Source organism: Salibacterium qingdaonense (genome assembly GCF_900114715.1).
Lineage (GTDB): Bacteria > Bacillota > Bacilli > Bacillales > Marinococcaceae > Salibacterium > Salibacterium qingdaonense.
Map to the genome: position 1 here is coordinate 115,343 of NZ_FOTY01000006.1, position 47,603 is coordinate 162,945.

Below are 47,603 nucleotides of genomic sequence, written 5' to 3' on the forward strand. Positions count from 1 at the left end.
GGAGAGTGCCATCGCCCAGTCGATGGTTATTTACGGCGTCACGCCCTCTGTCGGACGCATTTACGGGGTGCTGTATTTTGCCGGCGAACCGATGTCCATCGATGAGATCAAAGTACAGGTTGCCATGAGTAAGGCATCTGTCAGCAACGGACTCCGCGAACTGCAGGAAACAGAGATGGTAACCAAAGTATGGAAAAAAGGAGAACGGAAAGATCATTTCATTGCGGAAAAAGATTTTCTGCGGAATTTCATTAATTATTTTGTGAAAAAGATACGGCAGGAGCGCAATCTATTGATGAAAGCCGCTGAACAGACAAAGCCGGCTCTCCAGGAAATGACGGAAACAACCGATGATGAAACCGTACGGGAAACAGCCCGCCGGGATTTGGAACTGATCCAGGAGGCTCAGGATTATCTGGACTGGACTACCCGTTTTGCCAACACCCTTGAATCCAGGGAAATGCTGGAGTATATTCCACCGACAAAAAAGAAATAAAGGAGTTCCACAATGAATAAACAAAAAACCGCTTTAGTATTAATCGACCTTCAAAAAGAAAGTAATTTCGGCTTAATCCGGATGGATGACGTCATCGCCAACACTCAAACCCTGATCAACGCCTGCCGCCGGGAGAATATTCCGATCATTTATACCCGGCAGATTAACCGGAGCGATCAGGCCGGACTTTCTAAAGATGAACCGTTGAAGGAAGACGGTACGCCGTACTATTACGCTTCCCACACCGAAAACATCGAAATTATTGACTTTATCGCGCCGGAGAACAGCGATATTGTCATCGACAAATACCGCTGGAGTGCCTTTTATGAAACAAGCCTGGATCTCATGCTGAAAGGTCTTGGGGTTGAAGATCTTATTATAGGGGGTGTCGTAACAGATGGCTGTTTGATGACGTCCGTGTTTGACGCTTATTTCAGAGATTACCATGTTCATCTCGTGAAAGACATGTGTACTTCTTCCAACGAAGGGTCACATATGGCGGCTATGATGATCATGGCCAACTGGGTATATAACCTGGAAGTCTATGAAACCACAGAGCTTATTAAACGGTTTAAAAATGAGTCGTATCAGCACTGGACCTGCGACCGTCCGGATTCGCTTCCATTCACACCGGAAACGATGCGGGAATCCTATCAATATTTACAACCACGAAAGGAAGTGCAATAACGTGAAAAAAATAGTACGATATCTTACTCCGGCAGTTCTGGCAGCACTTACAGCCTGCGGCGGAGGCGGTGAAGAAGCTTCCGACAGCGGAAGTTCCAATAACGAAGGACAGTCGGAACAATCACAACAGGAAAGCAGCAATGATAAAGGCGAAACCATCACCTTCGGAAAAACATCCTGGACCAGCACAGCAGCACCAACCCAGATTGCAAAGCAGATGCTCGAAGAAGCAGGATATAACGTAGAAGTTGAGCTCCTCGATCAGCCGGTCATCTGGGAAGGCATGCAGTCCGAAGAAATTGATGTCTTTATGGACGCCTGGCTCCCGTACACCGAAGAGCAGCTTTGGAGTGAATACAAGAGTGATCTTCAGAAAGTGTCCACCAGTTACGAAGAAGTACCGACCGGCTGGGTGGTTCCGGAGTATGTAGAAGCAGAATCGATCGCGGACATTAAAGAAAATCCTGAGAAGTTCGGCGGTAAAATTTACACCATTGGTGCCGGCGCCGGTATTGTGAATACATCGAAAGAAGTAATGGCGGATTACAACCTCGAAGAAGCCGGTTTTGAACTGCTGCCATCCAGTGAAACAGCGATGATCAGCGAGTTGAAGTCAAAAATCAGCAATGAAGAACCGGTCATTATCACCGGATGGCGCCCGCATTCCATGTTTGTCGATTATGATTTGAAGTTCCTGGACGAACCCAAAGAAAACTTCAAATATGACAATGTGTACGTGCTTTCCTATAAAGGCATGGAAGAAAAATATCCGGAAGCCTATGAGATTCTTTCCAATTGGAGCATCAGTGTCGATACACTGGAACAGATGATGTATGAATACGCCCAAAATGATGTTCCGTTTGAAGAACTTGCTGCAGACTGGATCGAAGAAAACCCTGATAAAGTCGACGCCATGATGGAAGGACAGGAATAAAAAGAGTCTGGGACAAAAGAATACCGTTGCCCTGATTATCCGAGGGATGGAACAAGTACCTGCGTTTTCGCAAGCTGTTCCATCTCTCGGATTTTTTGTTGTTTAGAGAGGTTTCCGGCAGTCACCCCTGCCCCCGGCGGGAAAGCGGAGAATTGGGACAAAAGAGTGCTGCATGAAAAGGCAGCAGACGGGCGCTTTGAATGCGGCCGCTCTTCGCCGCACGACAGAACCACCGGGAAATGGAAGCAAAAAAATCCCCGTTCGGAAGTTTAATCTTTTATCCGAACGGGGATTTGCATGTTAGTTACCAACTGTAATAGTCGTCGATGCCGTTCACAACTGCCTGTGCCGCTTTGTTCTCATAGCCGGATTGTTTCATCCGGTTGGCGTCGTGGGTGTTTGTAAGAAATCCAAGCTCAATGAGCGTACTCGGCATCGTCGTATTGCGGATGACATAGAATCCGGTGTCTGCTACACGGCGGTAGCCCATGTCCGTTTCCCGAACGAGCCGGTCCTGAATGGACTGAGCAAGTTCACGGCTTTCTCTCGCTCTGTGGCTGCTGTCGTAAAACGTTTCGGCTCCGTTGGCAGATGCCGTTGCCGCGTTGGCGTGAATACTCACAAAGGAGTCCGCATCCGCGCGTTCAGCAATATTCACCCGGCCGCTCAAACTGACGAAGGTATCATCGTCTCTTGTCATGACAACATTTACACCTTCATTTTCGAGTTTGGACTGCACACGGAGTGCCACATCAAGAACAATGTTCTTTTCGATAAGGCCGTTCCCCTGAGCGCCTGGATCATGGTCGCCGTGTCCGGCGTCTATGACAATGGTTTTACCTGCCATGCCGCTCTCACCGGGTTCCCGTTCATCCAGGTAACCGCTGTGGGTGTAAGCCCAGTCTCCGTTATACTTAATGAGAACCCAGCTTCCGTTGGTCTCTTCATAAATCTTTACGGTCTCGCCGCGGCTTAGACGGCCAAGCGAATCATTGGATGCACTCGGACCTTCCCGTACCATCAGAGTGGAGGCGGTGACTTTCCCTTCTAAAATAGGATCAGCGGGTTTGTCTGTATTATCCTGGTCTGAATCGACCTCGTCCACATTGGTGACGTAGTTCCCGTGAACATAGCCTTCACCGCCGTGACCATCGATTTTCAGCCAGCTTCCGGTACGTTCATGCACGTCGATGGTGCTTCCGTCCTGAAGTGTGTACAGTACATGGTTTTCTGTTCCAGGTCCGCTCCGTACATTGAGCGGTGTACTGGCATCAACCACGCCTTCATAGAGGATTTCGCTGCCTGTGTCTTCCGGAGGCTGTTCCTGACTGCCATCGTTTCCATCTTGAATATCCCCGTTCATCGCTCTGGCGATGTAGGCGGAGAACTCAGCCCTTGTAGCAGCTTCATTGGGATTGAACTGTCCTGAGTCTTCTATGATATCTTCATCAACGAGGGTTTTTATGTACCCTTTTGCCCAGAAATCATCGTCTATATCTTCATAATCGACCGTTCCTGCTGCGTCTCCGGAATCCTCACCAAAAAACGCGCGGGCGGTTACTGCTGCGACTTGTGCTTTCTCAATATTACCACCTGGATTAAAGTTTCCGTTACTGCCTTGAAAAATGTCGAGCTGTGCTGCTCTTTCGATGCTGTCATAAGCCCAGTAACCAGCGTCTACATCTGAAAATGACGGGGAACCGGCGTACGGTGTCTGTTCATTCAGGGCGTTGGTTATCATAATCGAAGCCTGTGCCCTGGTCAGAGATTCATTCGGACGGAAGTTTCCGCTGGCATCACCGGTTGCTACACCTTCTTCTGCCAGATACTCAATTTCAGCTGCTGCCCAGTGACCGGATCCGACATCGGAATACCTATCGACTGCTTCTGCTGTATTCCCACCTGCGACCGGCAGAACAGCCAGAATCAGAGCAGACGCAAGCACTGCAAATATATTCGTTTTCAAAGACCTGTTCCTCCTCTCTGTTGTTTTCCCCATTGCTGTGATTATTGTACTTCGTCCAGGGAATGCCTTTGAATATTGAAGTACTTGTTTTTCATGAAAAATTTCCAGACATATGAAAAGTCCGGCATCATTCTCCAATCCGTTCCTTCTGCTACATAGAATATCATGACTTCACCCCGGAGACTAGCAGATTTTACGAAAAGATAGAAAATGGTAAAATACTAGCGACTCAGGTTACATGACTGTTACAAATGTGATCTTACTGTAATGTACGTGGTAATTTCTGTCCTTTTTTTTCTCCCGATTTTCATATAAAATAAAGACGTTATGATTAAAAACAAATGACATCAGCGTTTGCTTCAAGCGGACGCTCATACTGTGAAAATCAGGTGATATAAACATGAGAAAATGTATAATCGGCATGTTTGGCGCGTTTATCGTTTTGTCGGGATGCTCTACCTACGGCATGAACCAGCATCTTGAAGAAGAACAGCGGATTGATACCGAACAGTACGCATATGACGATGAGAACTTTGTTTATGACACGGAAACGCTCCAGGAGCTCGCGGAACGTTTCCGGCTTGACGAACTGTCGGAAAGCAACGTCAACAGTGTTATGGAAGAAGAAATTGAAAACGGGAACTTTAATGAAATTATTATTTATCTGCGGGAACTTCAGGCGGAAGAGGAAGAGGAGGCCGCTGCTTATTCAAAGCGTTACACCGAAGCCCTCCAGGCCCACATTGAGCAAAATGATGACCCCGCCACAGCTCTCGTTGAAGACGCAGCGTCATTACTGCAGCAGCAGTATGAGCTGAACCCTGAAAGTGAAGAGAACCTGATTGACTATGCCAACGTACTGATTGAATCCGGGTATAACGTAGATAAAGGAACGCAGCTTTTATTTGATCTGGAACAGCAGATGGAAGAAAACAATGAGCAGCCTGGACGGGACATGCTGCTTGCGCTGGCGAAGGCTTACCGCGCTGCCGGTAATTATGAAGAAAGTCTGCAGCGGTATGAAACGTTAACTGCTCTTGATTCCGAGAACCCCACCCATTATTACCGGATGAGTCAGGTTTATGCGGAAATGGGAGACGCCCAGGGTGAGCAGCAGGCTGTTACCCGCGCTTTTGAGCCTACATCCGAGTTTCTTAACAGCTACGGCGACGACTCCTACCAGCTTTACAAAAACTATCTCGACTCCTCCATTGAAGGTGAATCGTAACAATACGGCACATCAGTCTCCGACGAATAAAAAAGCTCCCGGTTATCCACGTGGATAACCGGGAGCTTTTTTACGGAAAACAGCACTTCAGATCGTCGTTCGGACTGGTACCTGCGCTATTCTTTTGTCCCGGAATGGTTCTGTTTAATTTCTCATCGCTGCCTTCAAAAACAGGGCAAACTGCGACCGTTTCAGATCTTCATTCGGCCGGAAAGCTTCTACGGTAGTGACTTCATTATGATACAGGGTGTTGATTGCTTCATAGTTCCAGAAATCTTCCCCGATATCTTCAAATGAATGAGAATCAACCGGTGCTTCCAGTGTTTCTTCAAAACCCGAAACCAGAATGGAAGCCGTCTGTGCACGCGTCATATTCTCGTTCGGGCGGATGTTTCCATCACTTCCTGTCATAATCCCGTGATACTCAAGGATACGCATGGCATCATAGCCGCGGTCTCCTGCCTTCATATCAGCAGCCTGCAGCTCATAATCGCCCGGCGCTTCCAGGTTCAACGCATCCACCATCATGGAAGCGGCGTGACGCCGGAGAATCGACTCATTCGGCCGGAACTCCCCACCCGGATACCCGCTCAAGATACCACGCACTTCCAGGTAGCCGACAGCCTCTGTCAATTCCTGTCCCCGCACGTCATAAAAGTTGGTAACATCACCGCGGCGCGCATAAGCGCTGGCCATGTAGCCATGGATATCCGCGTAATAGACCGGATAGTACACAAAATGATTGGTCGGGCTGTTGTCATGAGCTGCCGCACCTTCCACCTCAAGCGGGGTATAAAGAGAAATATCTCCGACCGTGCGGGACGTTGTCGATGGCCCTTCTCTGAAATTCACCTGCGTACCGGGATCTTCTCCATAGGCGTAAATATTGTCTCCATTCTGAGCCATCTGGGTGGACGGTGTCTTAGTATCTGTTTCCACTTCCTGCTCTTCAAACCGGATACGATCTTCCCCGTCCTGATATACCGCGTTCCATTCCGGAAAATCAACCTGGCTGCTGCCGAGCAGACTGTTGTTTTCAATGACACCGTAAACGTCTTCCTGGTATACCTCTTCTGCTTCAGTCGGATCGTTGCGGCGGTCGAGACCGTTGTAGGCAAGAATGGCAAAATACCAGTTCTCAAGCACCTGTTTATTCCCATCATTAACAGTCGGCAGCACAGAACCTGTCCAGTTCCATTTTTCGTTCAGAAGATCAACCCCGACTTCAATATTATAAGCCGTGTCCTGTTCCAGTCTGCCTTGATCAACGCTGCGGTCCTCCAGATCATTTTCATCCAGAGTCACCTGCATGATGCCCACGCCCCCGTCTTCATTTTGATTCATGACAGGGTTCCCATTCTCATCAAACTGCCGCATAGCGGTTTCCTCATATGCAATCGCTTTAACAATCTCGGGAGGAATATCATGTTCCAGCGCGGCTTCTGTCAGCAGTTCCTTTTTTTCCTTAAAAGACAATGCCTGCTCGTCTGAGCCGCTTCCTTCCTCTTCTGCAGCCCCGGCTGTTCCAGCTGCCGTTATGCTGCCGGCAAGAGCCAGACCTGTTATAAACTTTTTCATTGTTCCTCCCCTTTCTATGTATCTATCTACCTCTTATTATAGCAGAAAATCCTGAATCTTCCTATTTATTTTCGTGCCTGAGAATTAATGAAATAACCCGGGAATTAATGATATACTGAGGAAGTGACTTTTTTGAAGGCAGGCGGAACGTGGCTCTTCCACCCGCGGAAGATTCTCTGCCGTCTGCTTCGGAACCCCCGTTCAACCGGGGATTTAGCCATCCGTGACTGCTTTTTCAAATGGACTGTCACGGATGTTATACCGGGATCTATAAGGAGAGAGCGCTGCATGTTAGCTTCTTTGAAAAAAATCATTGGAGACGAACAACAACGAAGACTGAAAAAATATAACAAAGTGGTAGAGCGGATTAATAAGCTGGAACCGGAAATAGAACAGCTGAGTAATGAACAGCTGCAGGCGAAAACAGAAGAATTCCGCGGCCGCCTCAACAAAGGGGAAAAACTATCATCCATCACAGAAGAAGCCTTCGCCGTCGTCCGCGAAGCGTCCCGCCGGATTATCGGGCTTCGTCATTTTGATGTGCAGCTGCTCGGCGGACTGACACTCAATGACGGTGACATCGCGGAAATGGCCACCGGAGAAGGAAAAACGATTGTCGCTTCCCTGCCGAGTTATCTGCGCGGACTTGAAGGAAAAGGTGTTCACGTCATCACCGTCAACGAATACCTGGCCCGCCGCGACCGCGATCTGATCGGGCAGGTGCATGAATTTCTCGGCTTAACCGTCGGCCTGAACGTTCCGAAACTCGCCAAAGATGAGAAACGCAAAGCTTATGAAGCGGACATTACATACGGCGTCAGCAACGAGTTCGGTTTTGACTACCTGAAAGACAATATGGTCCAGAGTACAATCGAAAAGGTACAGCGGCCGTATCATTTTGCTATTATCGATGAAATCGACAGTGTTCTTGTCGATGAGGCAAAAACACCGCTGATTATTGCCGGAAAAACAGAAGTTAACCCTGGACTCTATCAAATCTGCGCCAAGATGGCCCGCAGTTTTGACCCGGAAAAAGACTACCTGTTTGACCCTATTACACGTTCTGTCAGTTTGACAGATGCCGGTATCACAAAGGTTGAGCGGGCGTTCGGGGTCGACAACCTGTATGATTTGGAGCATCATACCCTTTATCACTTCGTGCTGCAGGCACTGCGGGCCCGCGTCATGTTTAGACGCGATGTCGATTACATCGTAAAAGAAGGTGAGATCAAGCTCGTTGACATGTATACCGGCCGCATCATGGAAGGCCGTACGTTCAGCGACGGTCTCCACCAGGCGCTCGAAGCTAAAGAAGGTCTTGAAATTACCGAAGAGAACAAAACCCAGGCTCAGATTACCATTCAAAACTACTTCCGGATGTACCCGGCCCTTTCCGGCATGACCGGAACAGCCAAAACCGAAGAGGAAGAGTTCCGCAACCTGTACGGGATGGATGTTATCCAGGTTCCAACCAATAAACCGAGAATACGTGAAGACCGGGACGACCTCATTTTTGCGACAGCCGATGACAAATACCGGGAAGTCGCCAAGGAAGTCGCCAAACGTCACGAAAAAGGACAGCCTGTGCTGATCGGAACGACCTCTATCATTCAATCAGAGACGATGGCGCGTTACCTTGATGACCAGAAAGTGCCTTATGAGCTTCTCAACGCCAAGAGCGTGGAGCGGGAAGTCCAGTTGATTTCTCTTGCCGGTCAGAAAGGCCAGATTACCATTGCCACCAATATGGCCGGACGCGGCACCGACATTATGCTCGGCGAAGGAGCAGCCGAAGCCGGCGGTCTCTTTGTACTCGGCACGGAACGTCATGAAAACAGGCGAATCGACAATCAGTTGAAAGGCCGTTCCGGGCGGCAGGGGGACCCTGGTGAAACACAGATGTACGTCTCCCTTGAGGATGAAATGCTGCTCCGCTTCGGGGAAGAGGACATTGAAGGGTTGAAAGAAAAACTAAAAACCGATGATAACGGCGTCGTGCAAAATGATGACGCCCACACCATTATCAACCGGGCTCAGGAAATGTGCGAAAACGCGAATGCATCGCTGCGTGAATTCACATTAAAACTGGACGATATCGCCAACGAACAGCGCCGCGTCATCTATACGCTGCGCAATCAAGTACTGGAAAGCGACGATCCGCTGCAGTCCTGGATGAATATCGTCAAGTCCAGCACGAAAAAGCTTGTGGAATCCTACTGCGGGGATGAATATGTACCGGAAGAATGGGACCTGCGGACACTTGAAACAAGACTCAACCGCATTATCGTAACCCCGGGCATCCAGCTCCCTAAAAAGGCGGAAAATCAAAAAGACATCATGGATCTTGTCGAAGAAAAAACCGCGGCCTTCCTTGACGAAGTGGAACAGCTCCGTGAACGTAAAGGGGTGCAGAACCAGGCCCGCAAAGTGCTGCTGACCAACATCGACCGGCACTGGCTCAGCCACCTCGAGGAAATGACCCGCTTAAAAGAAGGCATCGGACTTCGCAGTTACGGGCAGGAAGATCCGATGCGGGTTTATACAAGGGAAGGCTATGAATTGTTTTCCCGTATGTATGATTTAATTGAACAGGACGCTTCCGTTCATTTATCCAAACTAATCCGCCCGCTGATTTTACCGGAAGAGGTGAAAAAATAATGCTTCCTTTTTTTCGTAAAAAACGAGACGGAAAACCGAAAATGGAAGGAAATGAATCAACCGTTTCCTCCGAAGAACTATTAAATGAAACGAGTGACACCGAAGGTCGGGAAAAGCAAATCGACACGGATTTGTCGTTTCATCCGGATTGGGATGTATCCAAAGAAGATCAGTATTCCTTTCAGTTTCTCAATATGGAATGCCCGCCTCTTGCGCCGAACCAGATTTCGCTTTCGGGCATCAGCCTGCAGCATAACGAAGAACAGGGGTCTGTTCAGGTGACGGCTTTCATCCGCAGCAGCCTGAATAAAACCATTAAGCTGCATGAAACGACGCTCGTACTGCTGGACAGTTCCGAGCAGGTGCTCGGCCGTAAAACCATGGACCTTGAAGAAGCAGGTGACATTCCGCCGTGCAGCAGCCGGCCCTGGAACATGACATTCAGCGAACAGGAACTATTCACGACCGACATTCCGTCGGAAGGATGGAAGCTTGCGTTTCAGCTCAAACCATCTTCCCGCAAACACAGCCTGGATCTTCAAAACAGCTGGGAGCAGTCTCTTGCAGAAAAAGACAAGCATGAACTGCAGAACATGGTGGAGCGGCTCGACCCTCCAAAGCCGGGGGAAGTGAACTTCATGGGATTAAAAGCCGTCCAGAAAGACAATGGCGATCTGCATGTGACACTTCTCATCCGCAATGGCAGCGAGAAAAATGTAACGCTCGAACAGATTCCGCTTCAAGTCGAAGACGCCGACGGTACCACCGTAGCAAAAGGCGGCTTCACGATGAATGATTTCGGTATCAAAGCCAATACAAGCAAACCTTGGACCTTTATTTTCCCAAGCAGCATGGTTCAGGAAGGCGAGATCGACCTGAGCAGCTGGAAAGCCTATCCGATTCAGAAAAATACAGCACATTAAATTGCTAAAACCGGGGATGCAGCGCGCATCTTCCGGTTTTTTTGTACGCAGGAGCCGTATTTTTGGCTGATTTCTGCTGAGCTTATGGTGTTTCCGGCTCGATCCCCCAAGTTTATCGATTGATCTGCGGTTTTTCTCGATTGACTCTCTCTTTTCTCGATCGATTCTGGCGGCGAAGTGTGATTTCTCGATCGGTTCCCTCGATTTCTCGATCAATTCTCCCTTTTTCTCGATTGATTCTCCAACTTTATCAATCCATCCACAGCATCTCCCCTCGACGGCAGCCATAAATCTGGATCTATGGCTGATCAAAGTCTATCGACCGTATCGCGGTTTTTCTCGATTGATTCTCCGGATTTCCTGCTCGATTCTCTCTTTTCTCGATCGATTCCGGCGGGATGGCGTGATTTCTCGATCAGTTCTCTGGATTTCTCGATCAATTCTCCCTTTTTCTCGATTGATTCTCCAACTTTATCAATCCATCCACAGCATCTCCCCTCGACGGCAGCCATAAATCTGGATCTATGGCTGATCAAAGTCTATCGACCGTATCGCGGTTTTTCTCGATTGATTCTCCGGATTTCCTGCTCGATTCTCTCTTTTCTCGATCGATTCCGGCGGCGGGGCGTGATTTCTCGATCGATTCTCTGGATTTCCCGATCAATTCTCCCCTTTTCTCGATTGATTCTCCAACTTTATCAATCCATCCACAGCATCTCCCCTCGACGGCAGACATAAACTTGGATCTATGGCTGATCAGAATCTATCGATCGGATCGCGGTTTTTCTCGATTGATTCTCCGGATTTCTTGCTCGATTCTCCCTTTTCTCAATCGATTCCGGCGGGATGGCGTGATTTCTCGATCGGTTCTCTGGATTTCCCGATCAATTCTCCCCTTTTCTCGATCGATTCTCCAACTTTATCAATCGATCACCCTACCTCCCCTCCAGCAGCGAAAGGGCTCCCTATGAAAAAAGCTTTCCCCTGTTTCCCCAGGAGAAAGCTTTCTTTCACTTTATAAATCTTCCAGTGCCCGTTCCATGAAGACGGTAAATTGAGCTCTGGAGACGGCTTCGCCGGGACGGAAGCTGCCGTCACTGCCACGGGCCACACCGTAGGAAGCAAGTGTTTCGATAGCGCCGTGCGCCCAGTAATCTTCATCTACATCATCAAAGGAACTGCCGCTGCTCTCATTTTCCAGGTCAAACGCCCGGACAAGGATGACAGCCATCTGAGCACGGGTCAGTTGTCCGTTTGGACGGAACGTGTCTCCACTGCCCCGCATCAACTCTTCATCCGCCACCGCGGCAATGTCCTCGTAGGCATGAAAGTCGCTTGTTATATCGGAAAACTCAGGAGACGGACGGTCTCCGCGCTCCAGATCAAAGGCACGGACCATCATGCTTGCAGCCTGGGAGCGTTTCAGTTCTCCCCCGGGGCGGAACGTTCCATCATTGTATCCATTAATGATACCCCGGCCCGCCAGGTATTCAATGCTGCCGGAGGCCCAGTAATCACGGGGCACGTCGTTAAATGCAGACGGCGCATTTACTTGAACCGGTATATCAAAGGAATTACCGGCCAGCTCTACTATAATACTACCGGATGCACTTTCTCCGGAAGCGGTGAAATGACCGCTGCTGTCTATTGTTCCAACATCTCCCTGCACGCTCCAGTTGATCCGGCTTTTATCAAATAATAGCTTGCGGCCGTCCGATAAAGCAGGGTCTGCTGAAAGACTGACCGATTCGCCGGTCTCCACATTCAGTTCCGAATGAGAAAGATTCCATGTGTCAAAGCTGTCTGTCACACTCACGCCGGTCGAACCGACCTGGTTCCCGTCCACACTGGCCTGAATCCGGCCTTCTCCGGCCTGTTCGGCTGTGAACGTAGAACCTTCCATACTTCCGGCACTGCTGCTGAAGTTCCAGTTAATATCAGCTGTCCCTGCATCCACAGGATTGTAATACTTGTCCATCCCGTACATCGTTGAAACATTTATCTGATGGCCGGTAAGCAGTACTCCGTCTTCTTTTGACAAAATCAGTTTATCAAGAGATGACCGCGGTGCTGTACTGACGGCCTGCAGCGTGGAGGACACCCGGCGCTCACCACCGGACAGCTCGTTCATGACACTTGCGTATCCATCCCCGTGCTGCCGGGCCACTAAGGTCGAAGAACCTCCTCCATCAAAGTTCAGCGCCCGTTCTGCTCCTATGTCACGCATATACTTCGCAATATCACGGATGTTTGCCCTGTCCATCGTAACCATGTAGACATTATCTCCGCTTTCATCCACACCTACGGCAGTGCGCTCGGTTTTGGATGTATACCGCCAGCTGTCCGAATTCATCGTAATGGCAAGTTCGCCGTTACGGACAAGCTGCGGCCCGCTTCCGAGGACAAAAGACGCATCTTTCCACTTATCATTAATAGAAGCACTGACTGTAATTTCGTCTCCTATGCTCACATTCTGAAGCTGGTCATACCGATCTCCGCGGGCGGAGAGGACAAATCCATTCTCCGGAATCGGAGCATTTCCTGCTTCATTGTAAGCACGGATATCTGTCACCGATCCGCTTATTTCATCCCCGAACGAAAAACTTCCCGGATTGCCGGATGCCGTCTCCACAACAATTTCCATACCGTACTGATTCGTGCCGGTACGATTGTTAATATAAGAGGATGTGAAAAGAACGGCTTCATTGTCCAGACGCTGTGTATTGATATTATCCACCGTCACAGACGATCCATTCACTTTTGCCGACACATTGGCATCATACTGACCGATGGCTGCCTTCCCGTTCCTTTTCTCCCCAAAAACAATCGGTTCACTGCGGTAATGTTCTCTGGAATTGGAGATACGCCCAAAACTGATGATTTCATTGTCTTTCGTTATGATACTGAAAGGCAGCTGAGTCGATCCTGATCCCATATCGAAGAACGAAGCATTCACCGCGCCTATGACTCTATTCCCTTTTCTTGTGTTATTTTCCGCCTGCTGGGACGTGGTACGCAGCTGATCAAGCGGCTCCGGCACATTGACATCGAGCTTGCTGTATTCTTCGGTCAAATCTACCTGTAGAATGTCAGCGCCGGTCGCATCGTCGCTTTCATATGATACCCCCGGGCCCACCTGGAACGAAGAAGCCCCTGCTCCCTGGGCGGCTGAAAAAAACAGCGCCCCGGACACCATGGATACGATTCCGCGGGTCATGTATTTCTTCATTTTCATTATGTATAATCCTCTCCTGTATTTTATTCTATGAAGCTATGAACATCACGCTAATTGTAGATTATTCCAATTGGTGGAACGTGTCAATCCAATCCACGAAAGTTAGGAAAAAAGGTCGAACCTTCAAACGTAACTGCTGATAACCTTTTACCACATCTATCATCTGTGAAAAGAAAGAGGCAGAGACAGCCGCTTCCCGGCTCTTCATATAACCGCACAGGCATTCAATATGAAAAGACGAAGCAGGGTCCGTATCCCGTACTTCGTCTTTTCAACTATGCTGTTTCGTTTTGTACGCGCTTCTTGCAGCAGGCTGCCGGCGCGGGGGAAACGATGGTTATTCGGTTTTGTGCAATACGTCTTCCAGGTAGGAACGAACCGGGTCGTTCAGATCCTCCCGTCCAAGGGCAAAATCGACAGTAGCTTTTACAAATCCGAATTTATCTCCGACATCATAGCGGATGCCGCCGAATTGGTAGGCCAGAACGTCCTGGGTCTGATTCAACGTCTTAATTGCATCCGTCAGCTGAATTTCATTACCCGAACCTGGTTCGAGGTTATGAAGGATATCAAAGATTTCCGGACGCAGAACATACCGCCCCATAATCGCATAATTCGACGGAGCCTCGTCCAGTGCCGGTTTTTCCCTTAAATCCGCAAGTTGAAGAACACCGTCTTCCCCTTCTTGTCCTTTCGGTTTCACAATACCGTATTTGGACACTTCTTCATCAGGAACCTGCTGCACGCCGACCACAGAAGACTCGTGGGCCTCGTAGGTCTCGATCAACTGTTTCAGACACGGCGTTTCCGATTTAACAATGTCATCCCCAAGCAGTACGGCAAACGGTTCATCCCCGACAAACCGGCTGGCACAGGCAATGGCATGCCCCAGGCCTTTAGGTTCTTTCTGGCGGATGTAATGGATATTAGCCATATTGGATATCTCCTGGACTTCTTCCAGCTGCGACCATTTTTTCTTCTGAGCCAGTGTTTCCTCGAGCTCGTAAGATTTGTCAAAGTGATCCTCTATCGCCCGTTTACCGCGGCCGCTGACAATAATAATATCCTCTATTCCCGATTCCATTGCTTCTTCTACAATATATTGAATAGTCGGCTTGTCCACAATCGGCAGCATTTCTTTCGGCTGTGCTTTTGTTGCCGGCAGAAAACGGGTGCCAAGACCAGCTGCCGGAATAATCGCTTTCCTTACTTTCACACATATCACTCTCCGTTCGATGAGCTGTTTTTACTGCTGTTCATTCCAAACGAGAAAGACATCACTCGGCCGCGGGGTGATTTCAACCTGCCCTGCGGTCTGTGCACTTCCGCTTGCATCCGCCTCCACAAGACCTTCCAGAATACGCTTGGCATCAGCCGGGGCTCCGAGTTTTGCTGCTGCCTGCGCCGCCAAATCAAAATTGGCTCTGCTCGTCCGCGCCACAGCAAATTCCCTCATTTCCCCCTGATAGGCCTGAAACAGGTGATAGTATTCCTGATCCGCGGTACCGAAGCTGTTGTCATTTCGGGCATAGAGGGTAACCCCGGCTTCTCTGTAAAGCGGCCGGACCATTTCTGTATATTGGTTGGATCCTTCCGACGTGAGATCTAACATTTGTTCAGCTCTCCACACCGAGTGACCGCTGTCATCGATCCGCTTAAAAAATACGGCGGCCTGGGCCCTTGTCAGCTTGCCATTCACATCAAAACGTTCTGTCTGTGTTTCTCCGTCCTGGCGTCCTGTTGTCAGATCTTCTTCAAACATCCAGGCTACTGCTTCCTTTAATCCGGGTTCATGAGCTTGGGACTGAGCAATAACCTTAGCCACCGTCCCTCTTGTCACGGCCCGGTTCTTCACAGCATTATCACGCAGACCGGGCATCCTCAGTTCATATTCAGACAGTGTAACGTAGGCGGGCTGCGCCCAGTGCTGCAAGTCAGATGGAGTACCGCTTTCCATGTCGAAATACCTTGTCAGCATGACAGAAAATTGTGCTTCTATCATATCGTCTCCAGGATGAAAGGAGCCGTCGTCATAACCATGAATCAGCCCTTCATTCTCCGCCCACTGAATGTCTTCAGCGGCCCAGTAGCTGTTGTCCACATCCGTGAACTCAGCTGCGCCGGCGGGTGTTGTTATGTAAAGAAGAGCAGCCGCCCCTGTCACAAACGCAACTGTGAACAAGCGGCCAAGCGCCGGTTTGTACTCATATTTTTTGTTTGTCATTGTTTACTTGGAATCTGATAATCCAGACTCTCTCATCCACCTCCCGACTTTTGTTTCTGCCCCATTATACCTTGCTTTTATCCTTTATGGCTACCATCCACATCCCAAAATAGGAGAAGCAGCACAGCAAAGGCGGATTATGTCGAAATATTGTTCTGGTTTTTTTCGAAAAATCTGGTATATTTATAGTAATCTCAGACGAAAGGAGGACCGTTGGTTTAGTTATTTTATCACCCATCTCAGGAAGCCCCCGATGTTTCATGCTTCCCCTCTACACTCTTTTTCCATTTAACTAACAGCTGTGTTCCTGATTGAATCATGAAAAAAGAACTAATGTTCTACTGTGACAGCAAGTGTCTGTTCACGAAAAGAAGTATCCACCCCGTCTGCTTTTTTTGTGCATAACACTGGAATATGCTGTTCCAGGACCCTCATTATGGATTAAAATCCATCCGAAAGGAGGTAATTCATGTTTAACAATGTAACACTGGTAGGCCGTTTCACCCGTGATCCTGAACTCACCTATACGAAAGATGGAACCGCAGTATGCAACTTCACACTCGCTGTGCAGCGTTCGTTCCGGAACATGCACGGTGACATCGATGCGGACTTTATCCCTGTCACCGTTTGGCGCAAGCAGGCGGAAAATACATCTCTTTACTGCCACAAAGGAGCGCTCGTCGGTGTAACCGGAAGAATCAATACGAGAATCTATGAAAACAAAGACCAAAAAAGAGTACAGATGGTGGAGGTAAACGCAGATCAGGTTCGCTTTCTGAAATTAAACGGTTCCTCTGAAACAAGCCGGACTCCTGTAAACAGAGAAGAGAAACCGCTCACACCAGTACACCCGTCAGAATCTGCCGCCATGACAAAAACAACATAATTCTGGTATCCACGCTGCTTTTCGCTGAAGCAGTCCCCTGTCATTCTTCGAAATTTGTCCTCTATTCTCCCCTCTACACCGCTGAAAATCCCTGTTTCAGCGGTGTTTCTGCACTTATTCGTGCACAAATAACCCGGTTTTTGATTATACTTTTATATCGGAATTATAATGATTATTTGTTAAAATAGCAGGAAAGGGGTGCTTGTCCGAAATACGACATTCCCTTTGAGTACAACACATTATTGATACCACCCGGAGCCTGGTGAATCATTCCTTTGCGGCCATTCCCTTTTTTTCGCACGGCTGGTTTGAACAATAAACAGTCAGGATATATAATGGGAAGAATAGATGTACTTTTTCCTCTTGCCGGCCGGAAAGGCTCAAACAGGGTCGGGACACGGGTTAATTTATAAGGAGGTGGAACGTATGGCATTTGTAATCACTCAACCATGCCAGGACGAAAAGTCCGGAGATTGTGTAGACGTATGTCCAGTGGACTGTATTGAAGAAGGTGAAGATCAGTACTATATCGATCCGGACGTCTGCATCGACTGCGGGGCATGCATTGTCGTATGTCCGGTAGAAGCGATTGTGGAAGATACAGAACTCACACCTGAAACAGAACCTTTCCTTGAAAAGGCGAAAAAGTTTTATGGCACGACATAAAACACAATAGAACAAAAAAAGGGCATCCACCGTGGATGTCTCTTTTTTTATGATCAACAAATGTGCGGATGCGGACAGCGTCTTTCCCTTGGTCATTCCGGTATCCACCGCTTTTTCATTCTCATTTGTCAGATTTTCTATCAAGCAATCCTCATTTTTACACTTTACCACCCTGTCTCGTCTTCTTATTCATGTTAAAATGATTAAAATATACGGGTGAGCAGGAGGGATAGCTTGGACAAACAACAAGTAACGGACACAAGAAACCGGCCGCTTCGGGATCTACGGATATCGGTCATTGACCGTTGTAATTTCCGCTGCACCTACTGCATGCCAAAAGAGATCTTCGGGGACGATTATCCCTTCATGACAGAAAAGGAACTATTATCCTTTGACGATATTGAAACACTGGCGCGCTCGTTCACAATGCTCGGTGTCGAAAAATTAAGAATAACAGGCGGAGAACCACTTCTGCGAAAAGATCTTCCCGCCTTAATCGAGAGACTCTCCTCCCTGCCGGGCATAAAGGATACCGCGCTGACAACCAACGGTGTGTTTCTTGTAAAACAGGCCGAGGCGCTGAAACAAGCAGGACTGGACCGCGTGAACATTAGTCTGGATGCTGTGACTGAGCACATTTTTCAGAAGATGAACGGCAGAAATATGAAGCCGCGTGCGGTCCTCAACGGTATTGAGGCTGCACAGGAAGCAGGGCTTGGGGTGAAAGTGAATATGGTCGTCCAACGCGGAGCAAATGACGAAGATATCCTTCCCATGGCACGTTATTTTAAAGAACAGGGGGTCACGCTTCGTTTCATTGAATATATGGATGTCGGCACAAGCAACGGCTGGAATTTCACCGACGTCGTTCCTAAAAAAGAAATATACGAAAAATTAACCGGACTGGCTCCTCTGCACCCTGTCGAAGATGCTTATTTCGGAGAAGTCGCCAACAGGTACCGGTACGACGGAACCGACACCGAAGTCGGTTTCATCTCCTCGGTATCCGATACATTCTGTTCCAGCTGCACCCGGGCCCGCATCTCAGCGGACGGCCGGCTGTACACCTGTCTTTTCGCAGAAGACGGACATGACCTCCGCCCTTTCCTCGGGGATGACCCGGATACTGATGGGCTTGAAGACCGGCTTTCTTCCATATGGCGGCTGCGCAGCGACCGCTATTCAGAAGAACGGACCGAAGAAACAGTACGAAACCGCCGGAAAATTGAAATGTCCTATATCGGCGGGTGAAAGGAGAGCACCCGGATGGAATACCGCTACAGCAGACAGGAACAATTCGCTCCGATTGGAAGAGAAGGTCAGGGACGGCTTTCTTCTTCGCACGCGCTGATTATGGGGTGCGGCGCCCTGGGCAGTGCCTGTGCGGAAATGCTCGTCCGTGCCGGTATCGGATCTGTCACGTTGATCGACAGGGATGTCGTGGAACGTTCGAATCTTCACCGCCAGAACCTGTATGCTGAACGTGATGCAGATGGCTCTGTGCCTAAAGCCGAAGCTGCAAAAGCGCGGCTTCTGGAAATCAATTCCGCGGTGAACATTCATACCTATGTTATTGACGCCGGCTCCACTCAACTCGACAAACTCGCTCCGATGTGTGATGTGATGGTTGATGGCACTGATAATTTTGACCTCCGCTTCATTATGAATGATGCTGCGGAAAAACACAGAGTGCCATGGGTGTTCGGTGCGGCTGCCGGAAGCTTTGGCATGAGCTGCCTTTTCCTGCCGGGAGAACTTCCCTGCCTGCATTGTCTCATGCAGGGGATGCCGGACGGGGCTGTGACCTGCGAGGCATCCGGCATCCTCAGCCCGGCAGTGCAGATGACGGCCTCCTTTCAGACAACCGAAGTGATGAAGCTGTTAACGGGAAATACCGGGGCCCTTCACAAAAAGCTCGTCTTGTTTGATATTTGGAACAATACCCAGCAGCAGTTCGGCTTTTCTTCCATGAAAAATCAGAACTGTCCAACCTGTGGTACTGCACCGGAACATCCTTACCTGACGAAAACGGCCCATTCCAGCATCCGCACCTTATGCGGGAGCAATACAGTACATATTAATCCCGGGGAAGAGGTCCATTATGACTTTCTGCTGCTTGAAGAGCATCTTAAAAAGCACGGCAAAGTGAAAAAAAATGAACACCTGCTTACCTGCCTGCTCCCGTCGCTGCGGCTGGCTGTTTTCACCGACGGGCGCATTTTGATCCACGGAACGAACAGCCCGGATGAAGCAGAAGCCGTCTATCGTTACTACATTGAAACAGCAGCTTATACCCGAGAAAAGGAGCCGGAAACATGATGGAAAAAAGAAACCCGCTGCCCGTACAGGAAGCTGTCGCAAAAATCATGGAGCAGCCGATGGAAGGCAGAACGGAGTGGACCGCTCTGGAAGACGCAGGCGGGTGCGTTCTCGCTCAGGATATCCAGGCGGACCATGATGTTCCTCCTTTCGACCGGTCCCCGTATGATGGATTTGCCATACGGGCACGCGATACCACGGAAGCCTCCCGCGAGCACCCAGTGCCGCTTCATGTCATAGACGACATCGGTGCCGGGACCGTATTCGGGGGAACGGTGGACAAGGGGCAGGCGGTCCGGATTATGACCGGCGCTCCAATTCCCGGCGGCTGTGATGCCGTCGTCATGCTCGAACTGGCCCATGAATACGAAGAAGAAGACCATCAATACGTTGAAGTAAAACGACCGTTTCAAAAACACGATAATATTTCATTCCAGGGAGAAGACACCGAACAGGGTACAACCGTCATTCAACGCGGAACACTCATCCATCCTGGTGTAACGGCGGTTCTCGCCTCCTTCGGTTACGGACAGGTCCCCACCGTCCAGCGTCCCCGCATCGGGGTGATCGCAACCGGCAGTGAACTGCTTCCTATCACCGCACCACTGGAACCTGGAAAAATACGAAACAGCAACGCTTATATGATTATGGCTCAAATCGAACAAGCGGGGGGAGAAGCCGTGTCTTTCGGCACCGTGGCCGACGATTTTGAGAAAACTTTCTCCACTGTGAAGGAAGCGCTCCGTTCCGTTGACATCCTTCTCACGACCGGCGGAGTATCTGTCGGAGATTATGACCACATCCCGGATATTTTAAAAGAACTTGGGGCCACGGTCCATTTCAATAAAGTAGGCATGCGTCCGGGAAGTGTCACAACGGCTGCAACGCTGGGGTCACAGCTGATTTACGGACTGTCAGGGAATCCTTCCGCCTGCTATGTAGGATTTGAACTGTTTGTGCGGCCGGTTATTCGAAAAATCCTTGGTTTTGCTGCTCCGCATCTAAAAAAAAGGAAAGCCGTGCTCGGAACTGACTTTCCCAAACCCAACCCATTTATGCGGTTTGTACGGGCAGAGCTGAAAGAAGAAAATGGAGGATGGAAAGCGTATCCGGCCGGTTTGGATAAATCCAGCTCGGTAACCTCTCTGTCTGATGCATCAGCCTTGATTGCCCTTCCCGGGGGAACAAGAGGTTACGAAAAAGGGATGGAAGTGGATGTATTACTCCTTCATTCCATGGAAGGCAGTGAATGGCCATGGGACAATATTGTCCGGTCTTACAGGTCGTAGGGTTCCAGGGAAGCGGAAAAACCACACTCATGGAAAAACTGATTCAACGTGCCGCCCGGTATGGGATGAAGCCGGCGGCTCTGAAACATCACGGTCACGGGGGACCTTTAAAACCACCGGATTCCCGTCCGAAAGACAATATGCGCCATCACCAGGCCGGAGCTTTCCTCACAGCGGCAGCAGGATCCGGCCAGCTGCAGATGGACGTGGATAGCAGCAGGACTCTGCCGGAACTCCTCGCGTTCTATCAGTTTTTTGAACCAGGTATTATTTTTGTGGAAGGATATAAACAGGAATCTTATCCAAAGGTAGTGCTGCTCCGGAACAGCAGCGACCGTTCCCTGCTCCGTGAATGCAGCCGCGTGATCTGCGTTGTCACTCCGGAATCCCTGCAGGAAGAAATGGATATTCCCTGTTTTCTTCCAAACGATGAGGAGCACTATCTTCCTTTCATCCTGAACGAAATGGAGGTGCCGGATAACCATGGCACTCTTTGAGATAACGAGCGAACCGATTGCCGCCGATACCGTAGCAGGTAAGGTGAAACGCCCCGAAGCCGGAGCTGTCGTGACATTCAGCGGCACCGTCCGGGAATGGACGAACGGCCGCCGGACACTGAAACTGGAGTATGAAGCATACCGCAGTATGGCGGTAAAACAGATGGAAAGAATCGGGCAGGAGGTGCAGGACAGATGGCCCGACACCCGGACAGCCATTACCCACCGCGTCGGTGAACTTCATATTACAGAAACCGCCGTTGTCATCGCCGTCTCTTCCCCGCACCGCCGCTCTGCCTATGAAGCAAATGAATATATAATAGAGCGTATCAAGGAATTAGTACCGATCTGGAAGAAAGAATACTGGGAAGACGGAACCGCATGGGTTGGAGATCAACTTGAAACACACCCCTATTCAAAAGGAGGGCCCCCGCTCTATGATTAATATACTATTTTTCGCCCGTCTCCAGGAAGAAGCCGGCCGGGAAAGCCTCCATGTGGAGAAAGCCGGATACACCATCAGGGAATTGAAAGAATGGCTCGACGAAGAATACCGCCTTACCGGATTGAATCGCACGATGACCGCGCGGAATGAAGAATTTACAAACGATGATGCGGTCATAGCAGACGGCGACACCATCGCTTTTATCCCGCCGGTGAGCGGAGGATAAGTACCGGTAAACAATACAGCGTTGATTACAGAAAAAGGAGCTCATCCCAAATCGGGTGAGCTCCTTTTTTATCGTCGGCTTTTATTCAGCTGGTGTTAGATCCTCGATGGAATCAATATCCATATATTCCGGAACAACCAGACCGGTGCGTACACCTTCCAGGTTATTACCAAGGTTATCAAGGCTGTCTTTATGTTCTTCAAAAAGATCACCGTGTGTCAGTGGAAGCCACGCAGCAACCATACCGTCTGCTTGCCCATCGGCAACGGACTGCCACATTACTGCGTTGTCAAGCGGAGTTGTCGTTACTTCGAATCCCATGTTGGAAAGAACTTCGCCTACAACGTGAGTAGAAGCAACTTCTGTTTCCCATTCAACGTAAACGAGTTCAATTTCTTTGCCGTCTACCTCTTCAGCACCCTCTGTCCAGGAATCAACCATGTCCTGATTTTCCTCAACGAAGGATGTCGCTGCTTCTTGTGGAGAAGCGCCATTTTGGATTTCAAGCATCACGCTGTTCATGGATTCTTCATCCCACTGGAACTGATCAAGAACCGTGTATGCGTTTGGCATATCTTCTTCGAGTCCCTGACGAACCATCGTCTTGATATTTTCAGCGTCACCGAATACATTTTCCGGATCTTCGAGGTATTTCAGATCATACTGCTGGAATTTCCAGTGTGGACTCCAGCCTGTTACGATGATTGGCTCTTCATTATCAATAGCCTCTCCCAAAGCTGTAGTCATCGCACCGCTCGACGAAGTAGCTACTTCCCATCCGGCCAGGCTGTCATACGTTTCTAAAGCCTCTTCCGATGCTCCTACAACGCCGGCTCCGGCTTCTATACCGGTAATCTGGTAATCCATCTGTTCCCCGTAGTTAGTAGAACTCGAACTGTCTTCCGAACTTTCACCGCCGGATTCACTGTCTGTCTGTTCTTCCTCTGATCCACCGGATTCTCCCCCGGAGTCACCCGATTCTTCTTCTCCTCCACTGCCGCAGCCTGCGGCTGCCAGTGTCATTGAAAGACCAACAGCAAGACCTAGATGTTTCCAGTTAAATTTCAACATTGTTAAAATGTCCCCCTTAATAGTGATATATATGGTTAACTTTTCTATGATGAAAAGTATCCACCGTAGTCATAGAATCATACAGCTTTTTATTTTGATGTGTTCAAGCTTTGTGTAAAGCGGTCAATTATAATGGCCAGAATAACGATACCAAGACCTGCCACAAACCCTGATCCGACTTCCGCACGCTGCAGGGCGGAAAGAACATCTCTTCCAAGCCCCGGTGCTCCGATCATGGAAGCAATAACAACCATGGAAAGAGCGAGCATCACCGTCTGGTTAATACCTGCCATGATGGTCTGTTTGGCCATCGGCATCTCTACTTTAAACAGCTTCTGAGAACCGGTGCTTCCAAAAGCCTCGGAAGCTTCAATAAGTTCCTCCGACACCTGTCTGATACCAAGGTTCGTAAAACGAACGGTCGGCGGCGTCGCAAAGACGATGGATGCAAAAACACCCGGTACCATTCCAATACTGAAAAAGGCAACCGCCGGAATCAGATAAACAAAGGCCGGCATCGTCTGCATGAAGTCCAGAACCGGTGTAATGATGCTTTGTGCGATTCTGCTTTTGGACATGAGAATTCCAAAGGGAACACCAATAATGACACACAATAGACTGGAAATAAGAACCAGTGTGAATGTGGACATCAGTTGTTCCCAGGCTTCCTGGTTGTAAATAAGCAGCAACCCGACCAGCGAAAAGGCGGCAAGTCCGAATTTCTTTCCACTGGCGAAAAATGCGCCGATCACAACAAGCAGAATCACAATAATCGGCGGAACGGAAGCCAGGAAATTCGAAGTATTTTCCATGAAACTGCCGAAGTGTTCCTGGATTGGTTCAAAAATGAACGAAAAAATATCTGTAATTGTATCCGTCACCCAGGTTACCCCTTCAGCGAGCGGTATCTGTGGAACATTTTCCATAAAGTCAAGCATTTTCTGTCGTCACTCCATTCTCTCCTGCCAGTGCACCGATGACGGCGCCACGGACAATCACTCCAAGTAGTTTTCCATCCTCTACTACCGCAATTGGGACCGGAGAATCATAAATCTGTTCAAAGATCTCGTTTAAAGGTGTGTCTTTATCTACCGTAGGAACGTCAGTGTTGAGTATATCATTAATGTTACGTACATCTTGATTCCGGGCATCCGAGGCTGTATCAGCGGTTACATACCCTTTCAGTACACGTCTGCGGTCCGTAACATAAATGCTCGAAAGACCTTCCTCCCGCATTCTCTCCAGTGCCACACGGGGGCCGTGTTTATCGATATCAACTGTTTCCGGACGTTTCATAATATGTTCAGCGGTCAATATCTTCGAACGGTCCACATCTTCCACGAATTTTTCTACATAATCGTTGGCTGGATTAACAAGGATATCCTCCGGTGTACCAATCTGCACAATGGAACCATCCTTCATCAGAGCGATACGATCGCCGATCCGAAGCGCTTCATCCAAGTCGTGGGTAATGAAAATGATGGTCTTCTGCATCGTTTCCTGAAGGTCCAGCAGCTCATCCTGCATCTCTTTACGGATGAGTGGGTCGAGTGCCGAAAATGCTTCATCCATTAAGAGCACCTGGGGGTCATTTGTCAGGGCGCGGGCAAGCCCGACACGCTGCTGCATCCCTCCGGAAAGCTGTCCCGGTTTCTGGTTCATGTAGCCGTCCAGACCAACGAGTTCCAGTGCTTTTTCTGCTTTTTCACGCCGCTCTTCTTTGTCAACACCCTGGATTTCCAGGCCGAATTCCGTATTGGACAGTACGGTTCTATGTGGAAACAACGCAAAACGTTGAAATACCATGCTCATTTTTTCGCGGCGGATTTTGCGGAGGGATTCTTTATCCATGGTGGCAAGGTTTTCCTCTTCCACATAAACATTGCCTTCTGTCGGTTCAATCAAGCGGTTCAAAAGCCGGACAAGCGTTGATTTACCACTGCCGGACAACCCCATAATGACGAATACTTCGCCTTCCTCTACTTCAAACGACGCTCGGTTCACCCCGACCGTATTCCCTGTCTGCTCTAAAATTTCATCCTTAGACTTATGTTCGTCTAACAATTTTAGTGCTCGCTCAGGGTGCCTTCCGAATACTTTTGATAAGTCTTCTACTTTAATAACGGGCACTATCTTCCACCTCTTTGTTTGATATAGCCAGATTCCTCTTTAAATCAGCGATTATCGTGACAATATAAAGCATCACGGCTATTATTCATAAAATTGCGATGACTATTTATACTTTACGCTACCAGGCAGAAAGTATCAAACAGCATATGAGCCGTATGTAGTTTATTTAAATCGTAAAGTACAAACTGTACGGATTTTATCTCCTTATTTCTACAAATGGCTCTTCCTATCGACAGTTTTGCTCTTTAATGCTTCGTTTTGTCTTTCAACATATGTCTGTTAAGATTTTTTTAACAAATCACTTATGACTGCAGTGGGACTAACTGATTGAAGAAAGGGGAACCACAATGGCAGAATATGAAGATGAATTATGTACGGGCTGGGACGAACTACATGGGATCCGGCACCGCTTTATATCTGTAATGGCCCAGAATATGGGGCTTTATAATATTACAGAAACAAACGGAAGATTGTACGGATCAGTCTTTTTCTCTGAGCAGCCGATGACACTTGATGACATGAGCGAAGCGCTTGAGATGAGCAAGACCAGCATGAGCACCGGGGTACGGCAGCTGACGGAAGCTTCCATGCTGACACGCGTCTGGGAAAAAGGAGTGCGTAAAGACCTATATACTGCAGAAGTAGACTGGTATCAATCGTTTACTTGTATCTTCGTCAACCGCTGGCGGGAAGCAGCCGACAACAACCATAAAGCTGCAATCGATGCCAGAGATCAGCTGGACCAACTTCAGCAGAAAGCAAGGGAAAGCAGACTGCAGGAACAAATCGGCTATGATCTGGAGAAACTGGATTACGCCATTCATTACTACCGATGGCTGGATGAGGTCATAACTCTTTTTGAAAACGGAGAAATATTTGAGATTGTACCTAAGAAATAAAGGGAACAGTATCCTCTGATCTGTTCCCTTTATTTCTGTTTTTAAATATGCTTTTTGTATGTATATTATGTTATGGTGAAAGACATAGAATTTCTTATACAGAAAGGGGCGGCTTCTGCTTGGAATTACATGAAATTATTCAGAACCGACGCGAAATTACCAACTTTAAAGACACACCCATTCCAGAAGATAGCATGCAGAAATTAATGGATGCTGCTGCTCTTGCTCCTGCCGGCAATAATCTTCCTTCCCGTGAATTCATTGTCGTCCGCAGAAAAGAGACATTAGCACGTCTTGCAAAGACGCCGGCCACTGTATCCTGGGTGGAACACGCAGCGGCTGCTGTTGTGGTCACCGGCAGGCCGGATGTCAGTAAGTACTGGCTGCAGGATTCCTCCATTGCCTGTGGATTCTTGTGGCTGGCTGCTGTAAACGAGGGGCTTGGCGGCGCATTTGGGGCTGTATATCATGCTCAGGATGCCGGGGAAACAGAAAAACGGGAAGCACACGTGCGCGGTGTTCTGGATATTCCAGCAGACAGACATATTACCGCCATCCTCGGATTCGGCTGGCCGGTTTCCCACCCCGGAGCCAAAACACCTCCGGAAAACAGTGAACTTCTGCATGACGAAACATTTTAAGCGTAACGATAGAAAAGGGGCTGTATTAAAAGCCATTAAACGTTAAGGCATCCGCTGCAGGCGGACGCTTGCACTCCAGAGCACAAGGGCGACATCGGTTCGCCGGGCTCACCGTGTCTTCTTTGCACTCCGGAGTACAAGGGCGACATCGGCTCGCTGGGGCTCACCGTGTCTTCTTTGCCGCGGGCAGCGCCTCAGCTACATGGTGGTAAAGGAGGATCGGCTAAGTTCGGCACGTCCTGTGCCGGCGCCCGTCACAGGACGTGACCGGTTTTAGCCGGCGAACTGCTAAAATGGAGTCGCCGCCTTCCGCTCCTGCCCGTGATTCCATTCTCTTTATCAAAAGAAGAGTCTGGGACAGAAGAACATGAGGCGGTAGATAACACGAATGTTCCGGGTCACTTATCAAAAGCCGTATAAAAGCGGAGCTAAAATGCTTCGTCTCCTGCGGGAACAGCACGAGTCTCAAGACCCCGCAGGAAGCGGTTTTCTTCCGAGGAGGCTTGAGCCGTGCCCGCGGAAAGCGAAGCATTTTGGCGCAGCGGCTTGTCTCAGCAACGAAAAATACCGAACGATTTCAAAAAATTGTTCGGTATTTTTCTATCTTATAGAAGTTTTGTCCCAGACTTTTCTGCTTACCCTTTCACTGAACCCGCGAGCAGTCCTCTTACGAAATACTTTCCAAGCAGAATATAGACAAGCAGCGTCGGCATAGCAGCAAGAAGTGCGCCGGCCATCTGTACGTTCCACTCCACAATCTGACTGCCGGACAAATTCTGCAGAGCCACCATGACCGGCTGACTGTCCGAGTTGGTAATGGTAACAGCAAACAAAAATTCATTCCATATATTCGTAAACTGCCAAATGGCAACAACAACAAAGCCGGTAATCGAAAGCGGAATCATGATTCTTCTGAAAATCCCGAGAAATCCTGCGCCGTCTATTTTTGCCGCTTCAATCATGGTGTCTGGAATACTTGCGTAGAAGTTGCGGAACATGAGGGTCGTAATAGGGAGACCATATACAACGTGGGTTAAAATAAGCCCCCAGATCGTATTGTAAAGATCAATCGTGCGCAGAAACTGAATAAGAGGGATTAAAATACTCTGGTAAGGAATGAACATTCCAAACAACATGAGCGTAAACAACAATTCAGAACCTTTAAACTTCCACTTCGACAGTACATATCCATTCATGGCTCCAAGAAGAGCCGAAAGCAGCGTGGCCGGAATAACAAGATAGAAACTGTTCATCACATTTGGAGCAAGTTCCATAAACGCCCGGCCGTAGCTGCTGAAATCAATACCAGAGGGCAGTTCCCACATCGTACTTAACGATACCTCTTCAAGCGGCTTCAGACTCGTCACGATAATCACGTACACCGGGGATAAAAAGACAACAGCCAGAGCCAGCAGTACCGCGTATTTAAAGATATTCGTCCAACGAAGAACTGTCATCGGTTTTCCCCCTTCCGGTTATACCAAAGATACGGCACGATGAAGACCGCAACCAGTACCAGCATAATAATCGCAATCGCCGCCCCTTGCGCGTAATAGTTTCCCCGGAATGTCGTCTCAAACATATAAACACCCGGTACATCGGTTACAAAGTTAGCTCCCGACCCTGTCATTGCATAGACGAGGTCGAAAATTTTCAGCGAAATGTGTGCCATAATAATAACGACACTTACGGTTATCGGCATCAGCATCGGGATAACCACTCTCCGGTAAACCTGTCCTTCACTTGCTCCGTCCACACGCGCTGCTTCCCGGAGTTCCTCTGGTATTCCCCGGAGACCGGCAAGATACATCGCCAGCGAAAAGCCGGTCATCTGCCAGACTGCCGCAATCACAACAGCAAGGATGGCCACCGGCAGACCAAACTCGATCGCCCCCCACTGAAATCCAGCCAGAATATTTGTATCCGTGTACCATCGCGGCTGTATGCCAAATACTCCAAGAAACTGATTGAAACCAGTGGAAGGGTTCAGAAGCCACTGCCATACCACACCGGTAACAACAAACGACAACGCCATCGGAAACAGAAAAATATTACGAAATATCGATTCCCCTTTCAACTTCTGATCCAGAAGAATGGCTGTCCCCATACCGAGCACAATAACCATTCCAATGAAAAACAAGGTGAAAAAAAGCGTATTCCGAAGGTCCGCCTGAAAGCGGAAGTCACTGAATAAATACAAATAGTTCGATAAGCCGGCAAATGAAAAGTCAGGGGTCAACGTGTTCCAGTTACTAAACGAAACGTACCCCGTCCAGCTGATAAATCCATAGACAAACACGGCAATCAGAATCAGCGAAGGAGCAAGAAAAGCCGCCGCTGTCCACTGATCCCGCGTGATACGTCTCCTGCGTACCGTTTTTCCAGCCATAACAATCCTCTCCTGATACAATCCTGATTTCTTCCTGCGATAAGAAAAGCCCGGCCGTTCTCAGCAGAAGGGCCGGACCCTGTACAGCATGTTATTCCTGCGAACGGGCACTCTCCAGTGATTGCAGCAATCGCTCTGTATCCCCTTGGGTCACAAAGATATTTACTGCCTGATTGGCTTTGGTCAAGTATCCTTCTGATGCAGCCGACCCGTGGGCGAGACTCGGTGCCAGGCTGGCTTCCCGGAAATCTTCAATTGTATCTGTTCCGTACTCATCGTAGTTGCTCTCATCGGCGTCCACCCGTGCCGGTATCGAGCCTTTCAACGGATTGAACGTGTCCTGCCCTTCCACCGAGCCAAGCAGCGCGAGGAATTGCTTCACCTGATCTTCATTCTCCACTCCGCTTGGAAGTCCGAATGTGTCCGAAATCACCATGAAGTTCCCTTCTGTTTCCGGAAAGGCAAAGTAGCCGAAATCTTCGTTTACTTCCATCTCCAGATCGTTACTGAAATAGCCTTTCGCCCAGTCCCCCATATTAATCATCGCTGCCTCCCCTTCGCTGACAAGCTGCGCAGAATCCTGCCAGTTCCGGGACGCATGATCTTCATTGACGTAGCCGAGCATCTGTTTAAACGTTTCAGCCGCTTCTACCACGCGCTCATCATCAAACGCAATCTCTCCGTCCCAAAGCGCCTGATAATCTTCAGGTCCGAGTGTTCCAAGCAGAATATTTTCAAAGATCTGTGTAGCTGTCCAAGCCTCTTTATCTCCAAGGGCAAGTGGTGTCACACCGGCTGCCTGCAGTTCATCAGCAACTTCCATGAATTCTTCAAAAGTCGAAGGCGGCTCAAGACCGTTCTCTTCAAACACACTCATGTTATAAAAAATGACGTTGCCGCGATGAATGTTGACTGGTACCGAATAAATATTCCCATCCTGGCTGACCATATCTATCAGCTCTCCCGGAAATTTGTCCATCAACCCTTCTTCTTCATAAAAATCGTTCAGCGGTTCCATCTTATCCGCGGCCACCCAGCTCTGGTTCAGCTCTTCGCCGGCATGAACCTGGAAGGTGGAAGGCGGGTCATTTCCCTGCATCCTCGTGGCAAGCACCGCTTTAGCATTCGTTCCAGCCCCTCCGGCTACGGCTGCATTTTCCACCGTTATGTCCGGATGCTCTTCCTGAAATAAATCAATGAGCGCATTCAATCCGGCTTCTTCCCCAGCGCCGGTCCACCAGCTGAAAATTTCAAGATCCGCCTCGGAACCATTTCCACCGGACGCTTCTTGACTTCCGCCGCTTTCTCCGGTTTCACCAGTCTCCTGTTCTTCTTCTCCCCCGCTTTCTGTCCCTGAATTCTCAGCTCCACAGGCCGCCATCATCATAATGAGCCCCAGCAGTCCAATCCAAAGCATTCCTTTTTTCATGATTCTCCCCCTTTTCGAGCGAAATTATGATAACGCTTACAAATATAATTATAAAGGGTGACAGGCTGTTTCTATAAGATAAACAATCTGTACATTCTTATGAATATCTTCATTTTTTTAAGATGCTGTTCTGATACTGTTTCGGAGATAGAGAGTAGTGTTTTTTAAACACGCGGCTGAAATAGTTTGGATCTCTATATCCGACCATATAACTTATTTCTTTCAGGCTGTATGTCTGCTTTTTCAAAAGCTCAACTGCTTTTTCGAGTCTTTTCCGGGTAACATAGTCCGTCAGGTTCTCCCCCATTGTTGTTTTAAACAACTGCGAGAAATAGGAAGCACTTATTCCTGCATGTGCCGCCGCATCTTCGAGCGTTAACGAAGCTGCAGGATTTTCATCAATCCATGCTTTCGTCCGCTGCATCTTATCAAGGGAGCGGTAGTACTGCCGGACTTTGATACAGCTCGACCGAATCAGTTCAAACCAGTCGTCATCGCTTTTCATCCGGTGCGGCTCTTCTTCCGGTCCATCGATACGTCTGTCACGGAGTATCTGCTTGATACTATAGTACAGTTCCTCTGTCTTCCTGTTTTTCTCCGACGCCTCCATCAACTGCAGCACGTACGGCATGGCCTTTTGAATATCAGCTTCCTTTACGGCTTCCCGGATTTTATCCAGCGTGTTGTGCGTATCATTTTCAAACGAACCTTCATTTTCCTTTTTTTTCTGAAGGTGAACGAGGGCTTCCACATAGGAGCGGGATAGGTTTCCGCCCTTCCCGGACAGCTTTCCTGTCCCAATCAGAAATGAACCCCCGCGTTCGCGCTGGATTCTTTTTTCGAGCCGCGCTGGTTCATTTAGAGACAAGCGTGAACTGCTTATCATACATACGATGACCTGCTGTCCCTCTTCCTGATTTACAATCACGTCATCCGATGTCCATCTGTTCAGCTCCTCAGCAGTTAAAACAAACGTTTGATGATGTTCTTTTTCGATGACGAGAAAAAAACCGGATTCCATTTCCGGATACAACTCGTTCAACAGGCCGTCTGTCCCTGGTGTATCGTGAATGATATAAGAGAGCAGAAGCTGCTTTGCGCGTTTTAGATTATGCTCCTCCTGCTTCCACTGCTTCCTTTCTTCCTTGATATCTTCCATAACCCGGCGGACTGCTTCCACGGTTTCTTCTTTTTTGCCCGGTTTCAGGATATATTCCTTCACCCCCAGTTTCATGGATTTCCTGGCATAATCAAAAGAATCGTAGGCTGTTACCATAATGAAATGAACGGACGGGAGAAACGTCTGAATTCGTTCCACGGCTTCCATCCCATCGATTCCCGGCATTTTAATATCCATCAGAATAATATCCGGTTCATGCTTTGCTGCAAGCTCCACCGCCATTCTCCCGTTTACTGCTTCTGCGGTAACGGAATGCGAGGGAAACTGTTCTTCCAGAAACCTTCGCATCGCTTTACGTTCCAGCATTTCGTCTTCAGCGATCATAATATTCATCCTTCTCCTCCTCCCGCGGCACCCGGCTCCTGTTTTGGCAGATAAAGCCGGATTCTGGTACCTCTGTTTTGTACCGACGTCATCTCCATTACCTTGTCCGTCTGGTAGAATAATTGCAGGCGCCGGCGTACATTCACCAGACCAAGCCCGGTGGAATGCCCGACATGATCATCATCCGGACGGTCCGGGTCAAATATATGCTGCAGTTGATGCTCTGTCATGCCAATCCCGTCATCCATCACTTCCACCACCGCCTGTTCTGCTTCATTATTGATTTGAACAGTTATCGTGCCCCCTTCTTCCAGCGGCTCTACTCCGTGAATGAAGGCATTCTCAACAAGAGGCTGCAGAACCAGCCGCGGCACACGTACAGACAGCGCATCCTGATCCATATCCATATGAAAGGCAACCCTCCCCTGAAACCGCGTTTCCTGGATATGAAAATAACTTTCCACCGCGTTCACTTCTTCTCTCAAAGCCACCGACTTATCAATGTTTCCCAGATTATACCGAAGGAGCACTGACACAGACTCCATCAGCCTCGATGTATGATCCGCCTCTTCCAGATAGGCCATCTTTGAAACCGTATTCAACGTATTGAATAAAAAATGTGGATTTATCTGATTCTGCAAATGTTTCAGTTCCAGTTCCTTCATTAAATGGTCCATCTCTGCCTTTTCTTTCATTTCTTCCACGTACATACTGATGTCTTCACGCATCTGATTAAACGTGTCACCCAGCAGTTTCATTTCATCACTGGATTGAATACGGACTGGTTCTCCTTCAAAATTCCCTCCCGACACTTCTTCTGCGGCTTCGGAGAGCTGCTGCAGCGGCCGGTTTAATCCGGCTGCGAACCAGAATGCAAAGAAGACCGCAATCATAACTGTCGTCAGAAACAAAAACATCGTAAAGATCCCAAACGCTTCTTTTCTTTGCTGCAAATCCGCATAGAACTGTTGATATTCTGTCAGTTCCCTATCAATGAGAGTCAGCGTATTCTCCTGAATATAAGAGGCTGTGTTCCGCGTTTCCTGCAGATAAGCGGTGTAGCGCTCAATATCGTCCTGAAGAACAAAACCGACGGTAATCTCACTGTTTTCAATTAAAGAGTCAATCAGATTCAGATAATTCGACTCCTGAATTTCACCTTTTGCAGCCCCGCTTTCCTCCAGCTTGGCCGCCTGTTCGCTTAAATCCGTACGGCCGGCATAATAGGCGTTCAGATTCTCCTGCGATGGATCGCGGACATAAGCGTTGGTATCTTCATAAAGGGCATCGGCCTGCTGGGAGATCGTGTTGAAAAGAAGGAAGCGTTCAAAACTGGTATTATATTCATCCATCAACCGGCTCGAACTGATATATATGGAAACGGAAACAATATGGAATAATAAAATGAATACAAAGAAATAGAAAAGGAGTTTCCCCCGTATGGAAGTGAAAATAGTCTTCAAGATGCCACGTCTCCCTGCCGTATGACTTTTGTCTTCGTGTGTTGAAGCGGCTCGGTATATCCATTTTCAAGCACGTCGATCATAACTTCGATTCCCTTTTTCCCCATTTGTTCCGGGTACTGGGCAATCGTTGCATCCAATCTGCCCTCTTCAATCAGTGTCATCGTTTCCGGCAGAATATCAAAGGCCAGCATAAACGGCCTCTCCCCTACCGTAATATCCTCCACGCCCTGTACCATTCCGATTCCATCCAGCGCACTTGTGCCGAATAGGGCATTTATATCCGAATGCTGTTTTATCATCGTGTAAGCAGCTTCTGCCGCTCCCACTTCAGAAATGTTGGATTCGCGTACATCGACAACTTCCACTCTGTCCCGCCCTGCCACCGCTTCCTCAAATCCTCTGATCCGCTCCTGTTGATTCAGCGATTCCAGATTTCCTGTAATAATACCAACACGCTGTCTTCCTTCTGTGGCCCGAAGCATCTCCTCACCAGCCAGACGCCCTGCTTCCACATTGTCCGTTCCGATATAGGCACGTCGTTCACTATCCGGACGGTCGCTGTCGACGGTAAGAACCGGAATCCCTTTGTCTTCAGCCTTTTCCACAAGCTCCCTGAATCTCGGACCAGGAAGACCCTGCGTCAATATACCATCCACCTCGGCGGCAATCATCTGATCCATCGTGCGGAGCATCTCCCCGCGGTCCGCTTTTTCCGGTCCGATGCTCTCCAGGTAGATATCATGTTCCTCCGCCGTCTGCTGTGCGTGCTTTTCAATCATCCTCCAGTACTCATTGCCGGTTTCCTCAACTAACAGAACGACGTGGTAGTCATACTCCTTGGATAACGTTTCTGTCCCCTCCACATAGAACGTTTCCTTGCCGTAATAAAGCATGAATAAAAAGCAGATTCCAAATACTAAACCTCCTCCGGCGTATAAAACGGTTCGTCTTCCCCCGATCATCCTGTTCCCCCTCTCTTTTTTTCTGTCTATCTCATTCTTTCGACAACCCCTGTCTTTTTCCTTCTTTTTACAAACGAACGTTCGCTTTTCATTTCTGTTCGGTTCTTTCATACTGAAGAAAGGAATGGATTATACGACATAAGGAGGAGTACACGTGGATCCATCTTTTTTAATACAGGGGTTATACGGGAGGGCAGCACACGTTGCACCGCCGGAGATTTTTGAAGGACTGGATTGGAAAAAGGCAGGGGAAAAGCCGGAAAACAGCCCCCATTCGGTATGGGATATGCTGTTTCATATGACGTGGTGGCAGGATCACCTGCTGCAGATGCTGGCAGGGCAGCATCCGCCTTATCCGGAACATAACCAGAGCACGTTTCCGGACTCCTCTCTGCCGGAGAACGCAGAGCAGTGGAACAGCACGCTGCAGCGGTTCCGGGACGGGTTGAAGGAAGCAGAACGTGAAGCCCGAAAGGAACTGGAAGAAACCGGCTTTGATGACAACGGGACAACGAGAGGCGAATTGATGATGGACTTGATTACCCACAACAGCTATCACGGTGCGCAGGCCGCCCAGATCCGGCGGACGACCGGAACCTGGCCCCCGCCCTCCGGAGGACAGACATGGTAAATCCACCCTTTTAAACCAAATGAGAGACGAATTGTCCGCATGTGACGTACTTCTACAGGATAATGACATTCAGAGGCGAGTTGATTGCCTTAGGACTATTCATCCCTCTTTTCCTGCAGCGGCAGGCGCTCGTTGCTGCGTCGACCCGTTCATTTTCCCGCTAGCACACAGCCTCGATTCGTTCCTAATGACGTTTACGGGGGCACGGAGCCCTCTAAAGTGCTTTCGGCATCCTTCCTAGTGACGTTTAGGGGTACACCGGGGGCTCTAAAGTGCCTCCGACGTCATGCCGAACGACGTTTAAGGAAGCACGGAACCCCCTAAAGTGCCTTAGAAGCCATTGAACGTCCGTCCCCCAACCTGAACGCAACAAACAAACGTCTGCATTTTTCTGCATCTGTACTGCCAGAGCTGCTCCCTTTTCCTCCGTTATACCAACTGACGTCGTGGTCACACCGCGGAGCAGCTCAGGTGCGGTTTCGATTCCGGCAAACGGGGATGGAACGGCCAAGGTCCGTCGGCTTCAACGAGCAGCTGATCCGGTAGTATCACAGCCGCAAGCCGTGCTCCAGGAACGAAGAATGCCGGACGATTCACTTAAGAATCGTCCGGCATTCTTCGCTTCTTTTAAAGATTTTCTTCCAGAGACTTTTATTTACGCTGTTCCTGTCTTCGTTTGGCTTCTCCTGCCAGCACATAGAGAATAATGTTGGAAGCTGTGTGCGCGGAGAAACGGTTCACGTCCGTTTCCGGATAGACTTCCACAAAGTCCATGCCGGCGAGACCTTTTTTCCCGAATTCATGAATAAGCGTCAGTAGTTCATACGAGGTCAGGCCGTTCGCATCCGGCGGTCCGCCCGGGTTGAACGCGAAGTCGAGCACATCGCTGCAGATAGTGAGATACACGACATCGACATCGGTGGAAGCCTGCCTGTAAATCTCATCGGCCATTTCGTAAATACTGCCGGCTTCACGGATATCACGGGTCGTGATCGTCACGGCACCGGCGTCTTTGGCGTAGCGCCCGGCTTCGGGTTTGTTGCGCGGCCCGTGAATACCGGAATGAATCAAGCTCTCGTTACGGACGCCTTCCAGCTCATAAAGACGGGCAAACGGTGTGTTGCGCGCGTATTTCTCATTGCCGTGTGCGGGCATATTGTCATAATGTGCATCCAGATGAATGATACCGACTTTTTTGCCCTGTTCTTCTACGAGTCCTTTAATGATCGGATACGTAATGCTGTGATCGCCGCCGAGTCCGATTGGAAAAACATCTTTGTTCCACAAGTGATTCCGCGTGAAATCGGTGATCCGTCCCATCGTTTCTTCTGAATCGTTCCAGTTGATCGTGACATCCCCGATATCCCCGAGCGACAGATGATCAAATACGTCAATAAAATCAAGTTCCGGGAGAAAACCAGAGTACCTGCCGGACGCGAGCCGCATCGATTTCGGTCCGAGTTCACAGCTCGTATAATCGCCCCATGTCACGCCGCCTTCCCATGGAACTCCATAAATAACAGCATCGACTTCTTCTGCATCGTTCACTTTTTTGCTATGTAGAAAACCCGGCGTATTGCCGTACACATATTCCATCGTCACACCACCTGCTCCTTTCCTGTCTTTCTTCATTTAAGTGTAGCGAATACATATCCTTCGTGCAAATACCATAATCTATCCTTATATTGACGTTCTCATACGATTTCTTTACGATGGAACACACGCTGAAGCGGTTCAAATCAAAGGAGGAATGCAAAATGGAAACTTTTACGTTCTGGACATGGTTCTGGATCTTTTTCCCGATGCCTCTGCTTGTCATCTGGGCCATTCTATCTTACGTGAAAGAGAATGGAGGGAATAAATCATGAGTCCTGTTTATGTCACGTTTGGCTTATACCTTTTATTATTGCTTACGGTTGGTGTCATTACATACCGGATGACGCATTCGATGTCGGACTATGTTCTCGGCGGCCGGAAATTAAACAGCTGGGTGACAGCATTTTCGGCACAGGCCAGTGACTTCAGCGGGTGGCTTCTGCTCGGCCTGCCCGGCGTAGCGTATGCCTCCGGTATGAGTGAAGGAAGCTTATTTCTGGCCATTGGTCTTGCTGTCGGTGCTGCGTTCAACTGGCATTACGTCGCCAAACGCCTCCGGAATTATACATACACCGCAGGCGATTCCATTACCATATCGGAATTTTTCGAGAACCGTTTCCGCGACCAGTCCCACCTTGTCCGCATGGTCTCGGCTGTCTTTATTGTGATTTTCTTCATGTTCTATACTTCTTCGGGGCTCGTTGCCGGCGGTAAGCTGTTTGAAACGACATTTGGTTTTGATTATACGACCGCCCTCACCATCGGAGCGCTCATTATTTTTGGCTATACCTTTCTCGGCGGCTTTATTGCCGTGAGCTGGACAGATTTTATTCAAGGATTTCTCATGTTCCTTGCGCTTCTCATCACACCGATTATTGCCATCCAGCAGATGGGAGGTTTCGGCGAAATACTGGCCAGGCTCGGACAGATTAATCCGTCGCTTCTTTCTATCGGTGAAACGGTACAGTTCAGTTTTCCTGATAATATATTCTGGGAGTCCACCGGCTCCATATCCTTTATTGCTATTATCTCTTCCCTTGCCTGGGGCCTGGGCTATTTCGGGCAGCCTCACATTCTGATGCGTTTCATGGCTATCCGGAGCGTAAAAGACATTCCAAAATCGAGACTGATTGCCATTATATGCGGTCTCGTACTGCCGCTTTACGGCTCCCTTCTTGTGGGGACGGTCGGCATTGCCTATTTTGGACCGGAGAACCCGTTAAATGACCCGGAACAGGTATTCATTGAGCTTGTTCAAATGACATTTAATCCATGGATTGCCGGAATGCTTCTGGCTGCAGTGCTGTCTGCGATTATGAGCACCATCGATTCACAGCTGCTCGTTTCGTCCAGCGCGCTGATTGAAGATTTTTACCGGGTGTTTATCCGTAAAGACGCCTCCCAGAAAGAACTCGTATGGGCGAGCCGGACCGCTGTCTTTCTTATCCTGTTGATTGCCTTTATTCTGGCCTTTAATGAAAACAGCACCGTGCTGGAACTGGTGTCGTATGCGTGGGCCGGATTCGGAGCGGCGTTCGGACCGGGACTGCTTTTCTCCCTATTCTGGAAACGCACCACCATGCCGGCAGTCGTCACCTCGATTATACTGGGCGGCGGAACCGTCCTTCTCTGGGGATTCACCGGCTCCGATCTGTATGAACTGGTTCCCGGCTTTCTGCTTGCTTCCCTTGCGATTGTCGTGATCAGTCTGCTTGGCTCCAAACCATCAAAAGAGGTAATGGATGAGTTCGAACAGGTGAAAAACATGTAGAAACGCTGTATTCCATACCAGACGCCGGACGTGTTTTACAGCCATTTTCCCTCACAAAGTGTCTGGTATTTCCTTATTAGAACCATTCCAGCGTCCAATTTGTCCATAATACAAACATGAGAGACATGTTGAGACGCTTTCTACCGAAAAAATGTCCACTAAATCATTTTAGTGGACATTTTTATATACAGAATGACTGTAAATTTCCCTGCGGTCAGGGTCAGCGGCTGGTCCCGCGGAGTGTCAGGGTGGTGGCAATCTCTACTTTCTTGGCGACGGTCCGCTCTCCGCAGAGTTGTTCCTGGATCAGGTCAACCGCGCTTTCCCCCATTTTTTCCGTGTATACTTTCACGGTGCTGAGCGGGGGATACATGTATTTGGAAATACTGACGTCGTTCACACTGATCAGACTGATCTCCTCCGGGACCTGCACACCGTTTTCATGAAGCACCTGCAGGCACCCGACCGCCATCGTGTCATTGGCGCTGAACACGGCATCCGGCAGATTGTCCCGATGTTCTTCGAGCATGCTTTCCATCAGTTCCCGCCCGGATCCGACGGTGAAGCTGCCGACATAAAACAACGCTGGATCATACAAACCCCGCTCCTTCAAAAAGGATTGAAACGTCGTTTCCCTGGCGTCTTCAATCGGTTCGGATGCAAGACGGTACGTTTCGCGCCCGCCGATGTAACCAATCCGCCGGCTGCCTTCGTTCAGAAAATGCTGCAGTCCCTTTTTCGCTGCCTTTTCAAAGTTCACCGTCACAGCATCATACCACTCGCTGTCCGGAGAAGAATCGACAAACACAATAACAGGACTGACATCTGTCAGCGCCTCCGCCTGTTCTGTGCTGAATTTCCCAACCGCGATAATACCGTCGGTTCCACCTGGTTTCTGCCGGATAAAGTCGTCATAGACATACTTCACGAACTGAATACCCTGCGTTTGACAACGTTCTTCCACCCCAAGCCGGATGGACATGTAATAAAGGTCTTCCAGTTCTTCTTGTTCTGTGTACCAGTGCACGACCGCGACAGAAGCAGAAGCGGGCGCTTTTCGCTTTCCTTTTTTATAGTCCAGCTCTTCTGCTGCTTCAAAAATCTTTTTTTTCGTCGATTCTGTCACTGACAATGATTCATCGTAATTCAGCACCCGTGACACCGTCGCGAGGGAAACCCCGGCTTTTTCTGCAATATCCTTGATGGTGGCCATGTCTATGAATCTCCTTTTTCACTATATGGCGAACGAAAAGGTGGTGACCGCTTTATAGGTTTCTCCCGCCTGCACGAGACAAGTCGGCCGGCCAAGTTCCCGGAACGCTTCCGGCAGGCGCTGGGTTTCAATACAGATTCCTGCGTACGGTTCTCCATCTCCCTGTTCCAGTTCGAGGGTGCTGCTGAGCTTATTACCGGTATAAATAACGGCTCCAGGCTCTGTTGTATCCACTTTCATCGTACGTCCACTCTCTTCTTCTTCCAGGTAAACAGAGCGCCCGCTGTCTTGATCAAATACAAAAAAATGATCAAAGCCACCGCCTCCTGTATCGATCTGCGGGTGATCCGCACCGAGAACTTCGGCGAGACTGGTCTCCTCTCTGACATCAAACGGCGTTCCCTCTGCCGGAACGAGCGTGCCTGTTGGAATCAATTTATCATCAAGTTCAAACACAAATTCCACCGGCGCCTGAAGCGTATGAGCCGCGAGTCCGCGTTTTTTGTCTCCACTTAAATTAAAATACGCGTGGTTCGTGAGACTGATCCACGTCGTCCTCTCCGGAATGGCTTCGTATTCGATCGTAAGGTTCCCTTCCCGGTCCAGGGTATACGTTACCGTCACCTCCACTCTGCCGGGATAGCCTTCCTCTCCGTCTACACTCTGAAGCGTAAACGAAACAGAAGGCTCCCCGCCATCGCTTTTCACCTCATAATTCCAGAAGCGGTGGCTGAATCCGGTGGAACCACCATGAAGATGATGATCTCCTTCATTCAGGGACAAATGGTGGATTTCATCTCCAAGCTGCAGGCGGCCGTACGGTATTCTTCCTGCCACGCGTCCAACCACAGCACCAAGGAACACGCTGTCCGTCCGGTAATCGGCCGGGTCGTTGTAGGCGAGGACAACATTTTCAAGCCGGCCGTCTTTGTCCGGAACGTACAGTCCGCGGAGCCTGCAGCCAAAATTCAGCACATCGGCACGCATTCCCTGTTCGTTCTCAAGAGTGATCTGAATCAGCGCTTCCCCGTCCCAGTGATCAATGGTTTCTTCTTTAATCATCTTCGATTTCCCTCCTGCTATTTCGTATCATTAATCGTCTGCAGCAATGCATGAATACCTTGTTTCCCGTCTTCCGTACGTTTGAACACTCCGGCATCCTCCAGCACCCGCAGAAATTTCCTGCCTGTTTCTTTTTCCACGATATCCGCCGCTTCCGCTTCGTCTTCCACCGGCTTATGCGCCGCTTTCATCTCCTCGGCCCAGGCCTGGTGTTCTTCTGCGACCGTTTCCTTCCTGCCTAGAAGGTACTCTTCCACTTCTTTCAGATCACCCGCCAGACGTTTTGGCAGTACCGCGAGCCCCATCACTTCAATCAGACCGATGTTTTCCTTTTTGATGTGGTGCACATCTTCATGTGGGTGGAAAATGCCCATCGGATGCTCTTCATCCGTCCGGTTGTTCCGTAGAACAAGATCCATCTCAAACGCTCTTCCCCTCCGCCGGGCAATCGGGGTGATGGTGTTATGCGGCGTTTCGCCGGTATGGGATAATATCTTACGCCCAGGATCATTATACGATGTCCACACATCCAGAATGTGACTCGAAGCGCTCACTAACGATGCCGGGTTATCCGACCTCAGCCGCAGCACCGTCATCGGCCACTGGACAATCGAAGCCTGGACGTCCGGATGCGCATCCAGCGGAAATGATTCATCATCGGGGGCTTCGGCAAGCGCAAAGTCATAACGTCCGCCTTGATAATGATCATGGGACAAAATGGAACCGCCGACAATCGGAATATCTGCATTGGAACCCATGAAATAATGCGGGAACCTGCTGACAAAGGAAAGCAGCCGCTGAAACGTCTGTGTCCCGATAACCATATCCCGGTGTTCCTCAGATAATAGAATACAGTGTTCCGGATAATAGACATAAGGAGAATATTGAAGATACCAGCGTTCTCCCTCCAGCGGCACACGGATGAGCCGGTGGTTGGAACGCGGAGGGTGTCCAATCCTGCCGCCGTATCCCTCATTTTCCATGCAGAGTACACAGAGAGGGTAAGAAGCTTCTTTTTTCAGCTCTCTCTCTTTTTCAATCTCTTTCGGATCTTTTTCGGGCTTCGACAGGTTGATCGTAATATCAAGCGTGCCGTACTCCGATTCTACCTCGTAGTGGACATTTCTTGCGATCCGTTTCGTCTGGATATAGTTTGAGGACCGGCTCAGGTTGTAAAAATAATCGGTCGCTTCTTTCGGATCTTTTTCGTATTTCGCATAAAACCGTTCATTCACAATGGATGGAAGCGGGATAAATACGTTCATTAAAGACGCCTGCAGCTGTTCTTTTTCTTCTGTCATGGAACCGGTAACGCCAAGAGTTTCGGCTGCATCACTGATTTTTTCAAGAATACCCGGAATGTCTTCGTCCAGCCGCTGCGATTCATCCGGACAAAAATCATCAATGCCGAGCTTCAAAAGCAGCTGATTCCGGCAGTATACCGTATCTTCCGAGGCGATCAATCCGAGGTTTCCGGCCTGGTGGACAAGAGATTCGACCCATGCACATACTTTTTCTACAGTCATCATGAATGTCCTCCATATCCGTTTGGATTTTTGCGGTGCCAGTTCCAGGCATCCCGGATCACAGTTTCCAGTTTTGTACGCACCGGGTTCCAGCCGAGAATGCTTCGTGCTTTTTCCGACGAAGCAATCAGACGGGACGGATCGCCGGCTCGTCGTTCTCCGTTCTGTACCGGGATGCTTCCGCCGGTAATCTTTTCTGCTGCTTCAATCATTTCCTTGACCGAAAATCCTTCACTGCTTCCAAGATTGAATACATCGCTCTCCCCGCCTTTTTTCAGATGCTCGAGAGCCTGCAGATGGGCGCTGATCAAATCTTCCACGTGCACGTAATCACGGATGCATGTGCCATCCCTTGTGGGGTAATCATCACCGAAAATAGTAACCGACTCCCGCTGACCAAGTGCTGTCTGCAAAATAATCGGTACAAGATGGGTTTCCGGCCTGTGGTCTTCCCCGACCCTGCCGCTCTGCCGCGCCCCGGCGACATTGAAATAACGCAGGGAAATATAACGGATGCCGTGGGCCGCACCTGCCCATTTGATCATCTTCTCCATCCCAAGTTTCGTTTCCCCGTATGGATTCTGCGGGCGGGTCGGCGCCTCTTCAGTAACCGGCACTTCGCCGGGTTCTCCGTACACAGCGGCCGTGGACGAAAATACGATGTCACGGACACCGAATTCAGCCATGATTTCAAGCAGAACCTGAGTGCCGAACATATTGTTATCGTAGTAAGCAAGGGGTTTTTCCATAGATTCTCCAACAGTGGAGTGCGCGGCAAACATAAGCACCTGTTTGATTTTTTTACGCCGGAACACGCTTCGCATGAATTCTCTGTCCCGGATATCTCCTTCATAAAACACAGCACCTTTGGGCAGTGCTTCTTTGTGGCCGGTCCCGAGATTATCAATAACGACCGGCTGCTTTCCCTGATCAAGCAGCTGATGGACAGCGTGCGATCCTATATATCCCGCACCTCCGGCAACAAGAATACTCATTGTATCACTACCTCTCCCTGTAATCGTTTAGCGCCGTCGCCTGCCTTTGCTTCATAAATAGCGGGGGCGTATCCGATAACGGCTTCATACTGCTTTGCGACATGATCCCGGAATATATCTGCTTTTTTCGTTTCCACCAGCGCGATGGCACATCCTCCAAAGCCTGCTCCTGTCATCCGGGCCCCGATCACACCATCCTGTTCCCATGCTGCTTCCACGAGCGTATCCAGTTCCGCGCCTGTCACCTCGTAATCATCCCGAAGTGATACGTGGGAAGCATTCATCAATTCTCCAAATCCGTCCAGATCACCGTCTTTCAGTCTCTTTAACGATTTTTTCGTACGGTGGTTTTCGTACACGGCATGGCGGGCGCGCCGGATCTCTGCTTCACCTTTAATATGCCTCTTCCATTCTTCAAACTCATTCGGCTCCAGCGAACCGAGAGCTTCGATATCAGCATATTGTTTCAGATTTTCAAGCGCCGACTCGCACTCCCTGCGCCGGTCATTGTATTTTGAGGAGGCCAGGGTGCGTTCTTTGTTTGTATTCATAATCATCAGTGTATAATTTTTTAAATGAAGAGGGGCGTATTCATAGAGAAGAGTCTGGCAGTCGAGCAGGATGCCGTGATCGGCTTTCCCCATCCCAATCGCAAACTGGTCCATAATACCGCTATTCACCCCGATAAATTCATTCTCTACTTTCTGTCCGAGTTTCACGAGTTCAACCCGGTCTATCTCAAGATTGAACAGATATTCCAGCATCACCCCGGTTACAAGTTCAATGGAAGCCGAAGATGACAATCCTGCCCCGTTTGGTATATTCCCGTAATACAGCACATCGATACCGCCTGAAATGTCCCAGCCCGCTTCGAGCAGCTTATACATCATGCCTTTCGGGTAATTCGCCCAGCCATCGTCTTCTTCATATTCCAGACTGTCCAGGCTCATCTCAATTATGCCGCTTTCAGGCATATTCTCAGAATAGAGCCGTACCTTCCGGTCGCTGCGTCCGGCAGCAAGCGCATAGGTTCCTTTCGTAATCGCACATGGAAAAACATACCCGCCGTTATAATCCGTGTGCTCCCCGATCAGATTAATGCGGCCCGGCGCAAAAAACAATTGTATGTCCTTGTCTCCAAACTTTTGTGTGAACGCTTTCTTCAAATCGTTTACCTGCATACCGTTTCTTCCTCTCCCTTTTCCTTTCTTTCATCTTACGGGTTCACCAGGTAAAATTTCAAGTAAAATTTTAATTATTTTTACTAAAATGGGTCTTCTTTTTTCCAAACGTGCAGCTCCTGCCCCTTCAGGAACTACCCTTTTCATTGTTGTTACTTGCTGACAACGATCGATAACTTGTAATTGGCGTGTTCCTGCAGGCTTTCCAGAAATGTATCCACATGCTCGTGTGATGGAAACTTACATTCAAGCAGGTAACAGCCGTCACCACTTATTCTATAGTTATTAATAATATAAGGGTCCTGTGTCTGAATGAAAGAAAGATACGGCTTATGAGCTGTGTGGATGATAATATGCAGGAAAACGTGGACAGGATACCCCATTTTGGCATCATTCACCTTCACGGAATATCCTTCGATTACCCCGTTTTCCTCAAGTTTCGCCACCCTGTCCGACGCTGCCTGACCGGTCAAATGAACCTTTTCTCCAAGTTCTTTCATCGTCATCCGGCTGTTTTGAGACAATTCATTCACTATATGATGATCCGTGCGGTCCACTATTTCTCCTCCTTCTTTCTTTACATTTTCAAGTGCATCCGTTGTCATACTTGATTCGTTCTATGTATACAGCCCATCCTTATCCCTTATAATAAATCCAGATTGAATAAAAGGAGGCCTTTAGTCATGAACATACAACTTATTCGAAACGCAACACTGCACATCGACTATGCGGGCAAGTCGTTTCTTATCGATCCATTTTTGTCCGAAAAAGGGGCGCAGCCTGCCTTTCAAAACGCACCGCGCGAAGACCAGAATAATCCTTTAGTGGAGCTGCCTGTTTCGGTGGAAAATGTCATCGATGTCGATGTTGTTATCGTAACACACCTCCATCCCGACCACTGGGATCAGGCGGCTGTCGATGCGCTGCCTAAGGACATTCCGCTCTTCGCCCAGAACGAAGAAGACGCGGAACATATCCGTCATGAAGGGTTCACCCACGTTCACGTACTGCAGAAGAATTCTTCCTTTGAAGAAATCCAGCTCGCGAAAACCGAAGGAGAACACGGACGCGGGGACATCGTAGACATAGCCGGCCCTGTATCCGGTGTCGTTTTCAACCATCCGGATGAAAAAACACTGTACATCGCCGGGGATACCGTCTACAACGAGTACGTCAAAGAAGAAATCGACACGCATCAGCCGGACGTCATTGTAGTCAACGGCGGCGACAACCAGTTTAATGAAGGCGGGTCGCTAGTGATGGGCAAAGAAGACATTTATGAGGTACACCAGGCTGCGCCTGCCGCCTATATCATTTCCGTCCACATGGAAGCTGTCAATCACTGGACCCTGTCGAGACAGGAGCTGAAAGACTACGCCGAAGAAAAGAGCTTTGCTTCCCGCCTTGCTGTACCGGATGATGGACAAACATACTCCCTGTAGGAAAAATACGTATGAAAGAACGGTTTATCGTTCCTTCATGCGTATTTTTTATTGGTACGCCTTTTTTGACAGAGGCTCGTCCGGTGCGTACCAGCCAAACTTCTGCGTTTACCTGCCGAAGACGGCCATTTACATGCCAAATGAAGATTAATACTTTCCGAATGTAAAGATACAAGCCGACAAAGCGCAGATACATGCCAAGTCATGCGGTTTACATGCGGAACAGAAGCCGTTACGAGCGAACCCCGCTGCATGGATCCCCCGGCGTAATTACTTCCGATGCTTTTTCTTGAGAAAACCGCAAACAAATAGACCCGGACGATTCATCCAGGAAGTCGGCAGCACCAGGTAAAGCACCTTCCCATAAGAATCGTCCGGGTCTTATTTATCTTTGCATGTCCGTTTTAAAGAACATTTTTCGAATCCGCTTTCACACTCTGCTGCAAAGCACAACACACAACTGTCTTACGATGTATGCTGGACCAGCAGTGTTTCTGCCATAGAAATGGAGTACTCTGTCGCTTTTTCTGCACCTATCAACGTTGTCATGGAAGTTGTCCCTTCGAGAAGCAGTGTCAGTTGATTTGCTAAATCGCGTTCGTTATTTTTCCCTTTCTCTTCAGCCAGCTGCTGAAAATACCGAAGCAGCTTAAATTTGTGTCCCCTTGCAATGTTTTCAATTTCATTATCCATTCCCGCGTAGTCCTCAATCGCCCGCAGGAACATATCGCCTTTGTAGGACTGCTCCTTCAGCCAGCGGCCGTGAGCTTCCACGGCGGAAATGAACGGGGACTCTGAATTCACTTCCACATAGGAATCCAGGTAGGACCAATAACGTTCCTCCCGCTGCCTCAATACTTCTTCCACGAGATTATCTTTGGAAGAAAAATGATTATACAGCGTCATCGTGGCAATATCTGCCTCACTGATGATTTGCTTCAGACCAACTCCGCGAAATCCATACTCGTAGAACAGTCTTTCAGCTGTTAAAAGTAATTTATCCTTTTTTGCAGATCGACTCATATACTATGCTTCCCCTTTTTTTAGAAAGAACAACCTTTATGCTTCAGATTATCAATCAATGATGTGACAGTCAAACCTATTCTCCTCATTGTCTGCGTCAAGTTTTTCTCGGTAAGCCTGAAAGACGGCAGTTTCCGGCCCTCTCTTATTGTACACCGTGAATCTCCTACCGCGCTCCGCTTGGTGGCCTCGCCGGAAGGTCTGCTTTCTGGCGAAAACAGACCTTCCAGCGAGGGTTAGGAAAGGCTCTTTACCATATGGCCCATCGCTGTGGAATGGGCGGCATGCAGCGGTATGACACCGGCTGTCGTCCCGTTGGATGCCCGGGCCGGGTCCCGGAGAATATCGGTCATCCGTACCATGCGGGCCCATTGACGCTGCTGCCTTACCGAGCGCGGTTGATATCGATGCAGAT

43 protein-coding genes (1 of these 43 cut by a window edge) are annotated in these 47,603 nt (G+C 49.0%); 19 read left to right on the forward strand and 24 right to left on the reverse strand.

Translation table 11 applies throughout. The annotated features are described in order from the left end of the window. The 3 genes in view from BM058_RS07350 to BM058_RS07360 are tightly spaced (at most 12 nt apart) and all read left to right on the forward strand, a layout consistent with a single transcriptional unit that may run on beyond the window. Positions 1-496: the 3' portion of a GbsR/MarR family transcriptional regulator gene (locus tag BM058_RS07350; protein WP_090926383.1), read on the forward strand. 44 nt of this gene lie to the left of the window's left edge; the window shows 496 of its 540 coding nt (coding positions 45-540); its start codon lies off the left edge, out of view; it ends in the stop codon at positions 494-496. A gap of 12 nt (positions 497-508) precedes the next feature. Next, positions 509-1,183, forward strand: coding sequence for an isochorismatase family cysteine hydrolase (locus BM058_RS07355; protein ID WP_090926384.1), 675 nt, complete (start codon positions 509-511; stop codon positions 1,181-1,183). 1 nt (position 1,184) lies between these two features. Next, on the forward strand, positions 1,185-2,117 hold the full coding sequence (locus BM058_RS07360; protein ID WP_245736885.1) for a glycine betaine ABC transporter substrate-binding protein: 933 nt from the start codon (positions 1,185-1,187) through the stop codon (positions 2,115-2,117). Positions 2,118-2,421: 304 nt separating this feature from the next. Here the strand turns inward: BM058_RS07360 and BM058_RS07365 are convergent, their stop codons facing one another. Continuing rightward, complete coding sequence (locus BM058_RS07365) at positions 2,422-4,083, reverse strand: N-acetylmuramoyl-L-alanine amidase (RefSeq protein WP_177195464.1); 1,662 nt, start codon at positions 4,081-4,083, stop codon at positions 2,422-2,424. 400 nt (positions 4,084-4,483) lie between these two features. Here BM058_RS07365 and BM058_RS07370 point away from each other — a divergent pair, with 400 nt between their 5' ends. Beyond that, on the forward strand, positions 4,484-5,311 hold the full coding sequence (locus tag BM058_RS07370) for a tetratricopeptide repeat protein (RefSeq protein WP_090926387.1): 828 nt from the start codon (positions 4,484-4,486) through the stop codon (positions 5,309-5,311). A 144-nt stretch (positions 5,312-5,455) separates the two neighbouring features. Here the strand turns inward: BM058_RS07370 and BM058_RS07375 are convergent, their stop codons facing one another. Next, positions 5,456-6,889: an S-layer homology domain-containing protein gene (locus tag BM058_RS07375; protein WP_090926388.1), complete on the reverse strand. Its 1,434-nt coding sequence runs from the start codon at positions 6,887-6,889 to the stop codon at positions 5,456-5,458. Positions 6,890-7,177: 288 nt separating this feature from the next. On the opposite strand from BM058_RS07375, the gene secA2 reads away from it, so the two are divergent. Then, positions 7,178-9,547, forward strand: a complete 2,370-nt coding sequence (secA2, locus tag BM058_RS07380) for an accessory Sec system translocase SecA2 (protein WP_090926389.1) — start codon at positions 7,178-7,180, stop codon at positions 9,545-9,547. Further along, positions 9,547-10,470 (forward strand): accessory Sec system S-layer assembly protein, encoded by a 924-nt coding sequence (locus BM058_RS07385; RefSeq protein WP_090926390.1) that lies wholly within the window; start codon positions 9,547-9,549, stop codon positions 10,468-10,470. The genes secA2 and BM058_RS07385 overlap by 1 nt, the downstream gene beginning before the upstream one ends. Positions 10,471-10,778: 308 nt before the next feature. Here BM058_RS07385 and BM058_RS17985 read toward each other — a convergent pair whose 3' ends face one another. The 5 genes from BM058_RS17985 to BM058_RS07400 all read right to left on the reverse strand — a co-directional run bounded on the left by BM058_RS17985 (position 10,779) and on the right by BM058_RS07400 (position 15,929). Next, the gene (locus tag BM058_RS17985; RefSeq protein WP_143082990.1) at positions 10,779-11,006 is read right to left on the reverse strand and encodes a hypothetical protein; all 228 of its coding nucleotides are present in this window, start codon (positions 11,004-11,006) and stop codon (positions 10,779-10,781) included. Then, entirely contained in the window at positions 11,003-11,134 is a 132-nt protein-coding gene (locus tag BM058_RS18735) for a hypothetical protein (protein ID WP_281244685.1), read from the reverse strand. The genes BM058_RS17985 and BM058_RS18735 overlap by 4 nt, the downstream gene beginning before the upstream one ends. A gap of 351 nt (positions 11,135-11,485) precedes the next feature. Next, the gene (locus tag BM058_RS07390) at positions 11,486-13,705 is read right to left on the reverse strand and encodes an S-layer homology domain-containing protein (protein ID WP_090926391.1); all 2,220 of its coding nucleotides are present in this window, start codon (positions 13,703-13,705) and stop codon (positions 11,486-11,488) included. A 337-nt stretch (positions 13,706-14,042) separates the two neighbouring features. Further along, positions 14,043-14,921, reverse strand: a complete 879-nt coding sequence (galU, locus tag BM058_RS07395; protein ID WP_090926392.1) for a UTP--glucose-1-phosphate uridylyltransferase GalU — start codon at positions 14,919-14,921, stop codon at positions 14,043-14,045. A 30-nt stretch (positions 14,922-14,951) separates the two neighbouring features. After that, the gene (locus BM058_RS07400; RefSeq protein ID WP_090926393.1) at positions 14,952-15,929 is read right to left on the reverse strand and encodes an S-layer homology domain-containing protein; all 978 of its coding nucleotides are present in this window, start codon (positions 15,927-15,929) and stop codon (positions 14,952-14,954) included. 469 nt (positions 15,930-16,398) lie between these two features. On the opposite strand from BM058_RS07400, the gene BM058_RS07405 reads away from it, so the two are divergent. The 8 genes from BM058_RS07405 to moaD all read left to right on the forward strand — a co-directional run bounded on the left by BM058_RS07405 (position 16,399) and on the right by moaD (position 22,257). Further along, the gene (locus BM058_RS07405) at positions 16,399-16,815 is read left to right on the forward strand and encodes a single-stranded DNA-binding protein (protein WP_090926394.1); all 417 of its coding nucleotides are present in this window, start codon (positions 16,399-16,401) and stop codon (positions 16,813-16,815) included. A 426-nt stretch (positions 16,816-17,241) separates the two neighbouring features. Continuing rightward, on the forward strand, positions 17,242-17,481 hold the full coding sequence (locus BM058_RS07410) for a DUF362 domain-containing protein (RefSeq protein WP_090926395.1): 240 nt from the start codon (positions 17,242-17,244) through the stop codon (positions 17,479-17,481). 234 nt (positions 17,482-17,715) lie between these two features. Then, the gene (gene moaA / locus BM058_RS07415) at positions 17,716-18,732 is read left to right on the forward strand and encodes a GTP 3',8-cyclase MoaA (protein ID WP_090926396.1); all 1,017 of its coding nucleotides are present in this window, start codon (positions 17,716-17,718) and stop codon (positions 18,730-18,732) included. 15 nt (positions 18,733-18,747) lie between these two features. After that, positions 18,748-19,800 (forward strand): ThiF family adenylyltransferase, encoded by a 1,053-nt coding sequence (locus BM058_RS07420; protein ID WP_090926397.1) that lies wholly within the window; start codon positions 18,748-18,750, stop codon positions 19,798-19,800. After that, the gene (locus BM058_RS07425; RefSeq protein WP_090926398.1) at positions 19,797-21,089 is read left to right on the forward strand and encodes a molybdopterin molybdotransferase MoeA; all 1,293 of its coding nucleotides are present in this window, start codon (positions 19,797-19,799) and stop codon (positions 21,087-21,089) included. The genes BM058_RS07420 and BM058_RS07425 overlap by 4 nt, the downstream gene beginning before the upstream one ends. Next, positions 21,050-21,586, forward strand: a complete 537-nt coding sequence (mobB, locus tag BM058_RS07430) for a molybdopterin-guanine dinucleotide biosynthesis protein B (protein WP_090926399.1) — start codon at positions 21,050-21,052, stop codon at positions 21,584-21,586. Before BM058_RS07425 ends, mobB begins: the two co-directional genes overlap by 40 nt. Continuing rightward, on the forward strand, positions 21,573-22,031 hold the full coding sequence (locus BM058_RS07435; protein WP_407690164.1) for a molybdenum cofactor biosynthesis protein MoaE: 459 nt from the start codon (positions 21,573-21,575) through the stop codon (positions 22,029-22,031). The genes mobB and BM058_RS07435 overlap by 14 nt, the downstream gene beginning before the upstream one ends. Further along, complete coding sequence (moaD, locus tag BM058_RS07440) at positions 22,024-22,257, forward strand: molybdopterin converting factor subunit 1 (protein ID WP_090926401.1); 234 nt, start codon at positions 22,024-22,026, stop codon at positions 22,255-22,257. Before BM058_RS07435 ends, moaD begins: the two co-directional genes overlap by 8 nt. A gap of 81 nt (positions 22,258-22,338) precedes the next feature. On the opposite strand, the gene BM058_RS07445 is transcribed toward moaD, so the two are convergent. The 3 genes from BM058_RS07445 to BM058_RS07455 all read right to left on the reverse strand — a co-directional run bounded on the left by BM058_RS07445 (position 22,339) and on the right by BM058_RS07455 (position 25,458). Next, complete coding sequence (locus BM058_RS07445) at positions 22,339-23,328, reverse strand: glycine betaine ABC transporter substrate-binding protein (RefSeq protein WP_090926402.1); 990 nt, start codon at positions 23,326-23,328, stop codon at positions 22,339-22,341. Between the two features lie 89 nt (positions 23,329-23,417). Next, a complete protein-coding gene (locus BM058_RS07450) occupies positions 23,418-24,266 on the reverse strand; it encodes an ABC transporter permease (RefSeq protein WP_090926403.1) in 849 nt (282 codons plus the stop codon). Then, positions 24,259-25,458, reverse strand: a complete 1,200-nt coding sequence (locus BM058_RS07455) for a quaternary amine ABC transporter ATP-binding protein (RefSeq protein ID WP_090926404.1) — start codon at positions 25,456-25,458, stop codon at positions 24,259-24,261. Before BM058_RS07455 ends, BM058_RS07450 begins: the two co-directional genes overlap by 8 nt. 347 nt (positions 25,459-25,805) lie before the next feature. Here BM058_RS07455 and BM058_RS07460 point away from each other — a divergent pair, with 347 nt between their 5' ends. Both BM058_RS07460 and BM058_RS07465 read left to right on the forward strand, forming a co-directional pair. Then, positions 25,806-26,357 (forward strand): GbsR/MarR family transcriptional regulator, encoded by a 552-nt coding sequence (locus BM058_RS07460; RefSeq protein ID WP_090926405.1) that lies wholly within the window; start codon positions 25,806-25,808, stop codon positions 26,355-26,357. 119 nt (positions 26,358-26,476) lie between these two features. Beyond that, positions 26,477-26,998 (forward strand): nitroreductase family protein, encoded by a 522-nt coding sequence (locus tag BM058_RS07465; RefSeq protein WP_090926406.1) that lies wholly within the window; start codon positions 26,477-26,479, stop codon positions 26,996-26,998. 635 nt (positions 26,999-27,633) lie between these two features. Here the strand turns inward: BM058_RS07465 and BM058_RS07470 are convergent. The 6 genes from BM058_RS07470 to BM058_RS07495 all read right to left on the reverse strand — a co-directional run bounded on the left by BM058_RS07470 (position 27,634) and on the right by BM058_RS07495 (position 34,748). After that, on the reverse strand, positions 27,634-28,455 hold the full coding sequence (locus BM058_RS07470) for a carbohydrate ABC transporter permease (protein WP_090926407.1): 822 nt from the start codon (positions 28,453-28,455) through the stop codon (positions 27,634-27,636). Continuing rightward, complete coding sequence (locus BM058_RS07475) at positions 28,452-29,387, reverse strand: carbohydrate ABC transporter permease (protein WP_090926408.1); 936 nt, start codon at positions 29,385-29,387, stop codon at positions 28,452-28,454. Before BM058_RS07475 ends, BM058_RS07470 begins: the two co-directional genes overlap by 4 nt. Positions 29,388-29,478: 91 nt before the next feature. Next, entirely contained in the window at positions 29,479-30,819 is a 1,341-nt protein-coding gene (locus tag BM058_RS07480; RefSeq protein ID WP_380713227.1) for an ABC transporter substrate-binding protein, read from the reverse strand. A 106-nt stretch (positions 30,820-30,925) separates the two neighbouring features. Further along, complete coding sequence (locus BM058_RS07485) at positions 30,926-32,329, reverse strand: response regulator transcription factor (RefSeq protein ID WP_090926410.1); 1,404 nt, start codon at positions 32,327-32,329, stop codon at positions 30,926-30,928. Then, a complete protein-coding gene (locus BM058_RS07490) occupies positions 32,326-33,783 on the reverse strand; it encodes a sensor histidine kinase (protein ID WP_245736887.1) in 1,458 nt (485 codons plus the stop codon). Before BM058_RS07490 ends, BM058_RS07485 begins: the two co-directional genes overlap by 4 nt. Further along, a complete protein-coding gene (locus BM058_RS07495; RefSeq protein ID WP_245736888.1) occupies positions 33,780-34,748 on the reverse strand; it encodes a sugar-binding protein in 969 nt (322 codons plus the stop codon). The genes BM058_RS07490 and BM058_RS07495 overlap by 4 nt, the downstream gene beginning before the upstream one ends. 154 nt (positions 34,749-34,902) lie before the next feature. Between BM058_RS07495 and BM058_RS07500 the strand changes: the two genes are divergently transcribed. Beyond that, complete coding sequence (locus BM058_RS07500; protein ID WP_090926411.1) at positions 34,903-35,379, forward strand: DinB family protein; 477 nt, start codon at positions 34,903-34,905, stop codon at positions 35,377-35,379. Between the two features lie 651 nt (positions 35,380-36,030). On the opposite strand, the gene BM058_RS07505 is transcribed toward BM058_RS07500, so the two are convergent. Then, positions 36,031-36,975 (reverse strand): agmatinase family protein, encoded by a 945-nt coding sequence (locus tag BM058_RS07505; RefSeq protein ID WP_090926412.1) that lies wholly within the window; start codon positions 36,973-36,975, stop codon positions 36,031-36,033. A gap of 268 nt (positions 36,976-37,243) precedes the next feature. Between BM058_RS07505 and putP the strand changes: the two genes are divergently transcribed. Next, on the forward strand, positions 37,244-38,746 hold the full coding sequence (putP, locus tag BM058_RS07510) for a sodium/proline symporter PutP (protein ID WP_090926413.1): 1,503 nt from the start codon (positions 37,244-37,246) through the stop codon (positions 38,744-38,746). Between the two features lie 220 nt (positions 38,747-38,966). Here the strand turns inward: putP and BM058_RS07515 are convergent, their stop codons facing one another. From BM058_RS07515 to BM058_RS07540, 6 genes are all read right to left on the reverse strand, one after another. Beyond that, positions 38,967-39,959 (reverse strand): LacI family DNA-binding transcriptional regulator, encoded by a 993-nt coding sequence (locus BM058_RS07515; protein WP_090926414.1) that lies wholly within the window; start codon positions 39,957-39,959, stop codon positions 38,967-38,969. Between the two features lie 21 nt (positions 39,960-39,980). Continuing rightward, a complete protein-coding gene (locus BM058_RS07520; protein WP_090926415.1) occupies positions 39,981-41,021 on the reverse strand; it encodes an aldose epimerase family protein in 1,041 nt (346 codons plus the stop codon). 17 nt (positions 41,022-41,038) lie between these two features. Continuing rightward, positions 41,039-42,547, reverse strand: a complete 1,509-nt coding sequence (gene galT / locus BM058_RS07525) for a UDP-glucose--hexose-1-phosphate uridylyltransferase (RefSeq protein WP_177195466.1) — start codon at positions 42,545-42,547, stop codon at positions 41,039-41,041. Next, the gene (gene galE / locus BM058_RS07530) at positions 42,547-43,542 is read right to left on the reverse strand and encodes a UDP-glucose 4-epimerase GalE (RefSeq protein ID WP_090926417.1); all 996 of its coding nucleotides are present in this window, start codon (positions 43,540-43,542) and stop codon (positions 42,547-42,549) included. Before galE ends, galT begins: the two co-directional genes overlap by 1 nt. Further along, complete coding sequence (locus BM058_RS07535; RefSeq protein WP_090926418.1) at positions 43,539-44,723, reverse strand: galactokinase; 1,185 nt, start codon at positions 44,721-44,723, stop codon at positions 43,539-43,541. The genes galE and BM058_RS07535 overlap by 4 nt, the downstream gene beginning before the upstream one ends. Positions 44,724-44,875: 152 nt before the next feature. Next, complete coding sequence (locus BM058_RS07540) at positions 44,876-45,283, reverse strand: Lrp/AsnC family transcriptional regulator (RefSeq protein WP_090926428.1); 408 nt, start codon at positions 45,281-45,283, stop codon at positions 44,876-44,878. Positions 45,284-45,406: 123 nt separating this feature from the next. Here BM058_RS07540 and BM058_RS07545 point away from each other — a divergent pair, with 123 nt between their 5' ends. Continuing rightward, positions 45,407-46,165: an MBL fold metallo-hydrolase gene (locus tag BM058_RS07545; RefSeq protein WP_090926419.1), complete on the forward strand. Its 759-nt coding sequence runs from the start codon at positions 45,407-45,409 to the stop codon at positions 46,163-46,165. A gap of 465 nt (positions 46,166-46,630) precedes the next feature. On the opposite strand, the gene BM058_RS07550 is transcribed toward BM058_RS07545, so the two are convergent. Next, on the reverse strand, positions 46,631-47,188 hold the full coding sequence (locus BM058_RS07550; RefSeq protein WP_090926420.1) for a TetR/AcrR family transcriptional regulator: 558 nt from the start codon (positions 47,186-47,188) through the stop codon (positions 46,631-46,633). Between the last annotated feature and the right edge of the window lie 415 nt (positions 47,189-47,603).

Coding starts and splice junctions, on each gene's coding strand:
- BM058_RS07515 (WP_090926414.1), bottom strand. CDS start 39,959: ATGGCCACCATCAAGGATATTGCAGAAAAAGCCGGGGTTTCCCTCGCG.
- BM058_RS07355 (WP_090926384.1), top strand. CDS start 509: ATGAATAAACAAAAAACCGCTTTAGTATTAATCGACCTTCAAAAAGAA.
- BM058_RS07450 (WP_090926403.1), bottom strand. CDS start 24,266: ATGCTTGACTTTATGGAAAATGTTCCACAGATACCGCTCGCTGAAGGG.
- moaD (WP_090926401.1), top strand. CDS start 22,024: ATGATTAATATACTATTTTTCGCCCGTCTCCAGGAAGAAGCCGGCCGG.
- BM058_RS07545 (WP_090926419.1), top strand. CDS start 45,407: ATGAACATACAACTTATTCGAAACGCAACACTGCACATCGACTATGCG.
- BM058_RS07410 (WP_090926395.1), top strand. CDS start 17,242: ATGGCATTTGTAATCACTCAACCATGCCAGGACGAAAAGTCCGGAGAT.
- BM058_RS07495 (WP_245736888.1), bottom strand. CDS start 34,748: ATGATCGGGGGAAGACGAACCGTTTTATACGCCGGAGGAGGTTTAGTA.
- BM058_RS07445 (WP_090926402.1), bottom strand. CDS start 23,328: ATGTTGAAATTTAACTGGAAACATCTAGGTCTTGCTGTTGGTCTTTCA.
- BM058_RS07405 (WP_090926394.1), top strand. CDS start 16,399: ATGTTTAACAATGTAACACTGGTAGGCCGTTTCACCCGTGATCCTGAA.
- BM058_RS07460 (WP_090926405.1), top strand. CDS start 25,806: ATGGCAGAATATGAAGATGAATTATGTACGGGCTGGGACGAACTACAT.
- galT (WP_177195466.1), bottom strand. CDS start 42,547: ATGACTGTAGAAAAAGTATGTGCATGGGTCGAATCTCTTGTCCACCAG.
- BM058_RS07425 (WP_090926398.1), top strand. CDS start 19,797: ATGATGGAAAAAAGAAACCCGCTGCCCGTACAGGAAGCTGTCGCAAAA.
- BM058_RS07435 (WP_407690164.1), top strand. CDS start 21,573: ATGGCACTCTTTGAGATAACGAGCGAACCGATTGCCGCCGATACCGTA.
- BM058_RS07475 (WP_090926408.1), bottom strand. CDS start 29,387: ATGGCTGGAAAAACGGTACGCAGGAGACGTATCACGCGGGATCAGTGG.
- BM058_RS07505 (WP_090926412.1), bottom strand. CDS start 36,975: ATGGAATATGTGTACGGCAATACGCCGGGTTTTCTACATAGCAAAAAA.
- BM058_RS07520 (WP_090926415.1), bottom strand. CDS start 41,021: ATGATTAAAGAAGAAACCATTGATCACTGGGACGGGGAAGCGCTGATT.
- BM058_RS07420 (WP_090926397.1), top strand. CDS start 18,748: ATGGAATACCGCTACAGCAGACAGGAACAATTCGCTCCGATTGGAAGA.
- secA2 (WP_090926389.1), top strand. CDS start 7,178: ATGTTAGCTTCTTTGAAAAAAATCATTGGAGACGAACAACAACGAAGA.
- galE (WP_090926417.1), bottom strand. CDS start 43,542: ATGAGTATTCTTGTTGCCGGAGGTGCGGGATATATAGGATCGCACGCT.
- BM058_RS07550 (WP_090926420.1), bottom strand. CDS start 47,188: ATGAGTCGATCTGCAAAAAAGGATAAATTACTTTTAACAGCTGAAAGA.
- putP (WP_090926413.1), top strand. CDS start 37,244: ATGAGTCCTGTTTATGTCACGTTTGGCTTATACCTTTTATTATTGCTT.
- BM058_RS07470 (WP_090926407.1), bottom strand. CDS start 28,455: ATGACAGTTCTTCGTTGGACGAATATCTTTAAATACGCGGTACTGCTG.
- BM058_RS07385 (WP_090926390.1), top strand. CDS start 9,547: ATGCTTCCTTTTTTTCGTAAAAAACGAGACGGAAAACCGAAAATGGAA.
- BM058_RS07375 (WP_090926388.1), bottom strand. CDS start 6,889: ATGAAAAAGTTTATAACAGGTCTGGCTCTTGCCGGCAGCATAACGGCA.
- BM058_RS07485 (WP_090926410.1), bottom strand. CDS start 32,329: ATGAATATTATGATCGCTGAAGACGAAATGCTGGAACGTAAAGCGATG.
- BM058_RS07400 (WP_090926393.1), bottom strand. CDS start 15,929: ATGACAAACAAAAAATATGAGTACAAACCGGCGCTTGGCCGCTTGTTC.
- mobB (WP_090926399.1), top strand. CDS start 21,050: ATGGCCATGGGACAATATTGTCCGGTCTTACAGGTCGTAGGGTTCCAG.
- BM058_RS07370 (WP_090926387.1), top strand. CDS start 4,484: ATGAGAAAATGTATAATCGGCATGTTTGGCGCGTTTATCGTTTTGTCG.
- BM058_RS07535 (WP_090926418.1), bottom strand. CDS start 44,723: ATGCAGGTAAACGATTTGAAGAAAGCGTTCACACAAAAGTTTGGAGAC.
- BM058_RS07390 (WP_090926391.1), bottom strand. CDS start 13,705: ATGAAAATGAAGAAATACATGACCCGCGGAATCGTATCCATGGTGTCC.